Raw genomic sequence first — 57,671 nt, forward strand, 5'->3', positions numbered from 1 at the left:
CCATTAGTTTGATTTATTACGCATTCGTCTAGAAGCTTACAAAGCGTGTCTACTTTGTCTTTTATATCATCGTTTGATACTGCATTAAACTCGACCATGTTAAGGCCTTGCATATCTTTATTTGGTACGTCGGTTATTAAATCCGATACTAAATTCCAAATGATATCTTTGCGCGCTAAGTTTAAAACTTTGCTATCAACGGTTTCTACCGATGTTGCACGTGCATCGACTAAAAATGGTGAATGACGAAGTGCTGAGTCAAAACTATCGTACTTAATATTAATAAGCGTTTTGAATTCGGCAATAGGCGTTAGGTTTAATTTAGCTTCAGTTACTATACCTAATGACCCTTCTGAACCGGTGATTAGTCGGCTCATGTCAAAAGTAAGTAAGTCATCACTTAGCACATGCTCTAGGTCATACCCAGTTAAAAAGCGATTTAACCGTGGAAACTTAGCTAAAATAGCTGCGCGTTCATTAACTGATATATCTAAAACTGTTTTATATAAACTGCCAATTAGTGAGTCTTGATTCGCTATAATTTGTGCTTTGTCGATGTCTATTGGGGAGGTGCACATAGGTGTGCCATCGACTAAATAAGTTGTTAGCCCTAAAACGTGGTCGCTTGTTTTGCCGTAAACTAACGAGCCTTGCCCCGATGCGTCAGTACTTATCATGCCACCAATAGTTGCCCTGTTACTGGTAGATAAATCGGGTGAGAAGAAAAAACCATAAGGTTTTAAAAAGTCATTAAGTTGATCTTTTATTACGCCGGTTTGAACGCGTACCCAGCCTTCCTCTACATTTATTTCGAGGATTTCGCGCATATAGCGAGACAAATCTATAACAATACCAGGTGTTAACGATTGTCCGTTAGTGCCTGTTCCACCGCCACGAGGACCAAAAGTTAATGATAAAAACGGGTCGCGAGATGCTGTTTGCAATGCGAGCTGAATATCTTTGTCACTTTTTGGAAAAATAACACCTTGCGGTATTTGCTGATACACACTGTTATCGGTTGAAGCGGTAATACGCGTTGCATAACTTGCGTCGGTATCTCCGGTAAAACCTTGGTTTGCAATGGTATTTAGGTAGTTTGCGACAAGTTCTGTCGCGGCATCTTGCTGTGTAATTGTTGCTATCATGACGGCGATATTTTAGGGCATTTGACTAATTATATCATGGTGATGGCGAATAGAAATTGAAGATTTTACAGTTTGTAACACTCTTTTAGTCGATTTTAATGCAGCTTAAATTATACTCAAATTAACGAGTAATGAGGTGTGTTATATGAAAAAATTACTATTACAGATCAGTGGCGTGTTATTTATTTTGCTAGGATTATTTTTTGCGATCGTCCCTGGCCCATCGCTTATATTTTTTATGGCGGGTTTATTGTGTTTTTCGTTTTACTATCCTAAAGCGCGACATTACTTATCACTTTGTCAAAAGGCGTTAACTAAATCATGTGCTTATTTAGATAAAAAATTAGCCCGTTAACTTACTTTTAATTGGGTATAAAAAAATGCCAGCAATTTATTGCTGGCATTTTTATAGCTTACCTATTTATAGCTTACATATTTATTACTTTGCTAATTTTTTAGCTAGGTATAACCATGTTTCTATTACTGTATCTGGATTTAGTGAAACAGAGTCAATGCCCTGCTCTACTAACCATGCTGCAAAGTCTTCGTGATCTGAAGGACCTTGACCACAAATACCTACGTACTTGCCTTTTTCTTTAGCTGTTTTAATTGCCATAGAAAGTAGTTTTTTAATTGCTGGGTTACGCTCATCAAATAAATGTGCGATTAAACCTGAATCACGGTCAAGACCAAGCGTTAACTGTGTTAAATCGTTAGAGCCGATAGAAAAACCATCAAACATTTCTAAAAATTCATCAGCAAGTAATGCATTTGAAGGCAGCTCACACATCATGATTACTTTAAGACCATTTTCACCACGTTTAAGGCCATGCTCTTCTAGTAATTCAATTACGCGTTTACCTTCTTCAAGGGTACGTACGAATGGGATCATGATTTCAATGTTTGCCATATCCATGTCGTTTCTTACGCGTTTTATAGCTTCACATTCTAGTGCAAAACAATCGCGGAAGTCTTCAGAGATATAACGTGCGGCGCCACGAAAACCAATCATTGGGTTTTCTTCTTCTGGCTCGTATTGCTGGCCACCAACTAGGTTTGCGTATTCGTTTGATTTAAAATCAGACATACGCACAATTACACGCTCCGGTGCAAAAGCACAACCAAGCGTTGAAATACCTTCAACCAGTTTTGTTATGTAAAATTCTACTGGTGATTCGTAACCGGCAATCATGTCAGTAATTTCTGCTTTTAATGCATCTGTTTGCGCATCAAAATTTAATAACGCTTTAGGGTGAACGCCAATCATACGGTTGATAATAAATTCAACTCGCGCAAGGCCAACACCTGCATGCGGTAAGCGTGCAAAGTCAAAGGCGCGATCGGGGTTACCCACGTTCATCATGACTTTCATTGGTAGTTCTGGCATTTTATCAACGCGTGACGTTAGTATTTCAAAATCTAAAATACCTTCGTAAATAAAGCCAGTATCGCCTTCGGCGCACGATACTGTTACTTCTTGTCCCGCTTTCATTAAATCAGTTGCATTACCACAACCAACAACTGCCGGAATACCAAGTTCGCGTGCAATGATTGCCGCGTGACACGTACGGCCACCACGATTTGTAACAATCGCCGCTGCACGTTTCATGATTGGTTCCCAATCAGGGTCGGTCATATCGGTAACTAAAATATCGCCTACTTGTACCTGGTCCATTTCTTTGATTGAATCAAGAACACGTACAACACCGCTACCAATTTTGTGACCAATTGCACGGCCTTCAACAAGTACATTACTTGTGCCATTTAATTGAAAACGTTCCATTACGTTTGAGTCTTCGTTTGAGCGAACAGTTTCTGGACGTGCTTGAACTATATATAGTTTACCGTCGTTTCCGTCTTTTGCCCATTCGATGTCCATAGGACGACCGTAATGTTTTTCAATGATTACAGCTTGTTTGGCAAGATCTTGCACTTCTTCATCTGTAATCGAAAATTTATTACAAAGCTCAGGGTCAACATCAACGATGTCTACTTGCTTACCATGTGCTTTATCTTCTGAGTAAATCATTTGTATGGCTTTAGAGCCAATATTACGACGTACTACTGAAGGTTTGTTTTTAAGGAGTGTTGGTTTATGAACATAAAATTCATCAGGGTTAACCGCGCCCTGTACAACCATTTCACCTAAGCCGTAGCTTGATGTAATAAATACAACGTCTTCGAAACCAGATTCAGTATCGATACTAAACATTACGCCAGATGCTGATTTATCTGAACGTACCATGCGCTGTATACCTGCTGATAACGCAACACCACGGTGATCGTAACCTTGGTGAACACGATATGAGATTGCGCGGTCGTTAAATAATGAAGCAAATACGTGTTTAATAGCGACCATGACTGAATCGATACCGACAACGTTAAGGAAAGTTTCTTGTTGGCCTGCGAATGATGCATCAGGCATATCTTCAGCGGTAGCTGATGAACGTACTGCAAATGAAACATCTGCTGCAGTATCACCATGGAGTTGGCTATATGCGTCGCGAATGGCTTGATCTAGGTGTGGTTGGAATGGTGTGTCGATTATCCATTGGCGGATATCGGCACCGACTTTAGCGAGAGTATTTACATCATCAACATCAAGTGTATCTAGGATGTCATGAATTTTGGCGGTGAGTCCTGATTGATCTAGAAACTCATTAAAAGCATCTGCGGTAGTTGCAAAACCACCCGGTACTTGTACACCAGCGTTTGCGAGGTTTGAAATCATTTCACCAAGTGACGCGTTTTTACCGCCAACTCGAGGAACATCTTGCATACCAAGCTCTTGATACCAGAGAACGTATTCTTGCACGGATCTTTCTCCAAAAAAACAAATTGTAGGTCTAACTGTGAGAGTTAAGAAAGAAAACCTTTTATAAAGGTCGTCGTCATTCTACACTGGCAACAGTCCTCACGTAAACCGTGGGAAACCTATTTTAGGGATTTAAACGCAATAAAAAGGTTAATTATGAGAACTGCTTTTTATATATCAGATGGAACAGCAATTACTTCAGAGGTGTTTGGGCATGCGACTTTGTCGTTGTTTCCTATCGATTTTAATCATAAAACAATTCCATTTGTAGAAACTGAAGAAAAAGCGCACGAAATTAAAGCTTTAATTAATGCAACCGCTGCAAAAACAGGTGAAAAGCCTTTCGTGTTTTTTACTTTTGTGAATCACAATTTAAGTGAAATTATAAAATCGGCTGATGCAGTTACGTATGATTTTTTAACTACGTATAGCGAAAAAATAGAAAAAGAACTCAATGTAGCTCCTGTTCCAAAAATGCATCGTACACATTCTATCCACGAAAAAAGTTATGATTTTAGAATTGATGCGGTTAACTATGCTCTTATGAATGATGATGGCGGAAATATTAAAAACTTTTCCGAGGCAGACATCATTTTAATTGGCGTTAGCAGAAGTGGTAAAACACCGACAAGCTTATACTTAGCACTGCAGTACGGCATTAAAGCGGCTAACTACCCCATTACAGAAGAAGATTTAGATAATGAAGGTTTGCCTAAATGTTTAGTCCCTTATAAACATAAGTTATTTGGACTGACGATTGACCCTGAGAGGCTTGCGGCTATAAGGCATCGACGTATGGCTAACTCTAAGTATGCTTCAATTAAACAGTGCCGCATTGAGGTGCGCGAAGTGGAAATGTTGTATAAGCGTCACAAAATAGCTTACTTTAATTCTACGCATCATTCTGTTGAAGAAATTTCTGCAAAAATACTGATAGAAACAGACTTGGAGCGACGTAAGTACTAACTTACTCATCAAATTTGAAATAAAAAAACCGCAATTAAGCGGTTTTTTTAGTATTAACAAATATTATTTACGTGCGTCTTTTAGTAAATCTGCGACTAAAAAGCCTAACTCTAATACTTGGTCGGCGTTAAGGCGTGGATCACACTGTGTTTTGTAACGCTGCGCTAGATCATCGTCAGATAAACCGTAAGCACCGCCTGTACATTCTGTTACGTGCTGACCTGTCATTTCTAGGTGAACACCACCTGCGTATGAACCTTCAGCTTTGTGTACAGCGAAGAATTGACTGATCTCGCGCATGATATTATCGAAGTTACGCGTTTTGTAACCTGATGTCGCTTTTTCAGTATTGCCGTGCATTGGATCTGAGCTCCAAATTACTTTACGGCCTTCTTGTTGAACTCTTCTTACTAGCGCTGGGAGTTTTTCTGGCAGTACGTCTGCACCCATACGCGTAATTAGCGTTAAACGACCAGGAATGTTATCTGGGTTTAATGCGTCAATTAAACGAATTAGGTCATCTGGGTCCATACCTGGGCCAACTTTAACACCAATTGGGTTTTTAATGCCTTTAAAAAATTCAATATGTGCATGGTCTAGTTGACGAGTACGTTCACCAATCCAAACAAAGTGAGCAGAACAATCGTACCAATCACCCGATAAATGGTCGCGACGAGTAAGCGCCTCTTCGTAACCAAGTAGTAAAGCTTCATGAGAGGTGTATAAATCGGTTTCTTTTAAGCTTGGCGCAATTGTAGAGTTAATTCCGCACACTTCCATAAACTCTAGTGCGTCTTGAATTTTATCTGCAAGTTGTTGGTATTTTTCTTTAAGTGGATTTGCAGCAACAAAGCCCATGTTCCAGCGGTTAACCTGGTGAAGATCGGCTAGGCCACCTTGTGCAAATGCACGTAATAAGTTTAACGTAGCGGCACTGTGATGATAAGCCGTCATTAAACGTTGTGGATCCGGTATACGTGCTTCTTTTGTAAACTCAATATTATTAATGATGTCGCCACGGTAAGATGGTAAAGACACGCCATTAATTGTTTCTAAGTCTGCTGAACGAGGTTTAGCGTATTGACCAGCCATACGCGCTATTTTAACTACAGGGCATTTACCGCCGTATGTTAATACAACTGCCATCTGTAAAATTGTTTTGAATGTATCGCGAATGTTAGCTGCATTAAAATCGCTAAACGACTCTGCACAGTCACCACCTTGAAGTAAAAATGCACGGCCTTCGCACACATCTTCAAGTTGTTTAAATAAGCTTCTTGTTTCTTCAGCAAAAACTAAAGGCGGAGCCGTCTTTAATTGGCCTTCTACTGATTTAAGTATTTCTTGATCTGGGTACTGTGGTTGCTGCAGTATTGGCAGCTCTCTCCAGCTATTTGGGTTCCACGATTGCATGTTCTTTCCTCATTCCTACATTACCTGATAAGAAGAAATTACCGTATGCAGGCCCCTATGTTCAAGGACTAAATTCACTATTTACCAATTATTTAGTTATGAGTTAAGTATAATAGTAATCTTATTTAATCCATGTGGTTATATAACATACACTTTAGTTTTATCTTTAATAAACTAAAGTGTTTAAATACAAACAATTATAGAGCGCTAATTGCAATTTTAGCGGATTGAGAATAAATAGAGCATAAGGGTTTATTATATGTAACTTAGCAAAGAACACATCATACTTAAATGGTGTGTAATGTAGCCTTAACTTTACAGTGAAATTTAATTAATAGTTAGCAACTACTATGTGCAGGCCTTAATGTATGATATGGCGGATGTGTTAATCATTTATTTGCATGGTAAAGTATTCACAAAAGAACTAGATTCACAAGCGCCAAAACGTAAAGGTGTGTTACGCAATTTACGTTTTCTCTACCAACACGATAGTGTTTATCATGATTAAAAACCCAAATAGTAGAGATATTTTTAGAATGATGCTGAAGTTAAAAACTTTTATATTTAGTCTCATTACCGTGTTACTAATACGATATAAGTTCGATTAACTCATCTTCCCTACTCTTAGTTAATCAGCCAATTCAGAACTAAGCGCATTAACTGGTTGATGTAATAAAGGTCAAATATGTAAAAGTTTAATTCTTAGTTTAGGGATTTCACTTTAGACAAAGAACACATCATACTATATATAATTAATGAATATATGTGACGCTGAGTGAATTTGATTATTTATTTAAACAAAGCAAAATGCATGTAATAATATTGACCTAGTAAGATGTGTTCTTTGAGGTGGGTAATGGTAACTAAGGTACAAATTAGAAGTCAGTTTGATTTAATGAACGAGTTAACTTTAAGGTTAATTGAAGAACTGAAAGAGTGTGAATTTTCCAAAGCAGAGTACTATCAGTTACCTGATGTTAGTAGTATAGATGAAAGTAAAGTTCCAGAATCTATAATCGTTTCTAAAATATCGGGCGCTCCGGCTCAAAAAGCAATCCTTCACTCCTTTTCTGACATTTATAAAAAATCGGGCTTAAGCAGTCGTGTTTTAAAAAGGCACCCAGGCTTCCTTGTTATTAAAAATGCAGATAAACACGCTTTAAATAATCGTATAGCCCAAGTGAATAAAGCTAAAGCTACATTTAAAGAATGTATTTTAGCTATTGATAGCAACGATGCGCGATTTGAAGCTGTTCACAATGCTATACCAAATTTAATAACGCTTGCTGCATATCGTAAAATTCATAGTGAGAGTGAATCCCCATTTTCAGTTAGGTTTACCTGGATGCACAAACATGCAACAAAAACACTTACTAAAAAAATGGCACTAGAGATGCTTGATAAATCGGCCAGTTATCGAAACCCAAGAATGATCGATCAGCAAAAATGGCAATTACTTGTAGCTCAAGAACAAGCACGAGTTGCTAGTTTAGGTGAAAAAGAAAAACTACGAATACGCCGCCCTACTCGCGTAAGTCCCCAAGTAAATGTAAGATACACGGCAAAAAATAGATATCACGTTAGTGCAGCATTGCCATTTATCTTAATTAATCCGGAACCCGATGTAAAACTTGGCATATTACAAAACTATGAAAAACCATTAAGCCATCCACGCAAACGAGATTATGACTTTTTAGTCAACAGACTTTACTTAGAACAAGTAGATAAATGATTATGTTAAAAAGGCCACATTAAGTGGCCTTTTAGGTAGTTTATTGGATAATAAAATAAATTCGTTGCTATTTTTCTACTATCTCTTCAATTTTATCTTCATCTATCAAAACCGCATTTTCAACAATGCGTTTACCACCTTGAATCTCAATACGTTTGTTATGCTTATTTAATGTCAGTATTTCGTCACAAAATTGATCAGATGGATGCATCTCATATGTGTAATCAATAATATTACCTGTTTTATCATCTTTTACGTTCGTAATGCTGTATTCTGATATAGCACCTTTTTCAATCAAATCTTTCATTGTTGTTGTCATATCACGGCGTAATGCTTTTAATTTATTCTCAGTAATATTGTCAGTTGAATAAATAGAACCGTACTTTTCCATAATAGAAAGCAATCTAAAATGATATGTTTTACCTGGAGCAGCATATCGCCAAAGATGGTACAGACGAAGCATCATCCAACGCGATAATCCCCGTTTTAATTCTTGTGCGCTATTAAAGTAATACCCTTTGTATTCAAGGTTATCAATCATGTTATGAACAAATGCATTTAAACAAGCTACACATTTAACATTGCCGCCTTGACCTTTTTTCCCACTAAAATGTAGTGACGATAAAAAGTTCATGTTTGATTCGTAAAAGGAATCATCAATGTCAGTGTTTTTTGTATCTGTTGCCGAATATTTAAACGAAAGTTTAGAGCCTTGTAATGCTTCAAGTGATTCTTTAATTGCAGGATACGGCATTGATTGCCCTACCGCTTTGAGTTCTTGCGCTAACTCGTTCATAGAAAATACCACGGCATATTGAATACCGGACTTAAAATTAATTTTTACTATTTTACCTTTTGAAGCCAAACGAATTAAGGCTCGCTCTACTTTTTCTTCTCTATCTGATGGCCAAACCAAATATTCTACGTCTTCGCCATCTTTACGAGTACTCACAACAGCAGGTGTTATTTTTATTTCGCCATCGTATAAAATACCGTCCACTTTTTCTGATATTTTACGTGTAATGATTGTTTTTTTCGGTGCTTCTTCAAGCGGCAATTTCTTATGGCCAGAACGAACAAAGCGTCCCCATAAATCATAGTGATTAAACGTATTTGAATAAGCACGTAATCCATGAGCAGCATTTTCAATAGAAATGCGAACATCTTTATTATCTGTAAATAGTGCTAAACTCTCGTTATCAATTGCACTTTCCACCCCGTGAATTTGGCCTCTTAGTGTATCAGGCAAGTTATCTACCGAGATGTTGACCTTTCGGCTCATTGTTCTTATTTCCATTTTTATTGCGACAGTTAATAACAACACATAAAACAAGAAAAGTTAAATGTTTAAGTTAGTATAAAAGTGATCTGACTTTAAATAAAACATTCAGATCACTTTTATACTAACTGTTGTCAATTTTTGGTGTTTTCAGATCATTATTATACTAACAAGTGAGTTATAAATCTCTTTTTTACTAACTCAGCTATTATTTTGTCCAGTGTAATTGATATTTTATTAAATTAAACACGACAAATTACGCTTTTAAGTAATTCTCCTGTGGATAAAGCAATATCGAGTTAGAATAGATCTGATCTGTACTTACTACAGATCAGATCTATACTAATTCAATGCCCCTTTTATCTAGTAGACCCGTGCATAACTTTATAATTTACTTAGTAAAAATCGGATCTCAAGAGGTGTTTTTGTTCATAACTTAATGAGTAAGCTGTGCATAACTATATATCTCAATTAGTCCTTAGTAAAAAGCTGATCTGAGTGTTAATAAAGATCTGATCTTAACCAAGTATAAAGGTGATCTGCTTTTTTTAATATTATTCATATTTATCATCAAGTTATATGCTAATTATACACCCTTAACCTTTATTACCTTATATATTTAACCACCTTTAAACTTCTTTATTTATACTAAGCAATATTAATGATGTAAAAATATTATTAGATGTCTTCTTTTTAAAATGCATGTCGCCATAAATAGTTGTTTACAGCAAATTGAATGGACATTATACTTACTGCCTAACTTTGAGGAAGGAAAGTATGTCTATCAACAATAATGCGCTAAATACCTATCGACTTTTAAAAGCGACTGCTGAAGTTGCAGAAAAGTCACTAGAAGGACGTATTCAACATTATCGCGCTCATCTTAAATCCGAAGAAAAAGAGTTAAGAACATACACCCAAAAAGCAGCAGCCGATTTACTAGGTTGTAATAATCGTACCTTAAAAAGACGCCATGATAATGGTGATTTTGATGATTTAAACATAAAACGCGGTGCAAATGGCCATTATGCTTACACACTTGTAAATATTTTTGCAATGGCTGATATTATGGATATCAAGCCTGATCACCGCACTAGCGACGACAAACTTCAAGTTATTGTTATAAACTCCCTCAAAGGCGGTTGTGGTAAAACAACCAGTATGGTTAATATTGCAGCGGCACTTGCTACAACCAATATTAAACGTTATCGCATTGGTATTATTGATTTAGATCCACAAGGTTCATCATCTAGCTTCTTCCCCTCTAGCGAACATGATCCAATTACTGTTGGTGATTTAATGCGCGATTGCATAGATCTAGACGAAGGCGAAACATGGCCTGAATTTGTATCAAACTCATTTTTACCTACGCATATTCCAAATATTCGCGTTTTACCATCAGGTATGGATGACTTTTATTTTGAGCACGAAACTGCCACTTTATTAAAAGATACTTCAAATTATGAGCAAACTCGCCATTATCATAAGTTATTAGAAAAAGTAATCGAGCCGGTTCAAGATGAGTTTGATATTTTACTTATTGATACAGCTCCAACTCTTAACTTTATGTTTTATAATGCATTAATGGCATCTACAGCGATGCTTATTCCTGTTCATCCTGAAGCTGTCGATTTTGATGCAAACAATAAATATCTAAAAAGGTTAGGCGAGATTTATCATACTGTTGCTGCGCTTGGACATGAAGGTTGGGACTTTATGCAGTTTCTTGTGACCAATTATGTAAAAGGTAACCATTCACAACGCGATATTGTTAAAGATGTTCGAAGTGCATTTGGCCGCCAAGTAATGAGTTACCCAATTAACCACAGTTCTGCAATTACAGCGAGCTCTTCATCTTTTAATACTATTTTTGATCAAAAAGCGTCTGATAGTTTAGCCAGTCGTGAATCGCTTATGCGTGCACAAGAAAACATTAAAGATGTTGTTGACGAACTTGAAATGCTAATTCGATCTAATTGGCAATCCACACAATCAAAATTAAATACGCCTAAGTAAGGATGTTAAATAAAAATGGCTAAAAAACGTAAAAATGACACCCGCTTAGATCCATTTGCAACAGCTGTAGGCAGCAGTAGTCTTGATGCATTACTAGAACAAGCGAATGCTGGCGATGTAATTAGAATGCCTGCACCGAGCGACCCTGCTCGTCAAATTACGCTTGTTTGTAAAGTGATCGCACATGCTGATATTGAATCTACCACTGGTGTATATGGCAAAAATCGTCGCGTACAGGCACTTCTTAACGAAAAGTCAGTATCAGATATTCTTCCTGCAATTAGCGATGATGGTCGAAATCAGCACCCTGCTTTGCTTTGGGATCAAGGTGACAAAAGTTTAGTGCTTGCAGGTTCACGTCGTCGTATGGCCTGTATTCTAGGTAACGCTGATTATTTAGTGCTTAGCTCAAGTGACTTTACTGAACAAGATGCAAAAATTTTAGCTGTTTCATCTGATCAATACATAGCACCAAGTTTATGGGAGTTAGGACAAGCTTATCAACAAACTAAAAATGAATTAATTGAACAAGGTAAAAAAGGATCTTACCGAGAAATAGCTGCTCTTGAAGGTCTTTCGCATACTGCCATTGCAGATGCAATTAAAGCCTATGAACAAATACCAGCTGAGGTTATTGCGCTTTATCCTACGGCTAATCATGTTGGTAGAGAAGTTGCTAAAAAGCTTGTTATTGCAAAGGAGCGTGATCCTGAGAGCTTTAATCGGTTGGTTCAAGAGCTAGCAAGTAACAATGACATTAACGCGATTACAAGCGACGACAAGCGTGCAATGGCTGTTACTAAATGCTTAACAGCTGAACCGCAAACTACAGTAAAACGCGAAGCTGTTCTCGAAAATGATTTTGTTTCACTTCAACGAAATCTTAAAAGTGGCGATGTTTCTATAAAAATAAACAACAAAGTGATGACAGACAAGCGCTTAGAGCAACTTACAAAGCTATTAAGTGCTTTTAATTAGTTAGTAAAATAGCGATCTATCCAGTTTGTTTTGTTAGTTAAATATTGATCTGCAATATTATTTAGTTAGTATAAATCTGATCTGTACACGCCGTTAATGTGCTTATTTAGCCTGTTTTATTGCGTAGATCATTTTTTTACTAACTATTCGCCTCTTTTTTATCTATTCACCATATGTTTTAAAAAGTGTTAGTAAAATTCTGATCTAAAAGCGCTCTAACTATTGTTTAAGTTGTTTTTATTTTTTGAATCAGCAACATTTTGCAATTTATTCAACAAAATCCATTCTAAATTTAGTTATAAACCAATTTTTTACTAACCAATCAACTCCAACCAGTTTATATTGCGTTAATATAGCTTTAGCTCAGAGCACATAAGGCATATACTGGCAGAATTATTTTTAAAAACTAATCCTTAGAGTGACATGTCTGCTAACTTATCAAAAAATGATTTACTGGCTATTTTTGAAGAAATTAAAAATGAGCAGGCTACTCAGTTTCCTCTTTCAGAACGCTTTATAAATAAGCTGTTTCGACCCAATGTGCTAGCCAAAGGTAAAGAGTATTACAAAAACGGAAAAATCAGTTGGTTAGAGCATACTTCTAACTTTTCTGTTGTTGATTCAACTGTGCAAGGTGATAACGGTACACCGTTCAATCAGCGTATAGAGATCAGTAAAATACCAACTGGTTATTCGGTTGATACACATTGTACGTGTAATATAAAAACTAAATGCCGTCACCTAGCAGCAATTTTATTAAAACTAAAAATAGAGCACTCTGGTGAATACGGAGAAGATTACTTTATTAATGATTGGTTTAGTGAGTTAAGCGCACTCAAAAGCGCCGAGCAAACAATACCGTCGCAAGTTTTACTCTTTGTATTAGATATTGAAAATAACAAAGTATTTTTATCACCTAAAATAGCTAATTATGATAAAGATCAAAATTACACATTAGGTCGTAACCTTACCGATCAGCAACTTAATAGCTTTATAACCCCGAATGATTTACTCGAAAGTGATTTTAGACTTTATAGTTGGATCCGTTCACAAAATGCTGTAGGTAATATTGAACTCAAAGGTTTATGGGGTTTTAATGCGTTGCAACAACTTATTGCTACAGAACGATTATTTTTACAACGCTCTCGTGTTGCAATTAAGCCACAAAGTGCCCAAGCGCTGAACTTTAATTGGAAACAAGAAAAAGATTTAACGCAGTTGGGTATTAATTTGGAGCAAAGCAAAAATTGGGCACTGATTAAAACAACGCCACCTACATACATAGATTTAGATTATTTAAAAATAGGGCGTATACGTACGCCATTAAGCGCTGATGAAATCTCACATTTGCAAACAATACCCGCTTTACATAGTGCTAACTTCGATCGAATTTATAAGCAGTTAGCAGATAATTTTGGTGCGGGCGTTATACCACATCCAACAAATTCACAAACAACGCTACCTAAAGCAGCTAGTAATGCTGTTTTAAAAGTAACTACGGGTGAACAAGGCTTAACGCTTTCATTGTTATTTAAGTATAAAAACAAGAATTATTTAGCAGGTGCAGCGCCTGCTAGCTTAATAAACAATGCGTTTGAAAATACCGTTAAAAATGAATTAGTGAATTTAGGTTTTGAGTTTTGTAAAGGGGTTTACAAAGTGAGTTTGTTTTTACCAAGCAGTCCCCTATTCATCTACATTGGCTTACCTATGAAGTATTTCCAAGTTTTAAAGAGCGCGGTTGGAAAGTAGCGATTAGCAAAATGACAGTTGCTAATCCACAAAGCGAAGTTACACTTTATGCGAATAGAGCCGCAGGGCATCAAATGCATTGTAAAGTATTACTTAGTGGTGCAAAAGCTGCGCTACTTTTTAATAATGAAGATTTAACTTATCAATCATTAAATCGTCAAAGTGAGCTATTTCATTACTATCCAATGGGTCGTCAATTTGGCGTTATCAATAAATCAGCTATTAATTTACTAACTGAATTTAAGCAACGCTTTGAGTTTGTAAAAACAAGAGATGAATTTAATATTCCGCTTTCGTACTTGCCTGAGCTTGTAAAACACACCGCAATAAATGTTGAGCTTCATGACGACTCTTTAGAGCTTTACTTACAAGAACTAAATAATACCGACCACGCTATGCCAAAGGTATCTTTACATGGCTTAAATGAGTCGGTAGAGCTTAGAGAATACCAACAACAGGGCGTTGATTGGTTAAGCTTTTTAAAACGTCATAAGCTTGGTGGTATTTTAGCTGACGATATGGGTTTAGGGAAAACACTGCAAGTGATTGCTTTTTTAACTAGCGCGTATAATCGTCCGCAAGCTGGCCCTACTTTAATCGTGTGTCCGACAAGTTTGGTAAGTAATTGGGAAAATGAAATAACTAAGTTTGCTAAAGGCTTAAAAGTGACAACTATTTTTGGTTCTCATCGAAACGAGCCACTACAGCACCTTGCTCAATCGCAATGCATACTGACAACTTATCCGCTGTTAAAACGTGATATAGCATATTACTCGCCATTATATTTCGAAAATATAATTCTCGATGAAGCGCAATACATTAAGAATGACACAGCACAAGTATCGCGCTTAGTTAAACGACTTAATGCTGATTTTAAGTTATGTTTAAGTGGTACGCCAATCGAAAATAATTTACTTGAGCTTAAATCTTTACTCGATTTTGCTATGCCATCATTACTTGGTTCACAAGCCCATTTTAAGCAACATTTTCAAACTCCAATTGAACGTGAAGCTGACATGGAACGTGCTGAACAGTTAAAAGCGTTGATTATGCCTTTTATATTGCGCCGTACTAAAGCGCAAGTAGCTCAAGAGTTACCTGAAAAAACAGAGATAACAAAAGAGTTTGAGTTTGAACCTAAACAAAAAGAAATGTATCAGGGGATTACACGCTCTCTTGAAGAAAAGTTAATAGACTTATTTGCAGAGCAAGGTGTTCAAAAAAGTAAACTAGCCTTTTTAGAAGCATTATTAAAGCTTAGGCAAATTTGTTGTCACCCTAAATTAATAGAGCCTGATACGCAAGCTGGCTCTGCTAAATTAGAATGGCTCACGACCCATTTACCATTGATGTTGAGCCTTGGTCGTAAAGTAATTATATTCAGCCAGTTTACTTCGGCACTCGACTTAATTGCTAAGCGCCTAGATGAAATAAATATAGACTTTAGTCTACTTACAGGACAAACTCGCCATCGAGATAAAGTAATTGATGAATTTACTAGCGGTAAAACATCGGTATTTTTAATTAGTTTAAAGGCCGGCGGCACAGGTCTTAATTTAACGCAGGCAGATACCGTTATACATTTTGACCCTTGGTGGAACCCCGCAGTAGAAAAACAAGCAACCGATCGCGCTTATAGAATTGGACAAACGAACCCTGTGTTTGTATATAAACTCATAATGAGTAACTCAATTGAGCAAAAAGTATTTAAAATGCAAGAAGATAAGCAAGCTTTAGTTGATGCATTATTTACCGATAAATCAATGAGTTTTACCCAGTTTGATGAACAGCAAATGTTGTCATTAATAAAAAACTAGAATCTTTTTTGAACTTAATTAATTAAAGTGCGTCTACTACTTTGCTTGTTGTTAAATTGCAGTTTACACAAGCGATAATGTTGATTTCCCTATTTAGTTACTAATTTTAGTAATGATTGAGCCAGCCCATTTTGAGTTGGCTTTTTTTATGTCTAAAATATAGTGTTAAGCAGTTATTTTAAAATTTTTTATTTTTTTATGAACTTAATTTAAAAACAGGCGTCTACTATTAAGCTTGTTGATTAATTGCAGTTAATACAAGTTTTATGTTGATTTCCCCTATTTGATTACTAATTTTAGTAATGATTGAGCCAGCCCATTTTGAGTTGGCTTTTTTTATGTCTAAAATATAGCGCTAGCACTTATTTTAAAATTTTTTATTTTTTTATGAACTTAATTTAAAAACAGGCGTCTACTATTATGCTTGTTGATTAATTGCAGTTAATACAAGTTTTCATGTTGATTCCCCCTATTTAATTACTAATTTTAGTAATAATTAAGCCACTTCATTTTGAACTGGCTTTTTTTATGGTCAAAATTCATCATTTAAATATTATTTAAATTTTTTGAGTTTTTACTGAACTTAATTAATAAAGAGGCGTCTACTATTATGCTTGTTGATTAATTGCAGTTAATACAAGTTTTCATGTTGATTCCCCCTATTTAATTACTAATTTTAGTAATAATTAAGCCACTTCATTTTGAATTGGCTTTTTTATGCCTAAAATTTGCCAATTCCAATCAACCACTACTCAGATAAACGAATTTGTACCAATCTGCTTTGGTATGAAGTGATTTAATTCGTTCAGTTGTTCGAATACTTATGCTGATTGGTATCACTTAAAGTTATTAAATTATTTTTGAATTAATTACTTCATTTACCGGTCTACTGTAATACCTGTTGTTATACAACTTAGCCAAATAATGTAATTTATTTTGGCAAATGCGTATTTAAGTTGCAGCTTGCTCGGGTACATGTTGATTTTCCCTTTGATTACTTAATTTAGTAATATTTAGCCAGCTTATTTGAGCTGGTTTTTTTATGCCTGTAATTTCTTTGCTCCTCTACTTCTATTGCTTGTTATTGGTTATGATGGCATGTCTCTAAATTTTATAAGTTTATTTTTATGCTCACTCAAATACTCACTAATATCGATTGGTTAAGTGCAAGCGCTGGTGCTATTTTAGGTATTGTATTTTATGGTGTTATATCTGCGCAGCTTCGCAAAAAGCTACACCTAAAAATAAGCGAACAACAACAACAGCTTTCACTCTTACAAAATCAGTTTGATAATAAAGAGCTACAATACAGCATTTTACTTGAGGATCACGAACTACTCGAACATACTCACCAAGAGCAGCGCGATGAGGCGCAGCATTTTAAAACGCGTTTTAGCGAACAAGAAAAACAAAGCATTCAATACAACCATTTTTGGCGCAAAGCCGAAGACGAGCTTACAATGCTTCGTGAGCAATATAATCAACGCGATGTTGAGTATAATAATATGCGCACCACCCTTGAGCAGAAACAGCAAAGCTTTAGCGAGCAACTCGCGCAAATTGAGCAAAGTAAAAATATGCTCAAAAAAGAGTTTGAAAATCTAGCCAATAAAATTCTAGAAGAAAAATCACAAAGCTTTAAAACCTTAAATCAAGAAAGCATTGAGCAATTATTAAAACCAGTTCAAGGCGAGCTAAAAGGTTTTAGAGAAAAAATGGAATCAATACACGTTGAAGATATAAAGCAACGGACCGCGCTAAAAACTGAGCTACTGCATTTACAAGCCAAAAGCCAAGCTATAACAGATCAAGCCGATAAGCTCAGTAACGCGCTACAAGGGCAAAAGAAGACCCAAGGTAATTGGGGGAACTCATGCTCGAAAACGTGTTAGATAGCGCAGGCTTACGCGCAGGTGTTGATTACAAGCGCGAAGTGTCGTTTAACACTGAAGATGGCCGCTTACGCCCTGATGTAGTTGTGTACTTACCACAAGGCCGCCACTTAGTTATTGATGCTAAAACATCATTAAATGCTTATACACGGTACGTGAATGCTGAAAATGAGTTAGATGCTAATCAAGCGATTAAAGAGCATGTAAATGCGGTTACAGCACGTATTAATGAGCTTGCGAGTAAATCTTACGACCGTTTGCCTGGTATTAACTCGCCAGAAGTGGTGGTTATGTTTGTACCAATAGAATCAGCTTTTGTTGAAGCGCTTAAATATCAAAGTGATATTTACCAACAAGCAATCGAAAAAAATATATTAGTAGCCACCCCCACTACCCTGCTGACTAGTTTAAATATTGTTAAACAGCTTTGGCGTTTTGAAGAGCAAACCAAATATTCAAAAGAGTTGGCAAATCGAGCTGAGCGTTTTTATAACAAGCTCAATGGTTTTTTATTGAGTATGGAAGGCGTAGGTAAGCAGCTTGATAAAGCGAAAGAAAGTTATGACAAAGCGTTCTCGCAATTATACCGTGGTAAAGGTAATTTAATTAAACAAGCATCAGAGTTTAAAGAGCTTGGTGTATCGGTACAAAAAGAGTTACCTAGTGAGAGCGTTGAACGTGCGCAGCTAGAGCTCGATTAAATTATTTTAAGTGTTTTGACTTAAAATAAAAACTTACCTTAAGTTTTAAAGCACACTTAAGAAAATATTATTAAATAATGTACGTTAGAGATTAGAGGTGTTTATGAGTAATAAGATTATAGGTATTGTTTTAATCGTTATAGGTATCGCTTTAATTATGTGGGGATATGACGTGTATGATGCGGCGGCTTCGCAGTTAAGCCGTGCATTCAGTGGTGATACATCAATAGAAGCATGGGCGGGTATTATTGGCGGTGCCATCTGTGTATTAATTGGCATTAAAAAGCTTAAGTAATATAAAATACAGCTTATTTTAGTAAGCTGTATTAATTTATTCGTAATCTATCACTTTTAGTAATTCATTCAATTTGCCTTCTGGCAGGCATTCGCCTTTATCCCAATAAGAGTTGAGTAACGTAGTTAAACTGCCAATACGTTGTGACTTTTTCTGCATTTGCTCAATCAAAATGTCAGCTTCTTTTTGTTTTTTTCTAAACGTTCAATTATTACTGTGTGGTTTAGCTCGTCGTTTTCGTTACGTAATAAAGGTATTTCGTTGAGTGAAAACCCCAAGCTTTGTGAAAATTTAATTAACTGCAATTTTTCTAAGTTTTGTTGGGTGTACAGCCTATAACCATTAGCACTGCGAGTGGTTGGTGTTAATAACCCTTTGCTTTCGTAAAAGCGAATAGTACTGGCGGGTATGTTGGTAAGTTTTGCAAGTTCGCCTATTTTCATAACTAATAATAACTCCACTTTACATAAACTTAGTAGGTTGACCTTCAAGCTAACTTTAAGGTTATAGTCGCTTTAATGTCAATTTAATTAGCCCATAACTATGCGTAACCCTGTATTTACCCCTTTTACCTTGCCAAGTGGTTTAGTATTAAAAAACCGTATTGCCAAAGCCGCTATGGAAGAAAACCTTGCGCAAGAGGATCAAACGCCCTCCCAAATACTCAAAAATGCTTATAGCGCATGGGCAGAGGGGGAGCAGGGCTAATTATTACTGGCAATGTAATGATTGATCATTTAGCGATGACAGGCCCAGGCGGCCTTGTGCTTGAAAAAAGTACCGATATTACTGCCTTTGCAGAGCTTGCTCGTTTATCGCAGCAAAATAATTGCAAAGTGGTGATGCAAATTAATCACCCTGGTAGGCAAGTATTTAAAAAAATGGGTGGAAAGGCTCTATCAGCGTCAAGTGTTGCACTTAATATGGGTAAGCACTCGCACTTGTTTGGCGTACCAAAAGCGATGACGAAAACTGATATTGACGATGTTATTACCCGCTTTACACAAACTGCGCAGCAAGCTGAAAAAGCAGGTTTTAATGGCGTACAAATACATGCAGCGCATGGTTATTTACTGGCTCAGTTTTTATCGCCACTAACCAATAAGCGCGACGATAAATGGGGAGGGAGTTTACAAAATAGAGCTCGCTTACTTCTCGAAATAACCCGCAGTATTAAAGCTACTTGCTCACTTACCTTTTCGGTTTCGGTAAAGTTAAACTCTGCTGATTTTCAACGAGGTGGGTTTGAACCCAGTGACGCGCAAGTTGTAGTGGACTTATTGAATAAACTCAATGTTGATTTTGTAGAGCTTTCGGGTGGTAGTTACGAAGCACCTGCCATGCAAGGAAAAACAGGTGATCAGCGCACACTTGCCCGCGAAGCGTATTTTTTAGAGTTTGCAAAAGCGATTAGCCAACGCTCATCAGTCCCAATAATGACTACAGGCGGTATTAGTCGCTTATCTATTGCCAACAACGTGATTGAAAGTGGCGTTGCCCTCGTGGGTATTGCCACTGCGCTTGCATACCAACCAAATTTACCAAACAAATGGCAAAATGAGCCACTGCAATTAGCCGTGTTACCCAATGTTACTTGGCAAGATAAAACCCTCGCAGGACTTGCCACTATGGCACTGGTTAAAAGACAAATACGCCGTATAGGCCAAGGCAAACCCGTAAAAATAAATGCCTCACCAATATTTACTTTAATTGGCGACCAACTACGTTCGGTTAAATTAACTAGGCGTTACCGTAAACGCTTTGCTCATGAGCTTAATGTTGAGGCTAAGTAGGGTTTCTTAAATTAAAATAATACACCAATGATGATTTTATAGGCTAAGGTAAAGCTTCATATTAATTTGAGCTTTTTGAGACCTAAATGAATATAGGCATTTATATTTATGATAACGCAGAAGTACTCGACTTTTCTGGCCCTTTTGAAGTTTTCAGTACCGCTAAGCGTTTAGCTGAAAATAACTGGAATGTATTTTTTATTGCAGAGCAAAGTAAGCCTGTAATAGCGCGCGGAGGTTTTAGTGTAAACCCCCATTACAACTTTTTAGATCACCCTCATATTGATTTATTAATTGTGGTAGGTGGTGATCACACCGCCGAATTTAATAAAAAGCAGGTGATTGATTGGATCAGTAAAAGTGCAAAAACAGCTACTCGTGTTGCGTCTGTATGTACGGGCGCGTTTTTGCTCGCAAAAGCCGATTTATTACATGGCTTAAATGTAACAACGCATTGGGAAGATCAAAATGAATTGGCGTTATTATTTCCTGATTTAAATGTAATTAGTGATAAACGTTGGGTGCAGCATAATCAATTTATCACATCAGGGGGGATCTCGGCTGGCATAGATATGAGCCTGCAATTAGTAGCATTGTGCAGTACTGATGAATTTGCTTGCTTAACAGCAAAACAAATGGAATATCAGTGGCATAAAAAATAACAGGCCCAAGTAAAACTACTTATACAACTGTTTGTAATCGACATATCACTCCCCTAAGTCCCAGTATGGGGTATCGCCATAAAAGTCGCTCGCAAAATCAACAAAAGCACGCACTTTGCTCGGTAAAAACTGTCTATTAGCATACACCATGTACAGTCCCATTGGGTCGGGTTCATAGTCTTGTAAAATGCGCACTACTTTACCTTGAGCCAGCGCTTCGCCTGCAATAAATGTGGGCTGCATAGCAATACCACCTCCCGCAATGGCTGTATTTAGTAGTAAGTCACCATTGTTAGCCACAAAGTTACTTTCAAGCTTTAGCTCGCTTTTTAGCTCATTAACTCCAAATAGGCGTTTTGTGGGCTCGCTAAGGGAATAGCGTAAATAATTATGCGACTGTAAATCTAAAAGCGTTTGTGGCGTGCCATGGAGTTTCAAATAATCGGGTGACGCAAATACCGCTAGGTGTATAGGGGCAATTTTTTTAGCTATGAGCGTTGAATTTTTTAATACGCCAATGCGCAGCGCAATATCAATACCTTGCTCTACTATGTCTACATATTGATCTGTGAGCCGTAAGTCTAACTTTAAATTTGGATACTGCTTTTGAAAATCAACCAGCAAACCTGCTAAATGCTTAGTACCAAATGACATAGGCGCACTAATACTAAGCACTCCCGAGACATTCTCGCTTAAGTTATTGAGTGAGTTTTCCATATCTTCAATATCAATAATCACCTGCTGACAACGCTGATAATATTGATTCCCAGCCTCTGTTACACTTACTTTTCGCGTTGTACGGTGTAATAAACGCGTGTGTAGATTATCTTCCAGCGCAGAAATATATTTGCTGACTAACTGCGGGGAAATATCGAGCTTATCGGCCGCTTTTGAAAACGATCCTTCTTGCACAACGGCCAAAAAGGTTTTCATGGTGGTGAGTTTATCCATCTTTAACAATACTTTATTGATAATGTATAAATAAATACCATATTTATCGTCAAAATAAAAACTAATATAGTGCTTAATAACACATCTATTTGTTTAAGGTTTTAGCATGACTCAGCCCGCTTTATTTATATCTCACGGTTCGCCAATGATGGCTGTACAGCAATCGGCTACGTCAGATTTTCTTGCATCATTAGGTCAAACGCTTAGTAAACCACGAGCTATTGTGGTGTTTTCTGCCCACTTTGATGAAGCGCACGATATAGTTATTACATCGGGAGATGCGCCGCAGACTAGTCACGACTTTTATAACTTTCCTAAGGCCCTGTATGAAATTCAATACCCAGCACCGGGGGACCCTAAGCTCGCTAATACTATTTGTGAGTACTTTTACAAGGCGGGTATTACAGCCGTGCAAAGTGCCAAGCAAGGTTGGGATCATGGTGTGTGGATCCCGTTGCGCTTAATGTACCCAGCAGCTAATATTCCTATAGTTCAGGTATCTATTAATACACGTCTTGGCACTAAAGCGATGTATAAATACGGACAGTTACTTGCACCACTGCGCAGCGATAACGTATTAATTATTGGCTCAGGTGGTATTAGTCACAATCTACGTGAAATATTTAAAAGCCCTCCTACACCTAACCGTGTTCAAATGGTTAATGAGTTTACCCATTGGGTTGAGCAAAAGTTAATAACGCAAAACACCCAAGCGTTACTTAACTATTTAGATGAAGCACCCAATGCTTTATTTAACCACCCTACTGCAGAGCACTTTTTACCTCTTTTTGCAGCGCTTGGTAGTGGTGACGGTCAAGTTGAAAAAATACATGAAGACATCGAAATGGATATTTTAGCGCTTGATGCATACAAGTTTTATTAAATTGAGCGTTCGTTCAAATTAAGTTAAGCTGTAAGCAAGTACTCTAAAACCAACTTAATTTATTTTATTGCGGAGCAAACATGGCAACTACACTTGCGTTTGACGTATACGGTACGCTAATAAACACTCACGGCGTACTGTCCCTACTCGACGATATGATTGGCGATAACGCCCAGGCATTTTCAAATACATGGCGCGAAAAGCAATTAGAGTATTCATTTAGACGTGGATTAATGCAAAATTATATTCCCTTTTCGCTATGTACAAAACACGCACTCGATTACGCCTGCTTAGCGCACAAAACCGAGCTAAGTGAAGATCAAAAAGAGCAACTGCTAGAGCTTTATAAAACGCTTCCTGCGTTCGATGATGTAAAAGCAGGCCTTGAGCAATTAAAAGCGAAGGATTACCGTTTGTTTGCATTTTCAAATGGGGCTGCCGACGCAGTTCATACCTTATTAGAAACCGCTGGCATTAGTGAGCTTTTTGAAAGGGTAGTAAGTGCCGACGACGTTAAAACCTTTAAACCAAACCCTGAGGTTTATAGTCACTTTTTACGCGAAACCAATTCAACTGGCGCAAACACATGGCTTGTATCAAGTAACCCGTTTGATGTAACCGGTGCTATATCACATGGTATGCGTGCAGCGTGGATTCAACGATCTGAGGAGTCTATTTTCGATCCTTGGGAAATACAGCCAAATACAATCGCAACCGATTTACTCGATTTAAAAGTAAAATTAGAAAGCGTTAACTAATTTTAATCATACCCTTTATACCTTTGGTGTTTGTGCATTTTAGGTGTAAAGGGGGTTTACGTTTGAACCACTATTAATGCTATATTCTTTAGCAAGTGTTTATTTACTAGTCTAGTTTTTTACCCCTACCCTCTTAACTTAATCTCTGTATTAATAAGCGCAATTAATGCCCTATTTCATCTGAATTAGAGCTTATATCAGAGCGCTCATTCCCTATTGATAAAATGTGATAATTTTGTGATTAATTCGTGACACAGTTGCGAAACTTACCTTCCATAATGTTCCTAAATTAAATAACAAACTTTAGGTTTTAGCTTAGAGCAACAGCATCACTTGATATCAACAGGTTTAGATTAATTAAAAAAATTATCAGTTTTTGATTTTTTCATAAATAAGCATTATTTATTTTATAAACGTCTGGTTTTTTAAACTTAAAGCGAAATAAAACATGCTAATTGAAAATCACGATAAAAATTTAGTTAATTACTTCAAAATTTAAATTTAATAAATTAGTGGAAAATAAAAATGAAATTTAAAAAAGATCACAATGAAAAAAGTTACATGTTAAAGGGAATATCTTTTTCAGCCATCGCTCTATCTATCAGCTTAGCGTCAGTTAACGTGTCGGCTGGGGCATGGGTTGGTGAAGAAGGAAGTGGTTATATTAAGTTAGGTTACGCTGATTATACGTCGAGCAAATATCGTGGAAACAACCCAACCTTTGAGCGTTTTGAAGGGCAAAATACATCACTTTACTTGGAGCATGGTTTAGGGAATAACTTCTCTATTTATGGCTCATTATTACATCAAAGCTATGAACAAGAAGATTCTGTAACGGGCACAAGTAGCGCCAGCGGTTTTGGTGATACCGAGGTTGGTATTCGATATCAATGGCAGGCAGAACCTTTTGTTCTATCTACTTCTTTTTAGTTAAAACCCCTTTTTATATGATGAGGATGATGGGTTAGGAAATAACCAAGAAGACTACGAAGCCAAAATATTGTTAGGCAAAGGGCTGGATAAGTTTGGTTATATTGGGGCTGAAGTTGGTTATCGGGTTCGTACCGCAGAGCCTTCTGACGAATACAGATACTTGCTTGAGTATGGTTTTAACGTTAATAAAAACATTTATATGCGTGCCAAACTTGACGGAATACTAAGTGCAGAAAATGCAGATTCGTCAACTTCAATCAATGCTGCAAATTTATCAAATCCTTTAGAGTTTGACTCAGGAAAATTTGAACTGGCTACAGGTTGGAATTTTGATAAAAACTCGTCATTAGCTGGCTTTGGTATTGAGCTTACTTTTACACGTGAAATTTACGGTAGCAATATCCTGCAAGGTAATAATATTCAATTTGGTATTACTAAGGTTTATTAAATTATGTCGTTAATTGGTTCGTTAGTACTTGTTGTTCATTTTTTATTATTAGCTATTTTATCTTTATTTGGTTTGCACCGTTTGTCTATGGTATTTCGATGGTTTAAATATCGAAATTTTACACCTCAATCACCTAAAATGTTTGAGAAATTACCAAAGATAACAGTTCAAATTCCACTTTATAATGAAAGGTTAGTTGCCAAAAGGATTGTTGATTCAATTGTATTATTGGAGTATCCGGCTGATCGTTTACAAATACAAATTGTTGATGATTCTAATGACGATACAAGTGAGGTTATTGCTGAACGTGTATCGCATTATAAGCTACAAGGCATAAATATTGAGCACGTACAGCGAACCAATCGTCATGGTTTTAAAGCTGGTGCATTAAAAGAGGCAATGACAACGGCCGATGGTGAATTTATTGCTATCTTTGATGCTGACTTTATACCTACTCCGGATACATTATTAAAAAGTATTCATTTTTTCACTCAAACTGATATTGCCATGGTGCAGTTGCGATGGGAGCATTTAAATCGTCGTAGTAGCTTATTAACAAAAACACAGGCTGTAATGCTCGATGCTCATTTTGGGTTAGAACAGCATGTGCGCTGTGCGAGTGATATGCTTTTTAACTTTAATGGGACTGCAGGTATCTGGCGTACTTCAGCCATTATTGATGCAGGCCATTGGAGTGCTGATACTTTAACTGAGGATTTAGATTTAAGTTATAGAGCTCAACTAGCTGGTTGGAAAATGCAGTATTTAAATCATATAACATGTCCAGGTGAGCTGCCTGCTGATATGAATGCGTTTAAAACTCAGCAGTACCGTTGGGCTAAAGGTGGCGTACAAGTCATGCTTAAAATGCTAAAAACAGTATGGAAAGCAAAAATACCGCTTGTTAAAAAACTTGAATCAACGTTTCATTTATCAAATAACCTAGCTTATTTAGTCATGATGCTAGATACATTATTTTTCTTATTACCTAGCTTATATTTACGTGCGCAATATGATTACATAAACGTTTGGTGGATTGATATTGCCTTATTATTGATGTCTTCAGGCGGACACATTGCATACCTATATTTTGGTCAAGTAGTTTTAGGTCGCTCAAAAATACGTGCATTAGCAAAATTACCTAACTTAGTATTGTTAGGTATACAGTTGGCAATTAATAATTCTAAGGCTGGTTTTGAAGCTTTAATGGGCAAAGAAAGTGAATTTGTCCGCACACCTAAAACAGGTGAACTACAAAAAGCAGAACATACTTATAAAAGTGAAAATCAAGCTTCGCAGGGCTTTAAAAATAAGCCGCACTATAAACCTTTACCTCCTAAAGGTGCCATTTTTGAATTTTTAGTTGCAGCTATCTATGTCGTAGTTTTAGTGTGGGCTGTTATTTACCAATATTGGTTTATATTGCCATTTGTATCGTTGTTAGCTCTTGGGTTTGTTATGTCTGCAGTTAATAGCTTTTATAGTCATTATCAGCTATCTAGACACGCTTAAAATGAACCTGCAATTGTTTAAGCCAAGTTTCACAACTAAAAGTAAATCTTGGCTTTATTTTATAAGCTTAGCTAGTTTAATTGCCCTGAGTTTTTCGAGTTATTTTTTAGCAAATACGTCGCAAAGCAATACTGAATTTCCTGTTAGCAGTATTGGAGTTTATACCATTGTTCAATATTGTTTAATGGCATTTTTTATGTTGGTAGCTTGGTCTTTATCTCCTAAATCACGTTATTTAAAAAATTATAAGCTGCTACTAATCACCGCTTTTCTAATGCGTATTGTATTGATTGACGTTGAGCCTTATACCTCTAATGACACAAGTCGTTACCTATTTGATGGGCGAATAGCATATGAAGGCTACGACCCTTATAGCATCAGCCATGACGCGATTGAATTAACACAATTGCGAGAACAGTGGCAACCACCTAAAGAGCATGCAGCTTATGTCACTATTTATCCTCCATTAGCGTTGGCTTTATTTACTTTTTCATCATCATTTGGAGTTGAAAAGGCACAGTTGGTATGGCGGTTTTTGCTATTACTTGCAGGGTTATTAACGGTGTACGTGTCGGCTTTAGTATTAAAAAAGGCCAACAAATTAAATAATTTAGCACTTGTTGCGTTGTCGCCACTGCTGATTTTAGAAACTGGTGTTGGGTTACACATAGATGCTTTTTCTGCATTGGCAGTTGCTGTCGCAATTTATTTTTGGCAGCGACAATTACTTTTATATTGCGGTATCGCTATTGGTATTGGTATGTCGCTGAAAATTTTACCCGTTATGTTATTACTACCATTATTTTTTACAAAAATCATTAAAACCCGCTCTAATGTTGGTGCTCAGCTGGGTTACGACTGTCGCGCTAATTTATGGTACTACCATTGCGCTTGGGTACGTACCCGTAGGCAGTATTAGTGTGTTTTTGAAAAATGGCGTAATGCGTCCCCTATTTTTACTGCACTTGATTCTCTATTAACTAATTCTCAGGTTGTTTTAGCGCTTTTTGTTATGGGAGTTATTGCGGTGTTGTTTATTGCTTATACAAGTTTTAGATACAGTAAAGCCCGCTACATGAGTACATCGGCTATTTATTTTTGTATGCAAGCAGCCTTGGCTTTACCTCTTATGTTAAGCCCTGTGCTTTTTCCTTGGTATTTACTCCCGTTAGTTCCCTTGCTTGCCTTGCGCCCAAATATTTATTTACTTACTTGGTTATTACTTATGCCCATGACATACGAAGTGCTCGGTAATTTCCTTTGCTGTCAACAATGGCAACCTGCGCTTTGGCCTGTTGTACTTTTAGGTGTTTTATACGCGTTAACGTTATTGAGGCTGATTTATCACGGCATCAAAAAGACTTCAAAGCTGAATCACATTGATAATTCATAAACATAAAACTTTATATTGGAATATACAAATTGAACATTATTAATAATTATTATCACTGGTTGCACGGACAATGGCCTGATCGTACTGTAGAAAAGCAACCATTAGTGAATGCCGATGGCACAACCAATATTAAAGGTGTGTATGTTGTTGGTGATTTAACGGGTATTCCTTTACTTAAATTCTCCAGCGATACGGGCGCTAAAGCTATTCGCTCCATTATTGCTGATACTACTTTTAGTACCCGTACGCAAACAGCTGATGTTGTAGATATTATTGTTATTGGTGGTGGTGTTAGTGGGTATTCTGCCGCTATTGAAGGTAAAAAACAGCAGCTTAATGTTACGTTGTTAGAAGGTAATAAACCATTTTCAACGATTGAAAATTTTCCTAATAATAAACCTATTTATACTTACCCCACTGACATGAAGCCTGAAGGCGAATTACAATTTTCAAATAAAGTAAGTCATAAAGAAAACCTGTTGAGCGAACTTAAAGAGCAAACTACTGCCCACAGTATTGAAGCTAAACTGGCGCAAGTTAGCCATGTAAATAAAGAGGGCAACAAACTACGTGTTACTTTAGAGAATGGTGATAGCTTAGTGGCTCACCGTGTGATTGTTGCTATTGGGCGCTCTGGAAGTTATCGAAAATTAAATGTTGAAGGTGAAGATTTACCAAAGGTAGCAAATCGTTTTATTGACGCACAATACTATAAAGATAAAGAACTATTAATCGTTGGCGGAGGTGATAGCGCATTAGAGGCTGCGATTGCAACAGCAGAGGAAGGCGCTAAAGTTACTTTATCTTATCGACAAACTCAGTTTAACCGGGCAAAACCAGAGAATGTCGAACAAGTAACTCAATTAGTAAAAGATGACAAAGTGACGCTTAAAATGGCGACTCAAGTCAGTAAAATTTCACCACGGTCTGTGCAGTTAAAAAATAAAGATGGTACAGATGAAATATTAGATAACGATAGCGTGTTGTTAGCGACTGGTCGTGAAGCCCCGTTAGATTTCTTCAGACGTTCAAAAATGAATATCAGTGGTGAAAGCACATGGTCTGGCTGGGCTTTCTTTGCCCTGTTTTTAGTCGCATTAACTGCATTATACGATTGGAAAGGCTATGGTTTTTTTAATTCATTTTGGAGTGCTTTTTCTTATCCCGATCAAATGCCAACCTTAATTGCAGGCTTTGGCGAATGGTGGCAGTTGCAAGTGAATGATCGCAGTACCTTAATTGGCACAATAGCGGTTTCTTTAAAAAGTCGTTCGTTTTACTACACCGTTCTTTATACCCTATTAATTGGTATTTTTGGTTGGCAACGAATTAAACGACGCAAAACACCTTATGTAACAGTACAAACGTCAGTTTTGTTTGCGATTCAATTGTTTCCATTATTTTTATTGCCAGAAATAATTTTACCATTACTTGGCTATAACGGTGTATTTGATGCAGGAATAGGCAAAAGCTTTGCCGATGCGTTGTTTCCCAGTTATATCTCAGCGCAAGAACTTGCGACGCATACATGGCCTGAATGGGGACACCCACGCGCTTATTGGCATGCATATAGTTTTATCTTCGCTTGGCCATTAGGTGTGTATACCGTATTTACCGACACTCCCCAAGTTGCTTGGTTAGTTATTGGGGCTATTCAAACATTCGTTATTATTCCAATTATTGTGATGAAGTGGGGCAAAGGCGCTTATTGTAGTTGGATTTGCTCTTGCGGTGCTATGGCTGAAACTATGGGAGATCAGCAACGCCATAAAATGCCACACGGTTCTAAGTGGAATAAGCTAAATATGCTTGGTCAGTTCATTTTATTAATAGCGGCAGTGTTATTAGTCATTCGTGTTTTAGGGTGGATATACCCTGAGTCATGGATGAACCATATGTTTAATCTGTTTTTAAAAGGCGAGAACAAGGACTACCAATTAGTAAACGCATTTAGTTATAAGTGGGTTGTTGATATTTTATTAGCCGGTATTTTAGGGTTTGGCCTTTATTTTAAATACTCAGGGCGTACATGGTGTCGGTTTGCTTGTCCATTAGCGGCATTAATGCATATATACAGTCGCTTTGGTCGCTTTGCTATTGTTAGTGAAAAATCGAAATGTATTAGTTGTAATCAATGTACAACTGTATGCCATCAAGGCATTGATGTTATGGCTTTTGCAAGTAAAGGCCAACCAATGACCGATCCACAATGCGTTCGTTGCTCCGCCTGTGTACAAACCTGCCCAACAGGCACATTGTCTTTTGCTGAAATAAACCGAAAAACTTCCGCCATTATCAAAAAAGATACACTCGCAGCTAGCCCTGTGAAAATGTCTGAAAAATCACGTGGCGGCGTTAACATTATTGAGATTAAAAATGTATAAAGGTCATAAAGTTGCCGTTGTTATTCCTGCTCTTAACGAAGAGCAAGCTATTTCCATTGTGGTCAGAAATTTGATTACTTTAATGTTTGATGAGCAGGCGGTTATTGATAACGTTATTGTTTGTGACAATGGTTCCACAGACAACACTGCAAAAGTAGCAACCGCTAATGGTGCTCAAGTTGTTCATCAAAGTACACCTGGTTATGGTATTGCCTGCTTAACCGCTATTGCTAAGCTTCCCTCATGCGATATTGTACTTTTTGTAGATGGTGATGATTCTTGCTTTGTAGATCAAGCCCTTTCATTACTAAATGGGATTGTTAATGGTGACGATCTTGCTATTGGATCAAGAACCTTAGGCACCATTGAAAATGGAGCTTTAACTAAACCACAACTCTTTGGTAACTGGCTATCTAGCCACTTAATAACACTATTTTGGCAGCAAAAAATAACTGATTTAGGACCATTTAGGGCCATTCGCTTCTCGTCGCTGCACACTTTAAATATGGCTGATACCTCGTTTGGCTGGACTGTAGAAATGCAGGTTAAAGCGATCATTCTTGGTATGCAAGTGAGCGAATACGCTGTTGACTCTAAAGTGCGAATAGGACAATCAAAAATTAGCGGCACAGTAATGGGCTCAATTAAAGCTGGTATCGGTATTTTATCCATGATTGCAACGTTATTTATTCGCCAATCCAGTGTTAAAAATACAGCGCAGCTTAAAGGTAGTGAGTATGAGTAAGTGTGGGCTAAGTAATAACCGAGCAACAAAGAGTAAGTCGTCTTTAGGACTACCTAAGGGCAGTACATGCTTGGCATTGATGTTGCGTTATTGCCTCTTTACGGGAAATAACAACACCACATAGGCTCAGCCCTACCTAAAAACCAAATATACGGCTGCAAACTCAGCCTAGAAAGATAAACAAGCCCTAGTTATAAATGCGAATTACAAAATTATTAGTGCTACGTGAGCTGTGATTAAAATGAATAAAATAAACCAAAGTAATAAAGCGTCAAAACAAACAATTAGATTAGTTATAAATCAAGCGACGTTAGTTGTTTTTTGTAAACGGCCTAAACTCAACCAAGGTAAGCAGCGGCTTGCTGAAGGCTCGAATGCGCAATGCGCACTTAAAATTGCACATGCATTATTAGCATGCGCAATAGAAGATGCTAATAATTGGCAAGGGCCTGTTGTTATTGCTTGTTCAAGCGAAAGCGATATTCAGTGGGCGCATTCTTTAGTAAGTAATGCCCACGTAATAACGCAATTACCGCTTGGGCAATTAGGTAACTTAGGCGATAGATTAAACTATGTTGATAATCAGCTGCGAGTACAAGGGCATGAGCAACTAGTGTTCATAGGTACTGATGCTCCAATACTTAACCATCAATATTTTGAGGCAACGATTAGTGCATTACAAAGTAATGACGTAGCTTTGCATCACGCTGATGATGGTGGCGTCATCATTATGGCTAACAAAGTAGCTTGGCCAGTATTAACCCATTTACCTTGGAGCACGAATGAATTATCACAATCATTATCACAACAGTGTAGGCAGAATAAATTATCGGTGAAGTATTGCTTACCAGGTTACGATATTGATTATGTCAGCGATCTTAAAAAATTATTTATTGATCTACAGTCAGATACTCGCCCAGCACGTAAAGCTCTATTACATACAATTAATGATCTATTCTCGCTCGCTAAAGTGAGTTTTCATGAGTAATATTCTGAACTATGAGGTTATAAAAGTATGTTAAGTATTATTATTCCTACTTTAAATGAAGAAAAAACAGGGTATTTACAACGGATCCTCAAGGCGTATCAACATTTAAAAAACTGCGAAATAATTTGTGTGGATGGGGGAAGCACCGATAACACCATCGATATAATTAATGCTGCGGGCGCGTGCTTAATTAAAACCGATATAGCATCACGAGCAGGCCGGCTCAATGCGGGTATTGTGCAAGCAAATGCTGACACAATTGTGCTTCATCACCCTCGTAGCATAATTGATATTGCAGGGTTGAATGCGTTAAACAAACACGCAGATCAGATGTCGTGGGGGGCATTTACCCATAAATTTAATATACGCCATCCATTACTTCAGTTTACCTCTTGGTATTCTAATTATATTCGCGGTGATAAACGGGGAGTGTATTATTTAGACCATTGTTTATTTGCAAAAAAACAACTTCTACTCGACGTAGGTATGTTGCCGCCAATAGATATTTTTGAAGATACAGAGCTATGTTTACGGCTTAAACTCAAATGTAAAGCAAAGCGTCTACCGTTTATTAGCGAAACCTCTGCGATACGCTTTCAAGTTAACGGACTCTATCGACAGGCTTTAACTAATCAGTACATGAAGTGGTTATATTATTTTAACCGTTCAGATACTGCGATGAATCAGCGCTATGAAAAAGGTATTCAGCTTAATACTCAATACGACGAAAGACAAAAATAAGGTATTTACCTTAACTTGACTTAATTAACTCAATCACTGTATTCATCCGTTTTGCCAGTGGCCTATTTCGATGGTGACATGCATAAATAGTCTCATTAACGGGATTGGCTAAATAGTGCGTTTTAATAAGCTCAGGCTTATTAAAAGCACCTACCGCATTGGCAGGTAATACCGTAAAACCTAAGCCTAAACTTACAGGCTCTAGTATTAAGCTAATTTGGTTGGAAAACCCCGTCTGCTTTATTTGCTCAATATGTTCAAATTCATCGTAGTTTTCGCTAAGTAGTAGTTGCGCATGATGGTTTGCATCAGGATGAGCAATAAAACCCAGCTCACACAGTGTTTGCCAATTCGGTGTATTTATACCCGCTGGTGTAATAAGTAATAGCGCTTCTTTATCAATTTTATAACTGATCACTTCGCTAAGTGAAGGGGCTTGGGTTAAAAAGCCAATATCGGCACTGTAATTTGCCACAGCTTGCTCCACACTCACATTTGGCGCAAAGCGGTAATCAATAGTTAGTGCTTTATGCTCACATTGCAGTGCTAATAATTGATTGTAAAACTTTAAACCACAACTGCCCGGCGATTGAATTTTTACTGCTCCGCTAAAAGGTGAATCATCTTTTAATTGCTGCTCTAAAAACTGCCAGTCTTTGATAAGTTGGCTACCCTGCTGATATAAGTTTTGACCCTGTGGCGTGAGTGAAAACTGCTTACCGTGGCGCTCAAGTAAAGCACAATCAACTTGTTGCTCTAGCTTTTTAATATGCTGGCTTACACCAGATTGCGTCATAAATAAGCGTTCAGCCGTTTGAGTAAAGTGATTTACCTCAACCAAGGTGCAAAATGTGTTTAACCATGTCGGATTTATCATTACAAAACGTACTCAAAATGATGATTAATGATAATTTTACTTAATGTTTGTCGATTCGTAAACTAACTCCATCAACTAGTCACAAGATAAGTCACACGTTAAAGAGGAAGCATTATGAGTCATACATACCCACGTAGTTTTTCGCACATTGGTATTTCGGTCCCCGACGTTGAAAAAGCCGTTGAGTTTTACACTAAGGTTATGGGTTGGTACACCATTATGGAACCCACTTTAATAACCGAAGACAAAAGCCCCATTGGCGAAATGTGTACCGAAGTATTTGGTGAAAAATGGGAAAAATTCAAAATAGCGCACCTTTCAACGGGCGATCGTATTGGTGTAGAAATTTTTGAATTTAAAAACCAAGAAAACCCAAAAGACAACTTTGAATACTGGAAAACAGGCATCTTCCATTTCTGTGTTCAAGACCCTGATGTAGAAGGCTTAGCAGAGCGTATTGTAGCCGCTGGCGGTAAAAAACGTATGCAAGCCCCACGTTATTACTACTCTGGCGAAAAGCCATACCGCATGATCTACATGGAAGACCCGTTTGGTAACATCCTTGAGATTTACAGCCACAGCTACGAGCTAATTTACAGCGCAGGCGCTTATTAAAAGCATTGAGCTAAAAACAAAGGCCGCAGTATTTATTACTGCAGCCTTTTTGTTTCAGCTATAGCGCTTTTATTTTTACTAATCGTGAGGGTATACGGTGCCGTTTTTATTTATGATTGCGCTCCACTGCTCTATTATTTCATTTGCACTGGCAAGTTCACTTTCGCTAAGTTGCGGATACTGTCGCTGCTCAAACCACGCATAGCGGTTATAAATATCATTATTATCGGTGATTTCCATAATTAATCGGTTTAGCGCGTAAGACTTTGCAAAACTTTTTTCACCAAGCTGCTGTGAATAATACACATTAGATAAAGAGATTAATGCCTTTTCACTACCATGTTGAGCAGCGTATTCTAAAAATACTATTTTTTGTTTATTAAAATTATCTCTTTTTTTAATGAACTCAGCGCGTTTTAGTGTCGAAAAACCTTGCGACTTCATAAAAAACTCAGCCGTTAGATTAACAAATGACTCTTGTGCGGCGACAAACCCATTTTTCGCTGCATCTTCTAAATACGCATAAAATTGGTGACGCTCAATACTATTAATGCCCTTACAATAATCAAACTTTTCTATTTTTCTATCAGCGGCTTCGCCGACATCACTGTACTGAGAGATCTCTTCTAACTCAGCCTGTAGAGCGTAGTCATCAATTGGTGCCGACAAACAATACCTTAAGTTTGTAGCGATGATATATTTTGCTTCGTTATCACCATCGTTTGCTGCCGCTTGTAAACGTTTAAAGTGCTCCCTAAACTCCCCTTGCAGTTTCCATTGTGGTCTGGTCATAATAACTCGCTGATACTTACCTTCGCTTGATGAAAGGGCACTGTTAGTCACCTTTTTGTTTGTCAGTAAGTCAGTATTGACTGCTTTTTCAGGAGTTTTTTGAGGTAATACAGTTAAATAATTAGAAGTTTGCTCTGCTGAAGTCGGTGGAGCCGACGCTTTATTGTAAAAATAACCAACAGTACATAACAGTAGAGAGACTATTAAAAATATAGATAGATAAACCCGCCCTAGCTTATGCATGTTATTGTTTTTCAAATCACTTACCTTATAAAAAGAACATAAGAATGGTAATTAAGACGGGTGTCTTGATTATAGATTATTCATTACGGGAGATGAACCGCCCATTGCACTTCCTGCCAATAAAAAGCGCATGATGGTTGGTATGGGCGCTGGAGGTTAGAGACCTCCGGCTACCCGATTAGGTGTTACCACGCTCCGCTGTCAAGGATGAGCTTCCATCCAACTTCTCGAAGTCAAATTTAGCCTTGGATACTACAAATAAGTCACACTGAACAACAGCCGCATCATTTAAATTAAAAAGAACATAATTACGCCCTTTAGTTAAAGAGCTTTTATAAATAATCCCGTCATACCCTTTCGATTTAATAAACTCTGATATTATTTGCGTCGGCACATATTCTGATTTGGAATCAGATCCCGTTACAGGCCAAGAAAAAGCAATATCCATCGCAGCCCACACAGCGTCAATCCTCTGATTAATAGAAGGTTCGCCGAAGAAGAAATATGGGTACTGTTCAGCATCAGCCGTCTCCGAAAAATCAATCAACTTCACATCCTTTGTCAAATGCAATTGGGCAATTGTTAAGGTTAATCCAGGCCAAGGTCTCACTTCGTGTATCGCAGTTTCCGCATCTGCTGCTACATATAAACAAGGAATCCCTTTTGAGTTCGCCCTCCCCTCAGAGGCGCTATTGGTCAATGGCTTCATTCGTTCGAATGGGAAAGGAATACGCTTATCAACATGGAACTCTTGCTCTACATTATCAGAAGCCTTCTCCTCACCACATTCAGTTTGTGCGCGCCACACCACAGAACCAACTTTTAAGGTTTTAACCCTGTCACTACAAGTGTCATTAATTGAATTTAGAAATTCACTCGACTCATTATCTAAAATGTAGCGCAGCTTAGAGCACGCATTTTCAGAAAAGTCAGAATAGCTTAACCAAGATTTGAAGCTCATTCATACTCCTTAGTTTGTAGTAACACATAACATTTTAGTATTTATGCGACACGGAGTTTGTGTTGCAGTGTCGCTTATTGGACTGAGGCGCCACCTGCTCGGTGTGTCTGAGTTGGTGTTGTTTATGCTATGAACTTTACATTTAAAGAAAGGCTTTTTGTGACATCAACTACATTAAGCCTATTTAATCGGTGCGCCTGTCGTATCTGAGCTGTCCCTGCATTGCTCAGTGTTTATTATGTTGTTATTACACCTAAATTTTGTTTGATAAGCAACTAGGTTATTTAAACACACAGCCGCTACTAGCCTGAACAATTAAGCAGGTTAGCTCATTGAATGTTTAGTTATCGCTTAAGATCATAGTGCTGGGTAGTTCAACATGATCGTACTTTGTTTATTAAGTAACGATTACTCTAAAACATCTACTACGAGTCACCTTTGCCTGCGCTGCGTGTTTCACCACGATAAACTTAGGTTATTACTAAATTACTCTGTTGCGCACCGCTAATATGAAACACGGTTAATTTGCTTTTAAAAGGTTTGCCTTGAGTGATTTTTACACTAGCGGGCATGTTTACATCACGTTAGTATGGAACTCTATTAAGTTACAAAACGATAATTACATGACTTTAAAAACAAACGCATTAATTTATTTTTTAGCCTTTTGCAGTGGTTTTTGCATTATGGGGATTGAGCTTTTAGGAGGGCGAATACTTGCGCCTTTTTTGGGAGCAGTGTACATATATGGGGCAGCATAATAACGGTGTTTATGCTCAGCTTATCATTTGGTTATTTACTTGGCGGTAAGCTAAGTACTAAAAATGCATCTCTTACTAAATATGGTTTAATATTTTTAGTCGCCAGCATTATGGTGGTGCCTATTACGTTATTTTCGCAGCCAATAATGGAGTTTATATTCACGCATATTGAAGATAGCCGTTATGGTTCGCTGTTAGCTTCAACTGCATTATTTTTTATTCCAACCGTTATTTTAGGTATGATTTCGCCCTACTCAGTACGTTTATTGGTAACCGATAGCGATAAAAGTGGTCAAGTAGCGGGGCGTTTATACTTTGTAAGTACGCTTGGCAGTGCGCTGGGTACTATTATCACCTCTTTTTACTTTGTGCTCGCGTTTGACGTAAATACAATTATTGGCGCTTTTGCTTTAACGCTTGGGTCACTTGGTTTAGTGGCTATTGTTGTTAATAGCTTGGTGAATAACAAGGAGCTTGCTCATGCTTAAATATTTACTACTGCCGTTAATCGTGTTTTCGGGGGTTGCGTTTAGTAAGGTTATTCATGAAGAGCGCTCGCTTTATCGCAATATTATTGTTGAAGACACTAGCGACTTACGTTGTCTTAAATTTAATACTAAAAGTAGCCAAACAAGCCAAAGCTGCATGTACAAAAATGACCCTGACAAACTTGTTTTTAACTACACTAAACTTACTTTTGCCAGCCTTTTAGTAGCCGATAACCCTAAAAATGTACTTATTATAGGATTAGGTGGCGGTACGCTTTCTAATGTTATTCATGAACTATACCCCACAGCAAAAATTCATAATGTTGAAATAGATCCCGCTGTAACTAAAGTTGCACGCGATTACTTTAACTTTATAGAAAACGACTTAGTGACATCAAGCGTGCAAGATGGCCGTATTTTTATAAAACGCGCCGCTATTAAAAAGCAAATGTACGATTGGATAATTTTAGATGCCTTTAACGGCGACTATATTCCGGAGCATTTACTCACTAAAGAGTTTTTTGAAGAGGTACAAAGCGTATTGGCCGAAGGTGGTGTTATAGCTGCAAATACATTTTCAAGTAGTAAGCTTTATGAGCATGAGTCGGCAACTTACCACGCTGTATTTGGCGACTTTATAAATGTAAGCCGTGAAAATCGTAGTAACCGTATTATTTTAGCCGGACTTAAAGCGCCGCCAACTAACGAGCAAATAAAGGCACAGGTTAAAATACTTGAGCCTCGCTTGGCTAAATACGGCATTGATATAAAAGCAATTAGCGAATTTATGCATTTTACAAAAGACGGTCAAGATTGGCCTGCTGATACGAAAGTGCTTACCGACCAATATTCTCCCGCTAATTTACTTAATTTTTAAGGTGCTTTTATAAAGCGCTAAGTAATAGATAAGTTACTTGAGCGCGAAGTAAATTCGCACCTACAGGCACTGCGTTTATGTATGTAGGTGAGGTTTTATACCTCGCTTATATTTTTATTTGCAGGCAAGCGCGAAGTAAATTCGCATCTACAAGTTCGGCTTTTATTTTTAGGTAGGTGGGGTTTTATACCTCGCTTATATTTTTATTTGCAGGCAAGCGTGAAGTAAATTCGCACCTACAAGTTCGGCTTTTATTTTTAGGTAGGTGAGGTTTTATACCTCGCTTATATTTTATTGAAAGGCAAGCGCGAAGTGAATTCGCACCTACAAGCTCGGCGTTTATGTATGTAGGTGAGGCTTTATACCTCGCTTATATTTTTATTTGCAGGCAAACGCGAAGTAAATTCGCACCTACAAGTTCGGCTTTTATTTTTAGGTAGGTGAGGTTTTATACCTCGCTTATATTTTATTGAAAGGCAAGCGCGAAGTGAATTCGCACCTACAAGTTCGGCGTTTATTTTGAGACACCTCGCTTTATGCCTTACTGCACATCTTTAATCCATTTTTAACTAATATATTTACGTTGTTTATTAAGTAGTGATATTATAGTTAGCCTGCTAACTAATTAAGTGCGCTATGGTTAAAAACATTCCATTTTATGAAACTCTTGATTTAACACTTTGCGGCAATATGGGCCGTGTGCATCGCTTATGCCGTGAAGCGGTAACTATTGCTGTTGAGCCTTTAGGGTTAACACAGTCGCGCTGGACTGCCTTAATGCATATAAATATGCTCAAAGAGGGCGTTACCCAGTTAGCGCTTTCACAGAGCTTAGGCATAGAGATGCCATCGCTTACGCGCACGCTCAAACAGTTAGAAGAGCAATCGCTGATTGTGCGCCGCGTAGATGAGCACGATAAACGCAGTAAAAAGCTTTATTTTACCGAGCAAGGTCGCAGCATTTTACACACCTTAAATGAGCGAATAACAGATATTAAAGCGCAGTTATATAATGGTTTTAGTCATGCACAATTAGATGCAATGGCATACGGCTTGATAAAAATGGAAGAAAACGCACTCAATTGCATTAAATCTCAAACAAAGGCTAAAAATGACACCTGATCAAAAATTTGCCCGCTATGTAAGACTCTCCCTCATTGGGTTTGTTTTAGTGTTTATTTACTATTTAATGGCTGATATTTTTTTACCTGTAACGCCTCAAGCGCGCGTGTATCATCCTGTTGTGCAAATATCGCCACAAATAAGTGGCCGAGTAACTAGTGTATTAGTAAGTAATAACAAACCTGTGAAAGCAGGCGATATTTTGTTTCATATTGACCAAGGACCTTACAACTTAGCGTACGAACAAGCCAAGCTGGCACTTGACGATGCTAAATTACAAAACAAACGACTCGATACAAATGTAAAAGCGCTTGAGGCGCAAATAAGTGCTGCAAAAGCTAAACAACATGAGCAAAAATTATTAAAAAGCCGAGGCGAAAAGCTCTACAAACAAAACTCCATATCAGAGCAAGAGCTTGAAAGCATTCGTGCTAATTATCAAGCAAGCAAAGCAAATGTAGCAGCGTATGAGGCGCAATTATCGGAAGCTATTTTAGCCCGTGGCGAGTCAGGTGATAAAAACTTAGCAATGCGCCATGCTGCAAATCAGTTAGCGCAAGCTGAGTTGAATTTATCGTATACGCAAGTGCGTGCATTGAGTGATGGCATAGTTGCTAACTTACAATTGCTTGATGGTGCATATGCCGTTGCAGGTAAACCGTTATTAGCGATTGTGGCTAAAAAAGCCGACTTAGTTGCCGATTTTAGAGAAAAATCACTTCTGCACATGAAGCGCGGTAGCCTAGCAAAAGTCGTTTTTGATAGTCGCCCTGGAGAGGTTTATGACGCGACACTTGAGGCGTTTGAGGCCGGTGTAAGCAATGGTCAGTTAAGTGCCAATGGTTTGCTCAGTACTACAGAGATCAGTAACCGCTGGGTGCGCGATGCGCAGCGACAACGTATTCATCTAAAATTAGTTAACAACCAAAATTTAATTGAAAATATGCCAAGTGGTGCACGTGCTACAGTGCAATTATTGCCAGAGTCAACTATTGGGCAGTGGTTTGGCGCAGCGCAAATTAGGTTTATTAGTTGGTTACACTACATTTATTAATGGAGAGGGTATGACTCAAGTTGTTAGCCAAGGACCACAATTAGATTCTAATGGCCTTCGCCAAGCACTGCGTATAGCCGGCGGATGTACTATCGGTTTTGCCATTAGTAAGTTAATGAACTGGCCAAACGGCATATTTTTTACTGTTTATCCTATGTTGTTACTCGGTATGGTGCCTACATTAAGCCGAGGTGTTATCAGTCAATTTATAGCGTCGGCGGCTTTTAGTGCATTTATAGTACTTGTAATACAGGGGCTATTTTCTCATTTGCCTGTCGTTATGACGCTACTTGTATTTGGCATATTTTGTTTTTTATTCCATAAAATGAGTAGCGGTAGCGCCTTTTTATTTGGTGCTTTAGGCGTGGTTAGCCTTTCAATTCAACTGCATTTTTCGAGCTATGTTGATCAAGGCAGTAGTATTTATCCGCTGATTTTAAGTAACGGTTTGGCTATCCTACTAACTGTGATTATTGCCGCGATAATGCATGGGGTGTTTCCTGATGTAACCGCAAGGCCCAGTCGAGTAATGCCAGCTAAACCTAAAGAAAGCATTCGCCATGAGGTGCTACTTTGCGCCAGTGTGGCAACGCTTTCGTTTGTGGCTTTTCAGGTGCTTGATTTACAAGATTCAATTTCAGCACAAGCGGCCTCAGTACTTATTTTATTTTCATTGTGTTGGAAAGCTGCAGGTATGGCAGGCTGGCAACGTGCAATTGGTACATTGATTGGTTGCAATGCAGCGCTGTTATCACAGTTGTTTTTGTACAACCATAGCGATTTTTTACTTTTTCCGGTTGCTATATTGTGGATTTTATCCTTTGTGTTTGCACGGTTTCACATTTTAGGCGGCGGTATTCCTGGTATCGGGTTTGGTGTATTAACCACATTTGGTATTTTATTTGGGCAGTCGTTGGGCCCAGGACAAGACTTAATTTACAGTGCGTTGTATCGATTTAGTTCGGTATCGGTGGCGATTATTTTAAGCTTGTGCGCTGTATATGTTATGCATCATTTACTTAATCGCTTTAGTGCAACGCGCCATCATACCTTTGATTAAATAAATTTTAATTATTAAGCCATTTTAAAAACTGCGTTTTTACACGCCAGCAAGTGCGCGTCTACCAGTTAACAAGGTTGCACGTTTTGTAGACGTAGAGCTTGCTCACGTGAGAAGCAAGGCTTCTGATTATTAAGTTATTTTAAGAACTGCGTTTTTGCACGCCAGCAAGCTGCGCGTCTACCAGTTAACAAGGTTGCACGTTTTGTAGACGTAGAGCTTGCTCACGTGAGAAGCAAGGCTTCTAATTATTAAGTTATTTTAAAAACTGCGTTTTTATACGCCAGCAAGCTGCGCGTCTACCAGTTAACAAGGTTACACCGTTTTGTAGACGTAGAGCTTGCTCACGTGAGAAGCAAGGCTTCTAATTATTAAGTTATTTTAAAAACTGCGTTTTTACACGCCAGCAAGCTGTGCGTCTACCAGTTAACAAGGTTGCACATTTTGTAGACGTAGAGCTTGCTCACGTGAGAAGCAAGGCTTCTAATCATTAAGTTATTTTAAAAACTGCGTTTTTATACGCAAGCAAGCTGCGCGCCTAGCAGTTAAATTTTCACACTGCCACGCAATGCTTTGTTTTGGCCGTGCTTGGTTTTTTTATCCATGCGTTTGCGCTGAGAATTTCTACTTGGCTTGGTGGCTCTTCGAGCTTTGTTCACCACGGTTGCACTCAAAATAAGATCTTTTAAACGCTTAAGTGCATCATCTCTGTTCAATTCTTGGGTCCGGTGGCTTTGGGCTTTAATTATTAAAACGCCATCTTTAGTGATTCTAGAATCTTTTAAAGCGAGTAAGCGTTCTTTGTAAAAGTCAGGTAATTTAGAGCGATTAATGTCAAAACGTAAGTGTATAGCACTTGCTACTTTGTTAACATTTTGACCACCGGCACCTTGAGAGCGAATAGCTGTAAGCTCTAGTTCCCACTCATCAATTGTGACTGTATTTGAAATTGTTAACATTGTGTTCAGCTCTCGTTGTCAAAAATGCATTATATCATTTGTACATTGACTTAGGGTGAATCAACTAAAATCGTAGTACTTTAGGTCAACTCCCATGAATTGTACTGTAAAATTCGCCAATACATTATTATGTATTGGCATATGCAATTATTTAGTTTCTAATTGCACAGCCCTATCTATTTAGGGCTTCATATAATAATAGCTCCACAATAACAGGAAATGCCTGCATGAAAAAAATACTCGTATCACTTAGTTTGTTAGCAATGAGCTTCTCTGGTGTTGCAAAAGATATCACTGAAGGTGATTTACAAAGCTACATGAAAGCACTACCAGCGGTAACAAGTTGGGCGAGCGCTCAAGATTCTCTAAAAGGGCTGGACCTAGGAAGCATGTTAGGTGCGTCGGCTGACCAAACAACATCAGAGCAAGGCTCGCTAGCTAACAGCGCGCTTAGCATGATTAAAGAGCAAGACTTATACAAAAGTTTTGAAGGCGTAACAAGTCGTTACGGTTTTACTCCAGAGCAGTTAATTACTGTCGGTTCTGAAGTGTCTATGGCTTACATCGAAAACCTTAAATCTGGCTTATCTACTGAAAATAAAGAAACAGCAGATAAACTAATGGGTGGTTTTCAAAGTATGAAAAGTGTTAAAGACAAAGGCGCTAGCTCGCTAATGGGCTCATTAGGTAACGCATCAAGTGCCGCTAAATCAAGTGAGCCAGTCGTTAGCGAAAGTAACCTTGAGCTTGTGAGCGAGTACATGCCACAACTTAAAAAGCTTTTTGCACTTCTATAAGTTTTTGTTTTATAAAAAGGTGGCTTTTGCCACCTTTTTTAATGCCTAAAATAATCTATAAACAGATGCATAAAGTTTATTTACTTCTACAATTTAATTATCTGTATTTTTAGGTGTAATGTATGAAGCAATGGCATGTGGTTATTGGTTTATTCTTTATTTTTACTGTGTATTTTTCGGTATCCACGTACGCAAAATCAACCCAAGCTTTTAGTGCTGGAGTTATTGCTCAGGAGCAAATATTTCCAATAAAAGTATTGCAGCTTGGTAATTATGCGCGTTGTGCTGTTGTTTCTGCACAAAAAGAAGATGCATTTTATTCTGCTTGTTATATAAAAAAACAGTCTCAATCCAATTGGATTGCAGAATCGGCGGGTGCACGCTGCGAAATAAGGTGTATAACGCATCTTGACAAAAATGGCCTCTCACAAACGACATACTTTACAGCTCAATAATACTAATTTTAATTAATATATGAGTATTTTAAGCGCCAAATAACTCATTAGTTTAAGGTTATTTGTATAAGTCGCTCCAGGATTTTTTTATTGGTGTAGAGCCTTCGTTTATTTGCCGACTAGTTAAAGCGCTACATGCGCTCTGTGGTTGCTCAATATGTGGGCCTGAGAGTAATAAAAAATATTTTTTACCATTAATATTTCTGTTGATAGTGAACAGTGGGAAATCAGCTTTTATCAATTGAGGTTTTATTGTTTTTTTAGAGGTATACGCGGCATATTGACAATAATAGAGCTCTTTCGTATCACTTTTTTGCTCTCCCCATGCGTGCATTAGTTGCCAATCTGTAGATGTATAACGTATAGCGTCGACCATAAAGCTGCCATGTAATGCAGGCGTTGAGTAGACATCGTTAATTGTTGTTTGCGCGTCTTGGGCGTTTGCATAAGGGCCTGTTACTAAATAGTAACTGTTGCGGGTTTGATGTTTATATAATTTTAAAGGATGCGCTTTTGAGTCAATCTCTTTTGCTACTATTACTGCCGATTCAAATTTTTTAAATACACCAAGCTGAACAAAATAAGATTTTTCTGATGGCTTATCAACTAACTCTATTGAGTCTATTGTATTGTTTTTAGGTTGCAGAACGATATCTTTTAGAATAATAGTATCACCTGTTTTTGAGGTAACAACGCGCTCTGGTAAGTTTTTAGTAACGAGGCTTTTTATATTTAATGTATTTGCTTCAACTTCAATTTTGTAGTTTCCTTGACTCACATTAGAAAAATAATAATACCCGTCGTACTCGGTAGTTGTTGTGTATTCTTTGTCGCCATTAATTTGCTTTAAAAAAACGGTTACGCCTGAAACAGGTTTACTTTTATCGTTATTTTCAAAGTAAACAGTCCCTTCTACTTCATTAAAAATAACCATTGGTACATCAACTTTAGTCTGACCTCCTCGGTGAGCGTAGGTTTTTATTTTTCCAAGTACAGGTTGCAAATATGGATTAGGTAAAGTGCGTAAATCGACCTCTAAAATTTGCCCGCCGTGACTACTTGGCAGTAGCGCTTTACCTGTATTGTTAGTGAATTTATTTCGCCATAAATAATTACCGGTAAAGCGAACGTCTTCTAATGCTTCATCACCTTGATCAAATACTCGATTTTCGTTCCAGTCAATAAAAGCAGATGCTTCAAGCTGTCCGCCGCTAAGAGCTCGTGGGGTGTCAAATATCATATCTAACTCAAGATGATCAAAGCTAAATGTGCCGTTTAAACCTAATGACACGCGCCAATCACCACGACTATCGTATTGGCCTGAGACTTGAACATTAAAAATATCATAGCGATAAGTATACTGATGGCTTAGTTGCGCGGTCGCTGATGAATCAGGGTTATACGATAACTGGGTTTGGTTAAAGGTCTGTTGTGTTTGCGGCCAACGTAAATTACTACGCAGGCTAACAAGCTTTCCCCCATTTATAGGCAGCCAATCGAGTGTATTTGTCCACTTCCAAGAAGCGATATCAATAGATGAATAAAGTTGATTGGTTAATTCATCTTCTTGCTCATCATAAAAAAGGCGTCCAGCCCATGTACCACCAATGTGATTTTTATTGATACCTAATGAAAATGTATTGTTGTTTGATTTATTTTCACGATTTTCGTTAAGCCATTTCATATTCCAGTTTAAAGAGTCAAACGAATCAGAACGACCATTTAAACTAATCGATAATTTATTTTTAAGCACATTATTTTGTGGTAAAAACAATGCGCTCGAGAAATCATCTAAGGCGGTATATTCTAAATTGACGTTTACGTCGTTATAAAAATCATTAGAGAACAAGCCCCTAAAGCCTGCATAATAAGCGCTGCCAGCATTGAGTTGTTTGCTAGATAAAAATCGATAGCTGCCATGCTCCGTAAGTATATTTAATCCTGATGATATATAGCGAGAGCGCTCATCAGATGCTAGTTGAGTGATTTGTGCATCATAGGTTAAATTTTCACTTATCCCATATGAAACACTGGCTTTAAATGTGTCACTAAATGTATTTTGAGTATTTTGGTTGTTATCAAATACGCTTTTATCTGTTTCAATTAACTCAACTTGATAGCTTATTTTCCCTGGTGATAGGGCATCCTGCCCTATCGTGTATTTTTGAGTGCGTGTAATTTGCTCACCTTGGGGGCCAAAAAGCTTTATTTCAAAAATATTATTGCCATAAAATGTTTCTATATCGATAAACTTAACTAAATTATCGTCATTTGCTTGTGTGGTCGCTAAAAATTGCCCATTGCGATATAGCTCAGCTTGCCAACCGGGTAAAGCGGGTTCTTCAATGGTTATTGACGAAAAATTTTGTGCTGAGCGTGGATCGGCATTCGAGATATAAATACCTCTGCCTTGGCTTGAAGCTGTCGTCAGCTGATCTGATTGAGATTGAATATCACCCAATTGATAATGAATGCGAGCTAATGAATGATCTTGCTCGGTCAAACTAAAATCTTTGCTAATTTTAAAAAATGTATTGTCGCTATTTTCATTTTTGTTAAACCGAACTTCTGCTCTATGGTGAAATAAATCAAAATAGCTGTTGAGTCTAATTAAGCCTTTATAACGTGCTTGTTTAGATGTGGCAGTTGATGAAATTGTGTACTCAGAAATTGGGTAGGTAAGTAGACGATATTGATCTTCTATAAAGTGATCATATTGTGGGGCAATAGCTTGCTTATGCGTGATTGACGTGTTTTTTTATCATTTGTGGTGCTTAATAAATTACTCATAAAGGAGACTTGCATGAGTGAGTAATCAAATGTTGAGTCGGTTTCTAAAAGCGTATTAATAACGGATAAGTCTACGTAATGATCGTAATCGTCTTTTGCCCAAAAAGATGCCGTTGGTGTTACCGACTGAGCTGCCAATAACGTTGTACTTAGTGCAAGCTTCGTTGAATCAACGGTTGCAGTTAAACTCCCTTCGGTAATACTAAAGTTAATCCCCATCGTTGATTTAAGAACACTGATTGGTAGTAACAGCTTATTTGATTGCGTGTAGTAAGCTTCTAAGTCGGATACCACTGAACGGCCATTTACTTTTACATTTACGATCACGAACGCCTCTTCATCAATAGTCCATTGATGAAGAGGCGTTAGCTCATTAGCGACTAATGTTTGAGGCACAATAACAATGAGCAACAAACTAATTAAAGCGCCATAACGCAATGCGTTTAGCTTAAACACGTGTTATTGAATATTAACGGGTATTGCTAACTCAATATTGCCACCATATTGGGGATTTTCTTTGTATTTAAGTGTAAGCGGACCGACAACGGGCTGTTGCAACGAAATATAGACTTTACGACGCGATAAAGGCGTATAAACGGCTACGTTTGTTACTTCCCCAACAGATAAGTTATTACTGTCTAGCAGTTCAAAATTACCATATAACGAACGATTTCCCGTTAGCGTTTGCCAAAACGTAACGGTTGGTCGACCATTTTGGCTAATTAGTTGCGGGTTGATTAGTTGCGAATCAGCTTCTAACTGCCCATGGCGCACAATTACCGGAACGCTGTAAGATATTTTAGGGCGTATGGTTATTCCTTCTGCATTAGGGGCTGGTGCTTCTGACGCAACTATTTTAAGTACCGCTCTGTATTCTCCTGCGGGTAATTCTGCTTTTTTCGTACCGTCATTCTTATAGCTTGCATGCCTTTTGGCGCTATAGAACCACGGCGTGGAGAAAAGCGTAACATGCCAGCAGCAGAACGACCCTCTACTTGCTTAGGTGTTGCATCTATTAGTGACCCTTCTTCGGTCATGTCTTTGTGCGTGATACTAAGTTTAAAGTCGAGGTTTTTATCAGATGTATTTCTGATCATTAATGAATTATTTTTAGTTCGTCCATCAAAATATAAACGATATTCAGATAGAGAAAGATTAGCACTGCAAATTTGAGGTAATAGAAGAGTCAGGCAAAGAGTTGCCCAGCGAAAAAATTTAAAACTCATGAGACAACTCAACAACATGATAAAGCAAAAATGTGGAGCATTAAGCTCCACACAATTTATATTATTAGTAGCCTAGGGCTATAATAATATAAGAAATAATATTACTGAAAAGATACATCGACAGTGTAGTCTACTTCATAAGCAGCGCCAGCAGTAAGATCGGCAGCTACTGTCATATCACCATAAACACCGATTACGATATCAGTTGCGCTTGCATCAGTTGTAAATGCAGAAGCAACAGTATCAGCCGTTGTTACAGTTGAAGTACCATCAGTGGCAGTCGTTACTGGAGCGAAAGTAAGGTTGGCACTTGTACTGCCTGATACAGTGATGTTCATTGCTGAATTTGGAGCCAAACCTGAAACAGTTACGCCACCTAATTGAATGTTTGAGTCTGAAGCATCACAATCGCCCGTTACTGCGCCAGCATTATCCATTGTACAAGTAGAACCTGTAGCTAAACGAATTTTACCAAAATGTACTTTGTTATTTTCTAAAAAAGTTGGTTCGCTCCAACCATTTACACTTGCTTGTAATGTTTCGCTAGATGCAAGTAAAGAAGTCGAAGTCATAGCGAGTAAAGCGGTTGCTGCAAAAATTTTTTTATTCATAATTTTTCCGTGTTTAAATAATTATTATTGTATTACGTCCTTGTTTAATCTCATTTTCTAAGAGCTCGTAATCCATTGGCGCCAATTTAAACACAGGAAGTGCATTTTTTAAATGTTTTATTAACAAATGCAACTTTAAGGATAATAAATAAGAAAAAATCATTAGCAATAAAAGTTGGTTAATTTATTTATGGTTGTTTTTAAAGCAAAAAAAGTATGTTTTTTTACAGATATAAGGCAAGAGGATTTCTTTTTGTTAATATATTGCTAGGTTATTTGCAATGATAAACTTAAGCCCACAACAATTTTGGGGCGTGAGTTTATTTAAGACATTTTACGAAGTGTAGTCAGCGGGGCTATACGTAAAATCCAATGTAAAAATGCCCATGGCCACGTTGGTATAAAGCTGTTGGCTTTTTCTTTATTTATAGCTGTTACAAGTGCTCTACAGCCTGTTTCAGTATCGACAATAAAGGGCACTGTTTTTACTTTTTCGTTTATTTCACTTCTAATGTAGCCAGAGCAATTAAATATAGATAATTACTTAACGGCCAAACATGTAGCTGTATCTAACAGATCAACGGGTACGGTTATTGAGGATATAGCATTATTACAGTTAAGCTTAAATCGTGAGGTTGCTATACGTTGTCAAACGTATTTTTCAGCAAAAGAGGTAATAAAAAATTCACCATTTTTACTCACTTTGCCCTCCATGGTGGCAAGTCAGCTACTTGATGAAACTTTAATTACGCGTCCAGTACCAACCACCATGCCTACTATTTATCAGCACTTATATTGGCACCAAAATACAGATAAAGACGATGCATTAATATGGCTACGCAGCCAAGTAGAAAGTATATTTAAGCGTTAAGTACAGCTTATAACGACACTTAAAAATCATTCTCAAGTGGATTTGTTTTAAGTCTACAGCAAAATCTAATAATGAATTTATATTTGTAGATGTCTAGGGCATGTTTATACTAATCTGCTTATATAGGCAATAATGCAACATAAATGTCAAATATGCGGCTGCTCCTTGGGGGCGACCTGTTGCCTATATGGATGTTGTAAAGGATATGATCATGACGCAGGAGCAGTTACCGAGTCTCGTGATTAAATAATCCCTAGATAGAGTAAACTTTAATCCGCAAAGGTTAACAGGTCCAAGCTTGGAGAGTGAAATGTGTCCGTGTAAAGTAAATTCTAAGAATAAACAGAGCTTACACAAGCAATAATAAGCCCTGCTTTTTAGCTATAACTACATTGTGCGTTTGTTTTTAAGCTTTAATCCGCCAATTAACAGCAGCGGCCCTATAAACATTGCCAGGCCATAAATACCGCCAGTAACTGCGTATTCTGGTTTATTTAAAAAACTAATCGCAATTAAAATAGCCAGTGATGCATTTTGAATCCCAACCTCAATAGAAAGAGTTAGTGAATCGGTTAAATTTAATTTTGAACACTTAGCAATTAACCAACCTACAATCATCGAGCCTATATTCAGTGCAATACATGCCCAAAATACATCGTTAAATGAGCTAACTAATAAAGCGCGCTCTTTTATTACCAATGCGGCAATCATAATGAGCATAAAAAACAATGAGAAGCGTCTAAAAAACGGTTCTGTTTTAATAGCAAAATCATTTTTAAAATGGCGTAACCAAATACCTACAGCAACAGGTACTAAGGTAATAAAAAATAACCCAAGTGATGTCGTCAAAATAGAAAAACTAGCGTTATCTGCTGGCGCAAACTGGCTCATAGCAAAGCCGATAATAAACGGTGTGGTATTATACTAATAGCGGTGGAAGCGGCTGTTAAGCTTACCGAAAGTGCTAAGTTAACTTTAGCGAGCTGGCTTACTACATTTGACATGGTGCCGCCGGGACAAGCGGCTAATATCATTAAACCAATGGCTATAGGTGTTGATAAATTAAGTAAATAGCATAGGCCTAATGCCAATAAAGGCATTGCTACAAGTTGGCCAATTAAACCCATAACGATGGCGAGTGGGCTTTTAAATAACCGGGTAAAGTCGTTTGTAGTGAGCCCAAGTCCCATGCCAAACATAATAAGTGCAAGGGCGAGCGGAAGTATTACTTCAGTTAATATAGATGCATTCAAATTAGGCAGCCTCGTTTGTTATTGTTTTTAATTAGAGTGTTAATTTTTAAGTTAACTGTATACCAATTCGCTTAATTAAGTGATCTATTTTGAGAATGGAAAAACGTGTTGATAGCTAGGCAAAAAATTCGCTATTTAGTTGTTCTAGGCAATTGCTCCTGCATTGCTCTACCTTCTGCATCCATGCAGTCGTAAATGAGAATTTTTTAACACAGGTAGCGACACGTTTAGCCCCGCAAAATGATTAAGTATTATTGCGGATTGGTATAACGCCCCTTTACAATAAATCCTAATGCTAGAAGTGTTACTTATTCAAAATAGTCGCAATGCGTTTATCAAGCTCTGGAAGTACATCTTGTTCAAACCATGGATTTTTTTAAGCCATATATTATTGCGCGGACTGGGATGGGGAAGCACTAAATAGTTTGGCCAATACTCACGCCACGATTTTACTAACTCCGTGAGTGGCATTTTTTTAGTGTCCGGTAAGTGATATGCCTGTGCGTATTTACCAAGCACTATTGTCAGCTCAATATTTGGTAGGGCAGCCAATAATTGCTCGCGCCATGTAGGTGCGCATTCTTTTCTCGGTGGTAAATCACCCGACTTCCCCCTACCAGGATAACAAAAGCCCATAGGTAAAATGGCTATATTATTGGCATCGTAAAATTCATCTCTTGTTAGCCCAAGCCATTCTCGTAGGCGATTACCGCTTGCATCGTTAAATGGCACGCCTGTTTCGTGAACTTTTATTCCAGGTGCTTGGCCTGCAATTAAAATGCGTGCGTTTTGGTTAAATTGTATTACAGGACGAGCCCCTAAAGGTAAATGAGGTTCACAGATCACACATTTACTAACTTGGTCTATCAATTGGTGACTATTCATGTTTATTTGGCCTTAAATGCTTAGTTTTTATCCTAAATGGCCATTTAGAACAAATGAGTTGGTAAAATATCGGTTTATTTTAATTAAAACGGGCGTTAGTTGGTAAAATCGTGATCTTTAATTACTTCTGGGCTACAGGCCTTATAAAATCTATTGTCTGTCTGCCCATACAGCAAACTCATTGCCGCTTGGCTCTGCAAAGTGAAACCGACAACCACCCGGAAATTCAAAAATGGGCTTTAATATTGTGCCGCCATGCAGCTCTATTTTTTTATAGGTATCGTGGATATCATTACTATAAAAAACTAAGAGTGCAGCCCCGTTTTGAGTTAACGATTTAAGCGGTGCGTTAAAAAATCCACCATCAAGCCCTTGGCCGCTAAACGCCGTATATTCGGGGCCGTAGTCTGTAAATTGCCAATTAAATACATTGCTAAAAAAGGTTTTAGTAGCAGGTAAATCATAAGCAGGGAACTCGACATAATTTAGTTTTTCGTGATCGCTCATCGTTATTAAAGCTCTTATTAAAGTGTAATAAACAACCTTAAACCTTAGTTAGTTGCTAATCAAATATACTGATGTTATTTGAGATCACTATTTTACTAAGTAGCCTGAATTATTGGATAATAAATCTATCTCAAGCAGTTACTTTCAACGTTAACTGCGGTGAGTTTAAATATCATTATGGTTCAATATGTTAAAAAATTACTTTATCAGAGAGCAGGTGAGTAATAAATTTTTTGGTTGGACAAACTTAAATATCACGAATGATAATAACTATCTTTTGTATTTGTAGACTATATAATAATGCTTTATTTTTTCACCCGCTGTATTTATAAGAGATTAATTCATTATGCAGGCACACCCTCTGAGTGCGCAGCCCACTAAACTACGCGTTATTGAGTTGTTATCGCAATTTTTTAAACTATCACCTATTTTTAGCTATCGTTTTTCAGTGTTTTTACGCTTTTTAATTGCCATTGTTGGCGGCTATTCTTTTACGGCTGCGAGTACCGCTTTGCTGAGTTTTTTATTACCGCTGACCAAATCAGATGCGGTACTGCTGTGTGTATCATTAAGTATTCTAATTTATGCATTAGTTTTTATTTATGCGTTTTACATTAAATCATTAAAAACAGTTTGGATCAGTATTTTACTAACGACTAGTGCGCAAATTTGTTTATTAGCTGTATTGAAGGGTTGGCTATGAAAGACAGTTTTTTCCGCTCAATGACCTGGCTACATACTTGGGTAGGGTTACTCGTTTGTTGGTTATTATATTTAATATTTTTTGCAGGGACTCTTAGCTTTTTTAGAGACGAAATAACGTTGTGGAATCAACCAGCCATACATAATGTGCAAGCCCAAACACAGCGTATAGAAGCGCAAAAACAACAAATAATTACCGGATTTGATTACTTAGCTAACCATGGGGCTAACTCATCAAGCTGGCGTATTACATTACCTGAGCCGCGTATTCCTTATTTAATTTATGGTTATGCAAAGCCAAAAGAACCAGGTCAGCGCCGCAGTAAGTTTGAAAACACGCAGCTTAACCCTAATACCATGCAAGAGCTTGAGCCCTTTGTAGATACTAAAGGTGGTAACTTTTTTTATCGGTTGCACTATGATTTACATTACATGGATGCAATAACAGCACGCTGGATTGTATGCTTTGCTAGCTTTTTTATGCTGATTGCCATTATATCGGGCGTGGTTATTCATAAGCGTATTTTTAAAGATATGTTTAGCTTTAGGCGTAACAAAGGTAGCCGTACGTGGTTAGATGCCCATAACTTAAGCTCTGTGCTTGCCCTGCCTTTTCATTTAATGATTACCTACACTGGCATGATTACGCTCATATTTATGTTGTTTCCCTACCCTGCAAAAGTAACTTACGATAACGGCATACGTGGCTTTTTTAACGATGTAACCCCTCGCAACACCATGACCGATAAAGCCCAAGGCGAATTGCCAATGGTGCCAATACAACGTATTTTGGATCAGGTTTATACTAAGTGGCCTCATGCAGATATTACTCGCGTACAAGTTAACCAACCAAATATGGCAGCTTCAACAATTACCGTATTGATAAGTGCAGGTAAAACACTACGTGACCAAGCACCACGCTTAATATTTAGTGGTGCTACAGGGCAAATGGTCGCTAAAACTGATGACGAGCTAACTAGCAGCAAAGCGCTTTACGAATCGCTTAATTCTATGCATACAGGGCGTTTAGCTACGTGGTTGTTGCGCTGGTTATACGTATTAGGCGGTATTGCAGGCTGTGTAATGATTGGCTCTGGCTGTATTATGTGGGCTAAGCGAATTCGCGAGCGAACTAAAAATAACGTTAAACCTTCGTTTGGTTTAAAACTAGTTGAAGGGTTAAACCTAGCCACTATTATGGGACTTCCACTGGCAACGTGTGCATTTTTTATTGCTAACAGACTACTTAGCCCAACTACCGCAGAGCGCGCCGATAAAGAAATACTCGCGTTCTTTTTAACATGGCTAGCGGTTGCTCTTTTAGCACTTATAAAGCGCGACACACTGCAATGGCGAGTTATGGCAGCTATAAATGCTGTTGCATGTTTAAGCGTACCGGTTATTAATGCACTTACAACTAACGGTAATATAGTTAGCTATTTGATGCACAAACAGTGGGCTTTATTTACTTTTGATGCACTGTTTTTGTTATTTAGTATATTGTTTTTTATACAAACCGAAAAATTACGTACTGCTAAAAGCAACTCAAAAACAATCAGCCCTAGTCAATCTAATAACCTTAAAAGGCAAAAACCATGATTGATTTACTCGGTTTTAGCCTATGCCTGCTCAGTTTTAACTGTTTTGCGCTGGCTAAGTATAATCATTTTAAAGACGTATTTAAAAAACGCCCTACAGAATCCCAACGTAAAAAGCTGCTATTAGCTGCTTGGATCAGTATTTTACTAAGCTTGGTGCTTTGTATAGTAACTCAAGATGGATATGGAGCATTACTATTTTGCGGATTTATGAGCCTAAGTATCTTAATTATAATGGTTTTTTATAATTTTTTAGTAGACTACGTAAAGTGGTTTAGTGTTTTAAATAGCGTGTTAGTTGTACTAAGTGGGTTGTTTTTAGCATTAAACTAGCCTTAGTTAGTAAAAACGTGATCCGTTACTTTCCCATAGATTAGGGCGTGTTGATCTTTGGTGGGTGAATTTGCAGCAGACTGTTTGGTATTTAGGCAAGGCAGAGCCTATGTAGTGTGGTTATTCCCCATAAATAGGCGATAACACAGCATAAATACCAAACATGCGCTGCCCAAAGGGTTCTTTCTAGGGAGGATTAACTCTTTGTTGCTCGGTTTTTACTTAGCCCACTAGGTTACAAACCTCGCGCCGCGATTTAATCGCCCCTAGATTGAACAGATTTCAATCCACAAAGATCAACACGCCCTAGGCAAAAAAATGGCAAGCTATATAGCTTGCCAACAATAGGGGATATTCAGTGTTTCCAATACTTGCTGTCTCACGGCAAGTACACACAATATAACCATAATATATTTAAGTTACTTTACTGTTAGATGACTCTTTTATGACTACTGTAAAGGGGCTTTACATTGTTTATTGCTCAACCCAAATTATTTCATTGGTAGCAAAGCCCAACTCTTTAGCTTTAGTTAAAAAGTGTTCTTTAAGCTCTTTGCTAACCGTTGGTGTACGCGACAAAAACCACAAGTAATCTTTGTTGTAACTGGTTATAAATGCATATTGATAATCGGGTTGGTCAAGTTCAAAAATCACGTAAGCGCCATAAAATGGACCAAAAAACGAGACTTTAAAATGCCCTGTGTCTGTGCCCTCTACAAACTTGGCTAAGCCTTCGGCGTCATCCCATTTTTTATCATCCGTTAAATACCCTTTGTTAAGGACCTTTACTGTGCCGTCGTCGTTAATTGAATAAGTCGCGGTAACTTGCTCCATACCTTCTTCGAATGAGTGATTAAGACGCGCTATTTCAAACCACTTGCCTTTATATTTTTGTATATCAAAGTTTTTAACGGGTGTTATTCCCTCCGGAGGGCTGGTGCAGGCACTAAGAAAAAATAACCCTGTAATAAGTAAACCGTATTTAATAGCCTTCATGTAAGCTCCTTTTTTAATTACATAAATCGTACGTATTATCTAAATATAGATGGATATAAAGTTTGCTAGCCGATTAAAAAAATTTGCTATAGGATCATATTAATTCTAAAGCAATAAAAATGACCATAGCATGAAAATTTGGGTAGATGCAGACGCGTGTCCTGTTGTTATAAAAGAAATACTTTTTAGAGCTGCAGAGCGTATGAAAATCGAGACTATTTTAGTGGCCAATCACGCAATGCGTATTCCGCCGTCAAAATACATAAGCCGCGTTCAAGTATCGTCGGGATTTGATGTAGCCGACGACGAAATAGTAAAACGTGTTGAAAAAGGTGATTTAGTTATTACAGGCGATATTCCGCTAGCAAGTGAAGTAATTGATAACGGCGGGCAAGCGCTCAATCCACGTGGCGAGCTTTATACCACCGAGAATATCCGCTCAATACTTAACGTGCGCGACTTTATGGATACCATGCGCTCAAGTGGCGTAGAAATGAGTGGTGGGCCGCCGCCACTTAGCCAAACCGATCGCCAAAACTTTGCAAATAACCTCGACCGTATTTTAGCGCAAAACAAGGCTAACTAGTTTGAACACACAATTAGTTGGCTTAGGTGATACGCAATTTAGCGTGGCGGTATACGTAGAAAAAGCGCCGCCAATGCCGTTTTTTGAAACACTCGAATGCCTAGAACCGGTTATAAATGAGCAAATAAATACCATAAACCAGCACTGTGGTAATGGTTGGCGCAAAGTGTTTAACGTGTATGCAAAAGTGCTATTTTCCCTTCCAAGCGAGCATTACTCATTTGCCAAACAAGCCCCTACTTGGCAACAATATCGCGATGAGTATTTACTGCAAAAAAACAGTAAAACCGCCCTGCTATTTAGCGCGCCTAACACTTCTATTACGTGTGCAAATAAAGCTACTAGCAATAAAAACCAGCTACACATAATTGCTGGGCGTACGCACGCTAAAAACTTATTACAACAGGGTAAGTTGCATGCACAATTTGATTGGCTCGACGACGAGTTTGCAATAGACACAACTAACAACATCATTGTGTGCCCGTATTTTGATTACAGGCAACTAAGTAATATAAAAATAGCGAGATTAAGCGAGCTAGTCGCGCAGCTAAAAGGCACTAAATAACACATTGTAAGGAACGACCATGGCCGGAATTTTAGAGTTAAACGAATTATTAAAATCAATGCAGCCAGCGCTTAAGCAAGGCGAGTATATTTTTTGTTGCTTAGCAGGCTCACTTGCCGATTATGTTCATTTAGAGCCACTTGCTACTTATGTTGAAGAAGAAGGGCTAACCCTTATTTTAAAAGCTGAAACTGCCGATAAAGCAGGTATTACTTACGAGGGTAAATATAGTTTAATTACCCTTAACGTACATTCAAGCTTAGAGGCCGTTGGATTAACGGCTGCGGTATCTGCAAAGCTGACTGAGCATGGCATTAGCGCTAATGTGGTAGCTGCGTTTTATCACGACCATATTTTTGTACAAACAGATAAAGCACAAGCCGCAATGAAAGCACTTGAAGAGATTGGTTAGGGTTGCTGACACAGTAATGATCTGAGTAACGTGGATATTAGTGCGTCGGGTGGCGCTTCGCTTAACCGACCTACAACAATACAAAAGCTGATATTGCTATAGAGCAACATCAGCTTTTTTGTACACATTTGGACTATTTTCGCAGTATTGTTTATCTACTGGCTCAAGCTTAATTTTTTTACCGGCATTTACTACTACGCATTGAGTGTTTTGATCGAGTTTTTGTTTTTGAATTACGGTAAATTCACCTTCGCTGGTAGCGTATAGATTATACTGATATGCATCG

The 57,671-nt window shown here is 37.7% G+C and carries 49 protein-coding genes and 8 pseudogenes (2 of these 57 running past the window's edge); 36 read left to right on the forward strand and 21 right to left on the reverse strand.

Annotated elements, in window-relative coordinates; all coding sequences use genetic code 11:
- On the reverse strand, positions 1–1,145 hold the 5' end (the start) of the coding sequence (gene ydiJ, locus P4S65_RS20295; RefSeq protein ID WP_337121046.1) for a D-2-hydroxyglutarate dehydrogenase YdiJ. It extends 1,903 nt beyond the left edge of the window; only the first 1,145 of its 3,048 coding nucleotides appear in the window; it begins with the start codon at positions 1,143–1,145; the stop codon falls past the left edge of the window.
- A gap of 145 nt (positions 1,146–1,290) precedes the next feature.
- Here ydiJ and P4S65_RS20300 point away from each other — a divergent pair, with 145 nt between their 5' ends.
- Positions 1,291–1,500: a PGPGW domain-containing protein gene (locus tag P4S65_RS20300; protein WP_039488918.1), complete on the forward strand. Its 210-nt coding sequence runs from the start codon at positions 1,291–1,293 to the stop codon at positions 1,498–1,500.
- 84 nt (positions 1,501–1,584) lie between these two features.
- Here the strand turns inward: P4S65_RS20300 and ppsA are convergent, their stop codons facing one another.
- Positions 1,585–3,960, reverse strand: coding sequence for a phosphoenolpyruvate synthase (gene ppsA, locus P4S65_RS20305; RefSeq protein ID WP_337121047.1), 2,376 nt, complete (start codon positions 3,958–3,960; stop codon positions 1,585–1,587).
- A 156-nt stretch (positions 3,961–4,116) separates the two neighbouring features.
- Here ppsA and ppsR point away from each other — a divergent pair, with 156 nt between their 5' ends.
- The gene (gene ppsR / locus P4S65_RS20310) at positions 4,117–4,926 is read left to right on the forward strand and encodes a posphoenolpyruvate synthetase regulatory kinase/phosphorylase PpsR (protein ID WP_007583184.1); all 810 of its coding nucleotides are present in this window, start codon (positions 4,117–4,119) and stop codon (positions 4,924–4,926) included.
- A gap of 63 nt (positions 4,927–4,989) precedes the next feature.
- On the opposite strand, the gene P4S65_RS20315 is transcribed toward ppsR, so the two are convergent.
- Entirely contained in the window at positions 4,990–6,339 is a 1,350-nt protein-coding gene (locus tag P4S65_RS20315; protein ID WP_337121048.1) for a class II 3-deoxy-7-phosphoheptulonate synthase, read from the reverse strand.
- Between the two features lie 856 nt (positions 6,340–7,195).
- On the opposite strand from P4S65_RS20315, the gene P4S65_RS20320 reads away from it, so the two are divergent.
- Positions 7,196–8,071: a DNA replication terminus site-binding protein gene (locus P4S65_RS20320; protein ID WP_337121049.1), complete on the forward strand. Its 876-nt coding sequence runs from the start codon at positions 7,196–7,198 to the stop codon at positions 8,069–8,071.
- A gap of 67 nt (positions 8,072–8,138) precedes the next feature.
- On the opposite strand, the gene P4S65_RS20325 is transcribed toward P4S65_RS20320, so the two are convergent.
- Positions 8,139–9,353: a hypothetical protein gene (locus P4S65_RS20325; RefSeq protein WP_007378807.1), complete on the reverse strand. Its 1,215-nt coding sequence runs from the start codon at positions 9,351–9,353 to the stop codon at positions 8,139–8,141.
- A 774-nt stretch (positions 9,354–10,127) separates the two neighbouring features.
- On the opposite strand from P4S65_RS20325, the gene P4S65_RS20330 reads away from it, so the two are divergent.
- From P4S65_RS20330 to P4S65_RS20350, 5 genes and pseudogenes are all read left to right on the forward strand, one after another.
- Positions 10,128–11,366 (forward strand): AAA family ATPase, encoded by a 1,239-nt coding sequence (locus tag P4S65_RS20330; RefSeq protein WP_007378808.1) that lies wholly within the window; start codon positions 10,128–10,130, stop codon positions 11,364–11,366.
- A gap of 15 nt (positions 11,367–11,381) precedes the next feature.
- Positions 11,382–12,344 (forward strand): transcriptional regulator, encoded by a 963-nt coding sequence (locus P4S65_RS20335; RefSeq protein WP_337121050.1) that lies wholly within the window; start codon positions 11,382–11,384, stop codon positions 12,342–12,344.
- Positions 12,345–12,767: 423 nt separating this feature from the next.
- Positions 12,768–15,913 (forward strand): annotated as a pseudogene (locus P4S65_RS20340) (DEAD/DEAH box helicase).
- Between the two features lie 1,127 nt (positions 15,914–17,040).
- Positions 17,041–18,506 (forward strand): annotated as a pseudogene (rmuC, locus tag P4S65_RS20345) (DNA recombination protein RmuC).
- Positions 18,507–18,609: 103 nt separating this feature from the next.
- A complete protein-coding gene (locus tag P4S65_RS20350; RefSeq protein ID WP_337121051.1) occupies positions 18,610–18,801 on the forward strand; it encodes a DUF3185 family protein in 192 nt (63 codons plus the stop codon).
- A 36-nt stretch (positions 18,802–18,837) separates the two neighbouring features.
- Here the strand turns inward: P4S65_RS20350 and P4S65_RS20355 are convergent.
- Positions 18,838–19,244: pseudogene (locus P4S65_RS20355) on the reverse strand (MerR family transcriptional regulator).
- Between the two features lie 100 nt (positions 19,245–19,344).
- Between P4S65_RS20355 and P4S65_RS20360 the strand changes: the two are divergent.
- Positions 19,345–20,594 (forward strand): annotated as a pseudogene (locus P4S65_RS20360) (NADH:flavin oxidoreductase/NADH oxidase family protein).
- An 86-nt stretch (positions 20,595–20,680) separates the two neighbouring features.
- Positions 20,681–21,256, forward strand: a complete 576-nt coding sequence (locus P4S65_RS20365) for a DJ-1/PfpI family protein (protein ID WP_033030093.1) — start codon at positions 20,681–20,683, stop codon at positions 21,254–21,256.
- Between the two features lie 45 nt (positions 21,257–21,301).
- Here the strand turns inward: P4S65_RS20365 and P4S65_RS20370 are convergent, their stop codons facing one another.
- Positions 21,302–22,207 carry a LysR family transcriptional regulator gene (locus P4S65_RS20370; RefSeq protein WP_337121052.1) on the reverse strand — a complete coding sequence of 302 codons (906 nt, stop codon included), beginning with the start codon at positions 22,205–22,207 and terminating at the stop codon, positions 21,302–21,304.
- Positions 22,208–22,313: 106 nt separating this feature from the next.
- On the opposite strand from P4S65_RS20370, the gene P4S65_RS20375 reads away from it, so the two are divergent.
- From P4S65_RS20375 to P4S65_RS20425, 11 genes are all read left to right on the forward strand, one after another.
- The gene (locus P4S65_RS20375; RefSeq protein ID WP_337121053.1) at positions 22,314–23,090 is read left to right on the forward strand and encodes a DODA-type extradiol aromatic ring-opening family dioxygenase; all 777 of its coding nucleotides are present in this window, start codon (positions 22,314–22,316) and stop codon (positions 23,088–23,090) included.
- Between the two features lie 80 nt (positions 23,091–23,170).
- A complete protein-coding gene (locus P4S65_RS20380; protein WP_337121054.1) occupies positions 23,171–23,848 on the forward strand; it encodes a haloacid dehalogenase type II in 678 nt (225 codons plus the stop codon).
- 525 nt (positions 23,849–24,373) lie between these two features.
- Entirely contained in the window at positions 24,374–24,778 is a 405-nt protein-coding gene (locus P4S65_RS20385) for a hypothetical protein (protein WP_337121055.1), read from the forward strand.
- Positions 24,779–24,848: 70 nt separating this feature from the next.
- Positions 24,849–25,229 (forward strand): hypothetical protein, encoded by a 381-nt coding sequence (locus P4S65_RS20390; protein WP_337121056.1) that lies wholly within the window; start codon positions 24,849–24,851, stop codon positions 25,227–25,229.
- A 3-nt stretch (positions 25,230–25,232) separates the two neighbouring features.
- Positions 25,233–26,741, forward strand: coding sequence for a glycosyltransferase (locus tag P4S65_RS20395; protein WP_007378777.1), 1,509 nt, complete (start codon positions 25,233–25,235; stop codon positions 26,739–26,741).
- A 13-nt stretch (positions 26,742–26,754) separates the two neighbouring features.
- Positions 26,755–27,660: a glycosyltransferase 87 family protein gene (locus tag P4S65_RS20400; protein WP_337121057.1), complete on the forward strand. Its 906-nt coding sequence runs from the start codon at positions 26,755–26,757 to the stop codon at positions 27,658–27,660.
- Between the two features lie 93 nt (positions 27,661–27,753).
- Entirely contained in the window at positions 27,754–28,134 is a 381-nt protein-coding gene (locus P4S65_RS20405) for a hypothetical protein (RefSeq protein WP_337121058.1), read from the forward strand.
- Positions 28,135–28,163: 29 nt separating this feature from the next.
- Positions 28,164–30,518 (forward strand): NAD(P)-binding domain-containing protein, encoded by a 2,355-nt coding sequence (locus tag P4S65_RS20410; RefSeq protein ID WP_337121059.1) that lies wholly within the window; start codon positions 28,164–28,166, stop codon positions 30,516–30,518.
- On the forward strand, positions 30,511–31,263 hold the full coding sequence (locus P4S65_RS20415; RefSeq protein ID WP_007378780.1) for a glycosyltransferase family 2 protein: 753 nt from the start codon (positions 30,511–30,513) through the stop codon (positions 31,261–31,263). Before P4S65_RS20410 ends, P4S65_RS20415 begins: the two co-directional genes overlap by 8 nt.
- A gap of 241 nt (positions 31,264–31,504) precedes the next feature.
- The gene (locus tag P4S65_RS20420) at positions 31,505–32,251 is read left to right on the forward strand and encodes a TIGR04282 family arsenosugar biosynthesis glycosyltransferase (protein WP_096794167.1); all 747 of its coding nucleotides are present in this window, start codon (positions 31,505–31,507) and stop codon (positions 32,249–32,251) included.
- A gap of 27 nt (positions 32,252–32,278) precedes the next feature.
- Positions 32,279–32,992, forward strand: a complete 714-nt coding sequence (locus P4S65_RS20425; protein ID WP_337121060.1) for a glycosyltransferase — start codon at positions 32,279–32,281, stop codon at positions 32,990–32,992.
- Positions 32,993–33,002: 10 nt separating this feature from the next.
- On the opposite strand, the gene P4S65_RS20430 is transcribed toward P4S65_RS20425, so the two are convergent.
- Entirely contained in the window at positions 33,003–33,869 is an 867-nt protein-coding gene (locus P4S65_RS20430; RefSeq protein ID WP_337121061.1) for a LysR family transcriptional regulator, read from the reverse strand.
- A gap of 114 nt (positions 33,870–33,983) precedes the next feature.
- On the opposite strand from P4S65_RS20430, the gene P4S65_RS20435 reads away from it, so the two are divergent.
- Positions 33,984–34,484, forward strand: coding sequence for a lactoylglutathione lyase family protein (locus tag P4S65_RS20435; protein ID WP_337121062.1), 501 nt, complete (start codon positions 33,984–33,986; stop codon positions 34,482–34,484).
- 78 nt (positions 34,485–34,562) lie between these two features.
- Here the strand turns inward: P4S65_RS20435 and P4S65_RS20440 are convergent, their stop codons facing one another.
- Both P4S65_RS20440 and P4S65_RS20445 read right to left on the reverse strand, forming a co-directional pair.
- Positions 34,563–35,534 (reverse strand): hypothetical protein, encoded by a 972-nt coding sequence (locus P4S65_RS20440; protein ID WP_096794169.1) that lies wholly within the window; start codon positions 35,532–35,534, stop codon positions 34,563–34,565.
- A 163-nt stretch (positions 35,535–35,697) separates the two neighbouring features.
- Positions 35,698–36,480, reverse strand: a complete 783-nt coding sequence (locus tag P4S65_RS20445; RefSeq protein WP_337121063.1) for an RES family NAD+ phosphorylase — start codon at positions 36,478–36,480, stop codon at positions 35,698–35,700.
- Positions 36,481–37,103: 623 nt separating this feature from the next.
- Between P4S65_RS20445 and P4S65_RS20450 the strand changes: the two are divergent.
- From P4S65_RS20450 to P4S65_RS20470, 5 genes and pseudogenes are all read left to right on the forward strand, one after another.
- A pseudogene (locus P4S65_RS20450) lies at positions 37,104–37,726 on the forward strand (fused MFS/spermidine synthase).
- Complete coding sequence (locus P4S65_RS20455; protein ID WP_008136882.1) at positions 37,719–38,603, forward strand: spermidine synthase; 885 nt, start codon at positions 37,719–37,721, stop codon at positions 38,601–38,603. The pseudogene P4S65_RS20450 and the gene P4S65_RS20455 overlap by 8 nt, the downstream one beginning before the upstream one ends.
- A gap of 636 nt (positions 38,604–39,239) precedes the next feature.
- Positions 39,240–39,725 (forward strand): MarR family transcriptional regulator, encoded by a 486-nt coding sequence (locus P4S65_RS20460; protein WP_096794171.1) that lies wholly within the window; start codon positions 39,240–39,242, stop codon positions 39,723–39,725.
- Positions 39,715–40,779 (forward strand): HlyD family secretion protein, encoded by a 1,065-nt coding sequence (locus P4S65_RS20465; RefSeq protein ID WP_008139130.1) that lies wholly within the window; start codon positions 39,715–39,717, stop codon positions 40,777–40,779. The genes P4S65_RS20460 and P4S65_RS20465 overlap by 11 nt, the downstream gene beginning before the upstream one ends.
- Positions 40,780–40,789: 10 nt before the next feature.
- Entirely contained in the window at positions 40,790–41,839 is a 1,050-nt protein-coding gene (locus P4S65_RS20470; protein WP_337121064.1) for a DUF2955 domain-containing protein, read from the forward strand.
- A 545-nt stretch (positions 41,840–42,384) separates the two neighbouring features.
- Here the strand turns inward: P4S65_RS20470 and arfB are convergent.
- Complete coding sequence (gene arfB, locus P4S65_RS20475) at positions 42,385–42,798, reverse strand: alternative ribosome rescue aminoacyl-tRNA hydrolase ArfB (protein ID WP_007376712.1); 414 nt, start codon at positions 42,796–42,798, stop codon at positions 42,385–42,387.
- A 227-nt stretch (positions 42,799–43,025) separates the two neighbouring features.
- On the opposite strand from arfB, the gene P4S65_RS20480 reads away from it, so the two are divergent.
- Entirely contained in the window at positions 43,026–43,595 is a 570-nt protein-coding gene (locus P4S65_RS20480; RefSeq protein WP_033040837.1) for a hypothetical protein, read from the forward strand.
- Between the two features lie 122 nt (positions 43,596–43,717).
- A complete protein-coding gene (locus P4S65_RS20485; protein ID WP_008139452.1) occupies positions 43,718–44,050 on the forward strand; it encodes a hypothetical protein in 333 nt (110 codons plus the stop codon).
- Between the two features lie 58 nt (positions 44,051–44,108).
- On the opposite strand, the gene P4S65_RS20490 is transcribed toward P4S65_RS20485, so the two are convergent.
- The 6 genes and pseudogenes from P4S65_RS20490 to P4S65_RS20515 form a co-directional block, all read right to left on the reverse strand.
- Positions 44,109–46,553 carry an SdrD B-like domain-containing protein gene (locus P4S65_RS20490; RefSeq protein ID WP_337121065.1) on the reverse strand — a complete coding sequence of 815 codons (2,445 nt, stop codon included), beginning with the start codon at positions 46,551–46,553 and terminating at the stop codon, positions 44,109–44,111.
- Positions 46,554–46,750: 197 nt separating this feature from the next.
- Entirely contained in the window at positions 46,751–47,296 is a 546-nt protein-coding gene (locus P4S65_RS20495; RefSeq protein WP_337121066.1) for a hypothetical protein, read from the reverse strand.
- Between the two features lie 3 nt (positions 47,297–47,299).
- Complete coding sequence (locus P4S65_RS20500) at positions 47,300–47,614, reverse strand: hypothetical protein (RefSeq protein WP_337121067.1); 315 nt, start codon at positions 47,612–47,614, stop codon at positions 47,300–47,302.
- A gap of 77 nt (positions 47,615–47,691) precedes the next feature.
- On the reverse strand, positions 47,692–48,066 hold the full coding sequence (locus P4S65_RS20505; RefSeq protein WP_337121068.1) for a hypothetical protein: 375 nt from the start codon (positions 48,064–48,066) through the stop codon (positions 47,692–47,694).
- Between the two features lie 101 nt (positions 48,067–48,167).
- Positions 48,168–48,677, reverse strand: a complete 510-nt coding sequence (locus tag P4S65_RS20510) for a hypothetical protein (protein ID WP_033028630.1) — start codon at positions 48,675–48,677, stop codon at positions 48,168–48,170.
- Positions 48,678–49,001: 324 nt separating this feature from the next.
- Positions 49,002–49,196: pseudogene (locus tag P4S65_RS20515) on the reverse strand (SDR family oxidoreductase); the annotation flags it as partial.
- A 193-nt stretch (positions 49,197–49,389) separates the two neighbouring features.
- On the opposite strand from P4S65_RS20515, the gene P4S65_RS20520 reads away from it, so the two are divergent.
- Positions 49,390–49,548 (forward strand): hypothetical protein, encoded by a 159-nt coding sequence (locus P4S65_RS20520; protein ID WP_232525555.1) that lies wholly within the window; start codon positions 49,390–49,392, stop codon positions 49,546–49,548.
- A gap of 387 nt (positions 49,549–49,935) precedes the next feature.
- On the opposite strand, the pseudogene P4S65_RS20525 reads toward P4S65_RS20520, so the two are convergent.
- From P4S65_RS20525 to P4S65_RS20535, 3 genes and pseudogenes are all read right to left on the reverse strand, one after another.
- Positions 49,936–50,747: pseudogene (locus P4S65_RS20525) on the reverse strand (bile acid:sodium symporter family protein).
- 358 nt (positions 50,748–51,105) lie between these two features.
- A pseudogene (locus tag P4S65_RS20530) lies at positions 51,106–51,686 on the reverse strand (uracil-DNA glycosylase family protein).
- A 150-nt stretch (positions 51,687–51,836) separates the two neighbouring features.
- The gene (locus P4S65_RS20535; protein WP_337121069.1) at positions 51,837–52,193 is read right to left on the reverse strand and encodes a VOC family protein; all 357 of its coding nucleotides are present in this window, start codon (positions 52,191–52,193) and stop codon (positions 51,837–51,839) included.
- 346 nt (positions 52,194–52,539) lie between these two features.
- Here P4S65_RS20535 and P4S65_RS20540 point away from each other — a divergent pair, with 346 nt between their 5' ends.
- The 3 genes from P4S65_RS20540 to P4S65_RS20550 are packed head-to-tail and all read left to right on the forward strand — an operon-like array spanning position 52,540 to position 54,826.
- Positions 52,540–52,896: a hypothetical protein gene (locus P4S65_RS20540; protein ID WP_007376696.1), complete on the forward strand. Its 357-nt coding sequence runs from the start codon at positions 52,540–52,542 to the stop codon at positions 52,894–52,896.
- The gene (locus P4S65_RS20545; RefSeq protein WP_337121070.1) at positions 52,893–54,494 is read left to right on the forward strand and encodes a PepSY-associated TM helix domain-containing protein; all 1,602 of its coding nucleotides are present in this window, start codon (positions 52,893–52,895) and stop codon (positions 54,492–54,494) included. Before P4S65_RS20540 ends, P4S65_RS20545 begins: the two co-directional genes overlap by 4 nt.
- Positions 54,491–54,826 (forward strand): DUF3325 domain-containing protein, encoded by a 336-nt coding sequence (locus P4S65_RS20550; protein WP_337121071.1) that lies wholly within the window; start codon positions 54,491–54,493, stop codon positions 54,824–54,826. Before P4S65_RS20545 ends, P4S65_RS20550 begins: the two co-directional genes overlap by 4 nt.
- 474 nt (positions 54,827–55,300) lie before the next feature.
- On the opposite strand, the gene P4S65_RS20555 is transcribed toward P4S65_RS20550, so the two are convergent.
- Entirely contained in the window at positions 55,301–55,822 is a 522-nt protein-coding gene (locus P4S65_RS20555) for a lipocalin family protein (protein ID WP_337121072.1), read from the reverse strand.
- A 130-nt stretch (positions 55,823–55,952) separates the two neighbouring features.
- Between P4S65_RS20555 and P4S65_RS20560 the strand changes: the two genes are divergently transcribed.
- Genes P4S65_RS20560 through P4S65_RS20570 form a run of 3 tightly spaced genes read left to right on the forward strand, consistent with a single transcriptional unit; the run spans position 55,953 to position 57,385 of the window.
- Positions 55,953–56,408: a YaiI/YqxD family protein gene (locus tag P4S65_RS20560; protein ID WP_002959175.1), complete on the forward strand. Its 456-nt coding sequence runs from the start codon at positions 55,953–55,955 to the stop codon at positions 56,406–56,408.
- Position 56,409: 1 nt separating this feature from the next.
- Entirely contained in the window at positions 56,410–56,973 is a 564-nt protein-coding gene (locus tag P4S65_RS20565) for a DUF6942 family protein (protein WP_337121073.1), read from the forward strand.
- A 19-nt stretch (positions 56,974–56,992) separates the two neighbouring features.
- Positions 56,993–57,385 carry an ACT domain-containing protein gene (locus P4S65_RS20570; protein WP_337121074.1) on the forward strand — a complete coding sequence of 131 codons (393 nt, stop codon included), beginning with the start codon at positions 56,993–56,995 and terminating at the stop codon, positions 57,383–57,385.
- 96 nt (positions 57,386–57,481) lie between these two features.
- On the opposite strand, the gene P4S65_RS20575 is transcribed toward P4S65_RS20570, so the two are convergent.
- A protein-coding gene (locus tag P4S65_RS20575) for a hypothetical protein (RefSeq protein WP_033028639.1) crosses the window boundary here: on the reverse strand, positions 57,482–57,671 show its end. 275 nt of this gene lie beyond the right edge of the window; 190 of the gene's 465 nt are visible here — the last part of the coding sequence; the start codon falls outside the window, past its right edge — the gene reads right to left on this strand; the stop codon is at positions 57,482–57,484.

It is taken from the genome of Pseudoalteromonas sp. B131b (assembly GCF_037162545.1).
In the GTDB taxonomy this organism is placed as follows: domain Bacteria; phylum Pseudomonadota; class Gammaproteobacteria; order Enterobacterales; family Alteromonadaceae; genus Pseudoalteromonas; species Pseudoalteromonas fuliginea.

Excerpts from the sequence above, each read along its gene's own strand:
- P4S65_RS20520 (WP_232525555.1), top strand. The coding sequence starts at position 49,390 with ATGGTGGCAAGTCAGCTACTTGATGAAACTTTAATTACGCGTCCAGTA.
- P4S65_RS20315 (WP_337121048.1), bottom strand. The coding sequence starts at position 6,339 with ATGCAATCGTGGAACCCAAATAGCTGGAGAGAGCTGCCAATACTGCAG.
- P4S65_RS20405 (WP_337121058.1), top strand. The coding sequence starts at position 27,754 with ATGGGAGTTATTGCGGTGTTGTTTATTGCTTATACAAGTTTTAGATAC.
- P4S65_RS20545 (WP_337121070.1), top strand. The coding sequence starts at position 52,893 with ATGAAAGACAGTTTTTTCCGCTCAATGACCTGGCTACATACTTGGGTA.
- P4S65_RS20330 (WP_007378808.1), top strand. The coding sequence starts at position 10,128 with ATGTCTATCAACAATAATGCGCTAAATACCTATCGACTTTTAAAAGCG.
- arfB (WP_007376712.1), bottom strand. The coding sequence starts at position 42,798 with ATGTTAACAATTTCAAATACAGTCACAATTGATGAGTGGGAACTAGAG.
- P4S65_RS20470 (WP_337121064.1), top strand. The coding sequence starts at position 40,790 with ATGACTCAAGTTGTTAGCCAAGGACCACAATTAGATTCTAATGGCCTT.
- P4S65_RS20560 (WP_002959175.1), top strand. The coding sequence starts at position 55,953 with ATGAAAATTTGGGTAGATGCAGACGCGTGTCCTGTTGTTATAAAAGAA.
- P4S65_RS20350 (WP_337121051.1), top strand. The coding sequence starts at position 18,610 with ATGAGTAATAAGATTATAGGTATTGTTTTAATCGTTATAGGTATCGCT.
- P4S65_RS20485 (WP_008139452.1), top strand. The coding sequence starts at position 43,718 with ATGAAGCAATGGCATGTGGTTATTGGTTTATTCTTTATTTTTACTGTG.
- P4S65_RS20420 (WP_096794167.1), top strand. The coding sequence starts at position 31,505 with ATGAATAAAATAAACCAAAGTAATAAAGCGTCAAAACAAACAATTAGA.
- ppsR (WP_007583184.1), top strand. The coding sequence starts at position 4,117 with ATGAGAACTGCTTTTTATATATCAGATGGAACAGCAATTACTTCAGAG.
- P4S65_RS20425 (WP_337121060.1), top strand. The coding sequence starts at position 32,279 with ATGTTAAGTATTATTATTCCTACTTTAAATGAAGAAAAAACAGGGTAT.
- P4S65_RS20300 (WP_039488918.1), top strand. The coding sequence starts at position 1,291 with ATGAAAAAATTACTATTACAGATCAGTGGCGTGTTATTTATTTTGCTA.
- P4S65_RS20535 (WP_337121069.1), bottom strand. The coding sequence starts at position 52,193 with ATGAGCGATCACGAAAAACTAAATTATGTCGAGTTCCCTGCTTATGAT.
- P4S65_RS20505 (WP_337121068.1), bottom strand. The coding sequence starts at position 48,066 with ATGAGTTTTAAATTTTTTCGCTGGGCAACTCTTTGCCTGACTCTTCTA.
- P4S65_RS20510 (WP_033028630.1), bottom strand. The coding sequence starts at position 48,677 with ATGAATAAAAAAATTTTTGCAGCAACCGCTTTACTCGCTATGACTTCG.
- P4S65_RS20445 (WP_337121063.1), bottom strand. The coding sequence starts at position 36,480 with ATGAGCTTCAAATCTTGGTTAAGCTATTCTGACTTTTCTGAAAATGCG.
- P4S65_RS20325 (WP_007378807.1), bottom strand. The coding sequence starts at position 9,353 with ATGAGCCGAAAGGTCAACATCTCGGTAGATAACTTGCCTGATACACTA.
- P4S65_RS20480 (WP_033040837.1), top strand. The coding sequence starts at position 43,026 with ATGAAAAAAATACTCGTATCACTTAGTTTGTTAGCAATGAGCTTCTCT.
- P4S65_RS20395 (WP_007378777.1), top strand. The coding sequence starts at position 25,233 with ATGTCGTTAATTGGTTCGTTAGTACTTGTTGTTCATTTTTTATTATTA.
- P4S65_RS20455 (WP_008136882.1), top strand. The coding sequence starts at position 37,719 with ATGCTTAAATATTTACTACTGCCGTTAATCGTGTTTTCGGGGGTTGCG.
- P4S65_RS20430 (WP_337121061.1), bottom strand. The coding sequence starts at position 33,869 with ATGATAAATCCGACATGGTTAAACACATTTTGCACCTTGGTTGAGGTA.
- P4S65_RS20370 (WP_337121052.1), bottom strand. The coding sequence starts at position 22,207 with ATGGATAAACTCACCACCATGAAAACCTTTTTGGCCGTTGTGCAAGAA.
- P4S65_RS20465 (WP_008139130.1), top strand. The coding sequence starts at position 39,715 with ATGACACCTGATCAAAAATTTGCCCGCTATGTAAGACTCTCCCTCATT.
- P4S65_RS20555 (WP_337121072.1), bottom strand. The coding sequence starts at position 55,822 with ATGAAGGCTATTAAATACGGTTTACTTATTACAGGGTTATTTTTTCTT.
- P4S65_RS20540 (WP_007376696.1), top strand. The coding sequence starts at position 52,540 with ATGCAGGCACACCCTCTGAGTGCGCAGCCCACTAAACTACGCGTTATT.
- P4S65_RS20365 (WP_033030093.1), top strand. The coding sequence starts at position 20,681 with ATGAATATAGGCATTTATATTTATGATAACGCAGAAGTACTCGACTTT.
- P4S65_RS20435 (WP_337121062.1), top strand. The coding sequence starts at position 33,984 with ATGAGTCATACATACCCACGTAGTTTTTCGCACATTGGTATTTCGGTC.
- P4S65_RS20570 (WP_337121074.1), top strand. The coding sequence starts at position 56,993 with ATGGCCGGAATTTTAGAGTTAAACGAATTATTAAAATCAATGCAGCCA.
- P4S65_RS20375 (WP_337121053.1), top strand. The coding sequence starts at position 22,314 with ATGACTCAGCCCGCTTTATTTATATCTCACGGTTCGCCAATGATGGCT.
- P4S65_RS20380 (WP_337121054.1), top strand. The coding sequence starts at position 23,171 with ATGGCAACTACACTTGCGTTTGACGTATACGGTACGCTAATAAACACT.
- P4S65_RS20335 (WP_337121050.1), top strand. The coding sequence starts at position 11,382 with ATGGCTAAAAAACGTAAAAATGACACCCGCTTAGATCCATTTGCAACA.
- P4S65_RS20415 (WP_007378780.1), top strand. The coding sequence starts at position 30,511 with ATGTATAAAGGTCATAAAGTTGCCGTTGTTATTCCTGCTCTTAACGAA.
- P4S65_RS20320 (WP_337121049.1), top strand. The coding sequence starts at position 7,196 with ATGGTAACTAAGGTACAAATTAGAAGTCAGTTTGATTTAATGAACGAG.
- P4S65_RS20460 (WP_096794171.1), top strand. The coding sequence starts at position 39,240 with ATGGTTAAAAACATTCCATTTTATGAAACTCTTGATTTAACACTTTGC.
- P4S65_RS20385 (WP_337121055.1), top strand. The coding sequence starts at position 24,374 with ATGAAATTTAAAAAAGATCACAATGAAAAAAGTTACATGTTAAAGGGA.
- P4S65_RS20550 (WP_337121071.1), top strand. The coding sequence starts at position 54,491 with ATGATTGATTTACTCGGTTTTAGCCTATGCCTGCTCAGTTTTAACTGT.